At 69.8% G+C, this 56,595-nt stretch carries 55 protein-coding genes and 1 riboswitch (2 of these 56 only partly in view); of the genes, 27 read left to right on the top strand and 28 right to left on the bottom strand.

Annotated elements, in window-relative coordinates:
* On the bottom strand, positions 1–13 hold the 5' end (the start) of the coding sequence (locus J7E97_RS00625; RefSeq protein ID WP_215021271.1) for a cytochrome ubiquinol oxidase subunit I. 1,493 nt of this gene lie to the left of the window's left edge; 13 of the gene's 1,506 nt are visible here — the first part of the coding sequence; its start codon is at positions 11–13; its stop codon lies off the left edge, out of view.
* 189 nt (positions 14–202) lie between these two features.
* Here J7E97_RS00625 and J7E97_RS00620 point away from each other — a divergent pair, with 189 nt between their 5' ends.
* Positions 203–571, top strand: a complete 369-nt coding sequence (locus tag J7E97_RS00620) for a cyclophilin-like fold protein (RefSeq protein WP_215021270.1) — start codon at positions 203–205, stop codon at positions 569–571.
* Positions 572–642: 71 nt separating this feature from the next.
* Here the strand turns inward: J7E97_RS00620 and hisC are convergent, their stop codons facing one another.
* A complete protein-coding gene (hisC, locus tag J7E97_RS00615) occupies positions 643–1,725 on the bottom strand; it encodes a histidinol-phosphate transaminase (protein ID WP_215021269.1) in 1,083 nt (360 codons plus the stop codon).
* A gap of 362 nt (positions 1,726–2,087) precedes the next feature.
* On the opposite strand from hisC, the gene J7E97_RS00610 reads away from it, so the two are divergent.
* The 3 genes from J7E97_RS00610 (at position 2,088) to J7E97_RS00600 (ending at position 5,795) form a co-directional block, all read left to right on the top strand.
* Positions 2,088–3,203 (top strand): LacI family DNA-binding transcriptional regulator, encoded by a 1,116-nt coding sequence (locus tag J7E97_RS00610; protein ID WP_215021268.1) that lies wholly within the window; start codon positions 2,088–2,090, stop codon positions 3,201–3,203.
* 236 nt (positions 3,204–3,439) lie between these two features.
* Positions 3,440–4,828 carry a metallophosphoesterase gene (locus J7E97_RS00605; protein WP_374224090.1) on the top strand — a complete coding sequence of 463 codons (1,389 nt, stop codon included), beginning with the start codon at positions 3,440–3,442 and terminating at the stop codon, positions 4,826–4,828.
* 148 nt (positions 4,829–4,976) lie between these two features.
* Positions 4,977–5,795, top strand: a complete 819-nt coding sequence (locus tag J7E97_RS00600) for a hypothetical protein (RefSeq protein ID WP_215021266.1) — start codon at positions 4,977–4,979, stop codon at positions 5,793–5,795.
* Positions 5,796–5,917: 122 nt separating this feature from the next.
* Here J7E97_RS00600 and J7E97_RS00595 read toward each other — a convergent pair whose 3' ends face one another.
* Positions 5,918–6,967 carry an aldo/keto reductase gene (locus J7E97_RS00595; RefSeq protein WP_215021281.1) on the bottom strand — a complete coding sequence of 350 codons (1,050 nt, stop codon included), beginning with the start codon at positions 6,965–6,967 and terminating at the stop codon, positions 5,918–5,920.
* A gap of 202 nt (positions 6,968–7,169) precedes the next feature.
* Positions 7,170–8,957, bottom strand: coding sequence for a phosphomethylpyrimidine synthase ThiC (gene thiC, locus J7E97_RS00590; RefSeq protein WP_215021265.1), 1,788 nt, complete (start codon positions 8,955–8,957; stop codon positions 7,170–7,172).
* Positions 8,952–9,096, bottom strand: a riboswitch (TPP riboswitch). It overlaps the preceding gene by 6 nt.
* 39 nt (positions 9,097–9,135) lie before the next feature.
* Between thiC and J7E97_RS00585 the strand changes: the two genes are divergently transcribed.
* Positions 9,136–10,587, top strand: coding sequence for a YibE/F family protein (locus J7E97_RS00585; protein ID WP_215021264.1), 1,452 nt, complete (start codon positions 9,136–9,138; stop codon positions 10,585–10,587).
* Positions 10,588–10,620: 33 nt separating this feature from the next.
* On the opposite strand, the gene J7E97_RS00580 is transcribed toward J7E97_RS00585, so the two are convergent.
* The 4 genes from J7E97_RS00580 to J7E97_RS00565 form a co-directional block, all read right to left on the bottom strand.
* Positions 10,621–11,070, bottom strand: a complete 450-nt coding sequence (locus tag J7E97_RS00580) for an SsgA family sporulation/cell division regulator (protein ID WP_215021263.1) — start codon at positions 11,068–11,070, stop codon at positions 10,621–10,623.
* A 97-nt stretch (positions 11,071–11,167) separates the two neighbouring features.
* On the bottom strand, positions 11,168–11,914 hold the full coding sequence (locus J7E97_RS00575; protein WP_308346118.1) for a helix-turn-helix domain-containing protein: 747 nt from the start codon (positions 11,912–11,914) through the stop codon (positions 11,168–11,170).
* A gap of 282 nt (positions 11,915–12,196) precedes the next feature.
* Complete coding sequence (locus J7E97_RS00570; RefSeq protein ID WP_215021261.1) at positions 12,197–12,424, bottom strand: DUF5326 family protein; 228 nt, start codon at positions 12,422–12,424, stop codon at positions 12,197–12,199.
* 143 nt (positions 12,425–12,567) lie between these two features.
* Entirely contained in the window at positions 12,568–12,885 is a 318-nt protein-coding gene (locus J7E97_RS00565; protein WP_215021260.1) for a cupin domain-containing protein, read from the bottom strand.
* 102 nt (positions 12,886–12,987) lie between these two features.
* Here J7E97_RS00565 and J7E97_RS00560 point away from each other — a divergent pair, with 102 nt between their 5' ends.
* The 4 genes from J7E97_RS00560 (at position 12,988) to J7E97_RS00545 (ending at position 15,633) form a co-directional block, all read left to right on the top strand.
* Complete coding sequence (locus J7E97_RS00560) at positions 12,988–13,368, top strand: phage holin family protein (protein WP_215021259.1); 381 nt, start codon at positions 12,988–12,990, stop codon at positions 13,366–13,368.
* Between the two features lie 11 nt (positions 13,369–13,379).
* Entirely contained in the window at positions 13,380–13,871 is a 492-nt protein-coding gene (locus J7E97_RS00555; RefSeq protein ID WP_215021258.1) for a low molecular weight protein-tyrosine-phosphatase, read from the top strand.
* Positions 13,868–15,034, top strand: a complete 1,167-nt coding sequence (locus J7E97_RS00550; protein ID WP_215021257.1) for a cystathionine gamma-lyase — start codon at positions 13,868–13,870, stop codon at positions 15,032–15,034. The genes J7E97_RS00555 and J7E97_RS00550 overlap by 4 nt, the downstream gene beginning before the upstream one ends.
* 119 nt (positions 15,035–15,153) lie before the next feature.
* Entirely contained in the window at positions 15,154–15,633 is a 480-nt protein-coding gene (locus J7E97_RS00545) for an NUDIX domain-containing protein (RefSeq protein ID WP_215021256.1), read from the top strand.
* A gap of 28 nt (positions 15,634–15,661) precedes the next feature.
* Here J7E97_RS00545 and J7E97_RS00540 read toward each other — a convergent pair whose 3' ends face one another.
* Both J7E97_RS00540 and J7E97_RS00535 read right to left on the bottom strand, forming a co-directional pair.
* The gene (locus tag J7E97_RS00540) at positions 15,662–17,077 is read right to left on the bottom strand and encodes a globin domain-containing protein (RefSeq protein WP_251053494.1); all 1,416 of its coding nucleotides are present in this window, start codon (positions 17,075–17,077) and stop codon (positions 15,662–15,664) included.
* Positions 17,031–17,657, bottom strand: a complete 627-nt coding sequence (locus J7E97_RS00535; RefSeq protein ID WP_215021280.1) for an HAD family phosphatase — start codon at positions 17,655–17,657, stop codon at positions 17,031–17,033. Before J7E97_RS00535 ends, J7E97_RS00540 begins: the two co-directional genes overlap by 47 nt.
* A 234-nt stretch (positions 17,658–17,891) precedes the next feature.
* Between J7E97_RS00535 and J7E97_RS00530 the strand changes: the two genes are divergently transcribed.
* The 3 genes from J7E97_RS00530 (at position 17,892) to J7E97_RS00520 (ending at position 20,491) form a co-directional block, all read left to right on the top strand.
* Positions 17,892–18,779, top strand: coding sequence for a GNAT family N-acetyltransferase (locus J7E97_RS00530; protein WP_215021254.1), 888 nt, complete (start codon positions 17,892–17,894; stop codon positions 18,777–18,779).
* A 16-nt stretch (positions 18,780–18,795) separates the two neighbouring features.
* A complete protein-coding gene (locus J7E97_RS00525; RefSeq protein ID WP_215021253.1) occupies positions 18,796–19,260 on the top strand; it encodes a GNAT family N-acetyltransferase in 465 nt (154 codons plus the stop codon).
* A 64-nt stretch (positions 19,261–19,324) separates the two neighbouring features.
* Complete coding sequence (locus J7E97_RS00520) at positions 19,325–20,491, top strand: winged helix DNA-binding domain-containing protein (protein ID WP_215021279.1); 1,167 nt, start codon at positions 19,325–19,327, stop codon at positions 20,489–20,491.
* A gap of 237 nt (positions 20,492–20,728) precedes the next feature.
* On the opposite strand, the gene J7E97_RS00515 is transcribed toward J7E97_RS00520, so the two are convergent.
* Both J7E97_RS00515 and dnaB read right to left on the bottom strand, forming a co-directional pair.
* A complete protein-coding gene (locus J7E97_RS00515) occupies positions 20,729–22,114 on the bottom strand; it encodes a serine hydrolase (protein ID WP_215021252.1) in 1,386 nt (461 codons plus the stop codon).
* Between the two features lie 10 nt (positions 22,115–22,124).
* Entirely contained in the window at positions 22,125–23,600 is a 1,476-nt protein-coding gene (dnaB, locus tag J7E97_RS00510) for a replicative DNA helicase (RefSeq protein ID WP_215021251.1), read from the bottom strand.
* A 438-nt stretch (positions 23,601–24,038) separates the two neighbouring features.
* Between dnaB and J7E97_RS00505 the strand changes: the two genes are divergently transcribed.
* Entirely contained in the window at positions 24,039–25,376 is a 1,338-nt protein-coding gene (locus J7E97_RS00505) for an MATE family efflux transporter (RefSeq protein WP_215021250.1), read from the top strand.
* Positions 25,377–25,453: 77 nt separating this feature from the next.
* Here the strand turns inward: J7E97_RS00505 and rplI are convergent, their stop codons facing one another.
* From rplI to rpsF, 4 genes are all read right to left on the bottom strand, one after another.
* Positions 25,454–25,900: a 50S ribosomal protein L9 gene (gene rplI / locus J7E97_RS00500; protein ID WP_215021249.1), complete on the bottom strand. Its 447-nt coding sequence runs from the start codon at positions 25,898–25,900 to the stop codon at positions 25,454–25,456.
* Between the two features lie 18 nt (positions 25,901–25,918).
* On the bottom strand, positions 25,919–26,155 hold the full coding sequence (gene rpsR, locus J7E97_RS00495) for a 30S ribosomal protein S18 (RefSeq protein WP_003956534.1): 237 nt from the start codon (positions 26,153–26,155) through the stop codon (positions 25,919–25,921).
* A gap of 43 nt (positions 26,156–26,198) precedes the next feature.
* A complete protein-coding gene (locus tag J7E97_RS00490; RefSeq protein WP_215021248.1) occupies positions 26,199–26,804 on the bottom strand; it encodes a single-stranded DNA-binding protein in 606 nt (201 codons plus the stop codon).
* A gap of 72 nt (positions 26,805–26,876) precedes the next feature.
* Complete coding sequence (gene rpsF, locus J7E97_RS00485) at positions 26,877–27,167, bottom strand: 30S ribosomal protein S6 (protein WP_004950685.1); 291 nt, start codon at positions 27,165–27,167, stop codon at positions 26,877–26,879.
* A gap of 251 nt (positions 27,168–27,418) precedes the next feature.
* On the opposite strand from rpsF, the gene J7E97_RS00480 reads away from it, so the two are divergent.
* From J7E97_RS00480 to J7E97_RS00470, 3 genes are all read left to right on the top strand, one after another.
* The gene (locus J7E97_RS00480; protein ID WP_215021247.1) at positions 27,419–27,739 is read left to right on the top strand and encodes a hypothetical protein; all 321 of its coding nucleotides are present in this window, start codon (positions 27,419–27,421) and stop codon (positions 27,737–27,739) included.
* A gap of 128 nt (positions 27,740–27,867) precedes the next feature.
* Positions 27,868–28,986, top strand: a complete 1,119-nt coding sequence (locus tag J7E97_RS00475; protein WP_215021246.1) for a peptidoglycan bridge formation glycyltransferase FemA/FemB family protein — start codon at positions 27,868–27,870, stop codon at positions 28,984–28,986.
* 70 nt (positions 28,987–29,056) lie between these two features.
* The gene (locus J7E97_RS00470; protein ID WP_215021245.1) at positions 29,057–30,088 is read left to right on the top strand and encodes an alanine racemase; all 1,032 of its coding nucleotides are present in this window, start codon (positions 29,057–29,059) and stop codon (positions 30,086–30,088) included.
* A gap of 1 nt (position 30,089) precedes the next feature.
* Here J7E97_RS00470 and J7E97_RS00465 read toward each other — a convergent pair whose 3' ends face one another.
* Positions 30,090–31,550: a glycosyltransferase family 87 protein gene (locus tag J7E97_RS00465; RefSeq protein ID WP_215021244.1), complete on the bottom strand. Its 1,461-nt coding sequence runs from the start codon at positions 31,548–31,550 to the stop codon at positions 30,090–30,092.
* 146 nt (positions 31,551–31,696) lie between these two features.
* A complete protein-coding gene (locus J7E97_RS00460; RefSeq protein ID WP_215021243.1) occupies positions 31,697–34,249 on the bottom strand; it encodes a transglycosylase domain-containing protein in 2,553 nt (850 codons plus the stop codon).
* A gap of 274 nt (positions 34,250–34,523) precedes the next feature.
* On the opposite strand from J7E97_RS00460, the gene J7E97_RS00455 reads away from it, so the two are divergent.
* From J7E97_RS00455 to J7E97_RS00445, 3 genes are all read left to right on the top strand, one after another.
* On the top strand, positions 34,524–35,126 hold the full coding sequence (locus J7E97_RS00455) for a PadR family transcriptional regulator (protein WP_215021242.1): 603 nt from the start codon (positions 34,524–34,526) through the stop codon (positions 35,124–35,126).
* 49 nt (positions 35,127–35,175) lie between these two features.
* Positions 35,176–36,258 carry an inositol-3-phosphate synthase gene (locus J7E97_RS00450; protein ID WP_215021241.1) on the top strand — a complete coding sequence of 361 codons (1,083 nt, stop codon included), beginning with the start codon at positions 35,176–35,178 and terminating at the stop codon, positions 36,256–36,258.
* Between the two features lie 105 nt (positions 36,259–36,363).
* Positions 36,364–37,644 carry an MFS transporter gene (locus tag J7E97_RS00445; protein ID WP_215021240.1) on the top strand — a complete coding sequence of 427 codons (1,281 nt, stop codon included), beginning with the start codon at positions 36,364–36,366 and terminating at the stop codon, positions 37,642–37,644.
* Positions 37,645–37,725: 81 nt separating this feature from the next.
* Here the strand turns inward: J7E97_RS00445 and J7E97_RS00440 are convergent, their stop codons facing one another.
* Positions 37,726–39,168 (bottom strand): CCA tRNA nucleotidyltransferase, encoded by a 1,443-nt coding sequence (locus J7E97_RS00440; protein WP_215021239.1) that lies wholly within the window; start codon positions 39,166–39,168, stop codon positions 37,726–37,728.
* A 185-nt stretch (positions 39,169–39,353) separates the two neighbouring features.
* Between J7E97_RS00440 and J7E97_RS00435 the strand changes: the two genes are divergently transcribed.
* From J7E97_RS00435 to trxA, 7 genes are all read left to right on the top strand, one after another.
* On the top strand, positions 39,354–41,615 hold the full coding sequence (locus J7E97_RS00435) for a DUF6049 family protein (protein ID WP_215021238.1): 2,262 nt from the start codon (positions 39,354–39,356) through the stop codon (positions 41,613–41,615).
* A 46-nt stretch (positions 41,616–41,661) separates the two neighbouring features.
* A complete protein-coding gene (gene murJ, locus J7E97_RS00430; protein ID WP_215021237.1) occupies positions 41,662–43,839 on the top strand; it encodes a murein biosynthesis integral membrane protein MurJ in 2,178 nt (725 codons plus the stop codon).
* Between the two features lie 129 nt (positions 43,840–43,968).
* Entirely contained in the window at positions 43,969–45,696 is a 1,728-nt protein-coding gene (locus J7E97_RS00425) for a protein kinase family protein (RefSeq protein ID WP_215021236.1), read from the top strand.
* Between the two features lie 25 nt (positions 45,697–45,721).
* A complete protein-coding gene (sigM, locus tag J7E97_RS00420) occupies positions 45,722–46,423 on the top strand; it encodes an RNA polymerase sigma factor SigM (protein ID WP_215021235.1) in 702 nt (233 codons plus the stop codon).
* Complete coding sequence (locus J7E97_RS00415; protein ID WP_215021234.1) at positions 46,420–47,364, top strand: hypothetical protein; 945 nt, start codon at positions 46,420–46,422, stop codon at positions 47,362–47,364. Before sigM ends, J7E97_RS00415 begins: the two co-directional genes overlap by 4 nt.
* A 124-nt stretch (positions 47,365–47,488) precedes the next feature.
* Positions 47,489–48,448 (top strand): thioredoxin-disulfide reductase, encoded by a 960-nt coding sequence (gene trxB / locus J7E97_RS00410; RefSeq protein ID WP_215021233.1) that lies wholly within the window; start codon positions 47,489–47,491, stop codon positions 48,446–48,448.
* A 53-nt stretch (positions 48,449–48,501) separates the two neighbouring features.
* A complete protein-coding gene (trxA, locus tag J7E97_RS00405; protein WP_215021232.1) occupies positions 48,502–48,846 on the top strand; it encodes a thioredoxin in 345 nt (114 codons plus the stop codon).
* Positions 48,847–48,918: 72 nt separating this feature from the next.
* Here trxA and J7E97_RS00400 read toward each other — a convergent pair whose 3' ends face one another.
* The 9 genes from J7E97_RS00400 to rpmH form a co-directional block, all read right to left on the bottom strand.
* Entirely contained in the window at positions 48,919–49,536 is a 618-nt protein-coding gene (locus J7E97_RS00400) for a GNAT family N-acetyltransferase (RefSeq protein ID WP_215021231.1), read from the bottom strand.
* Between the two features lie 106 nt (positions 49,537–49,642).
* A complete protein-coding gene (locus J7E97_RS00395; RefSeq protein WP_215021230.1) occupies positions 49,643–50,737 on the bottom strand; it encodes a ParB/RepB/Spo0J family partition protein in 1,095 nt (364 codons plus the stop codon).
* The gene (locus J7E97_RS00390; RefSeq protein ID WP_215021229.1) at positions 50,734–51,825 is read right to left on the bottom strand and encodes a ParA family protein; all 1,092 of its coding nucleotides are present in this window, start codon (positions 51,823–51,825) and stop codon (positions 50,734–50,736) included. The genes J7E97_RS00395 and J7E97_RS00390 overlap by 4 nt, the downstream gene beginning before the upstream one ends.
* A gap of 217 nt (positions 51,826–52,042) precedes the next feature.
* On the bottom strand, positions 52,043–52,804 hold the full coding sequence (rsmG, locus tag J7E97_RS00385; RefSeq protein ID WP_215021228.1) for a 16S rRNA (guanine(527)-N(7))-methyltransferase RsmG: 762 nt from the start codon (positions 52,802–52,804) through the stop codon (positions 52,043–52,045).
* An 87-nt stretch (positions 52,805–52,891) separates the two neighbouring features.
* Positions 52,892–53,401, bottom strand: a complete 510-nt coding sequence (locus J7E97_RS00380; RefSeq protein WP_215021227.1) for a R3H domain-containing nucleic acid-binding protein — start codon at positions 53,399–53,401, stop codon at positions 52,892–52,894.
* Positions 53,402–53,416: 15 nt separating this feature from the next.
* Positions 53,417–54,523, bottom strand: a complete 1,107-nt coding sequence (yidC, locus tag J7E97_RS00375) for a membrane protein insertase YidC (RefSeq protein ID WP_215021226.1) — start codon at positions 54,521–54,523, stop codon at positions 53,417–53,419.
* Positions 54,524–54,526: 3 nt separating this feature from the next.
* Positions 54,527–54,808, bottom strand: coding sequence for a membrane protein insertion efficiency factor YidD (gene yidD, locus J7E97_RS00370; protein WP_215021225.1), 282 nt, complete (start codon positions 54,806–54,808; stop codon positions 54,527–54,529).
* On the bottom strand, positions 54,805–55,179 hold the full coding sequence (gene rnpA, locus J7E97_RS00365) for a ribonuclease P protein component (protein WP_215021224.1): 375 nt from the start codon (positions 55,177–55,179) through the stop codon (positions 54,805–54,807). Before rnpA ends, yidD begins: the two co-directional genes overlap by 4 nt.
* 22 nt (positions 55,180–55,201) lie before the next feature.
* Complete coding sequence (rpmH, locus tag J7E97_RS00360; protein ID WP_008741645.1) at positions 55,202–55,339, bottom strand: 50S ribosomal protein L34; 138 nt, start codon at positions 55,337–55,339, stop codon at positions 55,202–55,204.
* A gap of 360 nt (positions 55,340–55,699) precedes the next feature.
* On the opposite strand from rpmH, the gene dnaA reads away from it, so the two are divergent.
* A protein-coding gene (dnaA, locus tag J7E97_RS00355) for a chromosomal replication initiator protein DnaA (protein WP_215021223.1) crosses the window boundary here: on the top strand, positions 55,700–56,595 show its beginning. 925 nt of this gene lie beyond the right edge of the window; 896 of the gene's 1,821 nt are visible here — the first part of the coding sequence; its start codon is at positions 55,700–55,702; its stop codon lies off the right edge, out of view.

Raw genomic sequence — 56,595 nt, 5'->3', positions numbered from 1 at the left:
GAGCTAGCTCCACGTCGTCGTCTCCTTCGTGTCGCCGTGTCCACAGCCGCACTTTGCCTGTTGCGTCCCGTCCAATACGGGAGAAAGCGGACGCGCTTGTGAACGCGTTCACATTCACAAGCATTATGTCGTACCGATGTCCGGATCTTTCAGGGGGGGTACCCCTAGCGGGAAGGGTTCAACAGATTGTTGAATTAACGGCATGAAGATTCGAATCCTCTGGCCCGCCGGCCACCTCACCGCGACCCTCGACGAGACGCCGACCGCCGAGGCCCTCGCCGCGGCGCTCCCCGTTTCCGCCTCCGCGAACACCTGGGGCGAGGAGGTCTACTTCGACACCGGCGTCCGCGTGGCGCTCGAGCACGACGCCCGGCAGGTCGTCGAGCCCGGCACGGTCGCCTTCTGGACCGAGGGCGACGCGCTCGCGCTGCCCTACGGCCCCACTCCGATCTCCCGCGGGGGCGAGAGCCGCCTGGCGAGCCCGTGCAACGTGCTCGGCTCGTTCGACGGCGACCCCCGTCTGCTCGCCACCGTCCGCGACGGCGACCCCATCCGCGTGGAACTGGCCTAGCCGCAGCCCCCTCAGGAGGGGGCTGCGGCAGCCTCCGGGGAAGCCCCGCCTGGAACTCCTTGAAGCCCCGTCTAGAACTCCTTGAAGAACGCCTCGGCCGTGTGCAGGAAGAGGTCGTTCGCCTCCGGCTCGCCGATCGTGACCCGCAGGCCCTCACCCGCGAAGGGCCGGACCACCACGCCGGCCTTCTCGCAGGCCGCCGCGAAGTCGGCGGTCCGCTCCCCGAGCCGCATCCACACGAAGTTGGCCTGCGTCTCGGGCACCACCGTCCAGCCCTGGGCCAGCAGCGTGCCGTAGACCCGCGCCCGCTCCCCGACCAGCGCGCCGACGCGGCCCATCAGCTCGTCCTCGGCCCGCAGCGAGGCGACCGCCGCGTCCTGGGCGAGCTGGCTGACGCCGAAGGGCACCGCCGTCTTGCGCAGCGCCGCCGCCACCGGCTCGTGTGCCACCGCGAAGCCCACGCGCAGGCCCGCGAGCCCGTACGCCTTGGAGAACGTACGCAGCACGGCGACGTTCGGGCGGCTGCGGTAGAGCTCGAGGCCGTCCGGCACCTCGACGTCGCGGACGAACTCCTTGTACGCCTCGTCGAGGACGATCAGGATGTCGGAGGGCACCCGGTCCAGGAACCGCTCCAGCTCGGCGCGCCGTACGGCCGTGCCGGTGGGGTTGTTGGGGTTGCAGACGAAGATCAGCCGGGTCCGTTCGGTGATCGCCTCGAACATCGCGTCCAGGTCGTGCACGTCCCCGTCGGTCAGCGGCACCTTGACGGAGGTCGCACCCGAAATTTGGGTGATGATCGGGTAAGCCTCAAAGGAGCGCCAGGCGTAGATGACCTCGTCGCCGGGACCCGCCGTCGACTGGATCAGCGACTGCGCGACCCCGACCGATCCGGTGCCCGTGGCGATGTGCTCCACCGGCACCCCGAAGCGGTCGGCGAGCTCGTTCACCAGACCCGTGCACGCCATGTCGGGGTAGCGGTTGAAGTGGCCGGCCGCGGCGACCGCACTCTCCAGCACCCCAGGCAGGGGCGGGTACGGGTTCTCGTTCGAGGACAGCTTGAACGCCACGGGTCCGCCCGCCGCGGCGGGCTTCCCGGGCTTGTAGGTGGGAATGCCGTCCAGCTCGGCGCGCAGCTTCGGGCTCTTCTCGCTCACCGCAGGTCCTCCTCGACCGTCCCGTACGACGTCGCCGTCGACTCAATGCTCCTCACCTTATGAGGATTCCGCCCATCCGAGAACGGCGGGCGCCAGGAATGCGGGAGAGCGCACGCATATATGCGCACGCCGGTGGCCCGCGCCGTGGCGCGCGTCCCTCGTACAGGTGAGTTGAGACCGGCCCGAGACCTCACCGTTTTGGCATGCACGGACCCGACGACAAGCGGCTGTCACGCCTCAGCCCGCCAATTACCTTCGTTTCCAAGGTCATTGGGGGTGGCGAACTGTGCAGAAACGTGCCTGTCAATGCCTGCATATGCATCCGGACCACCCGGACCACCGCGCCCTACTATCGGCTCGCCATGACAGCAGCAGGGAAGCACCAGGTGAGCCGGACCGAGACCACCCGGCGGGCCGCCGGCCGACAAAGCCGGGCCGGCATCAGGGACGTGGCCGCCGCGGCGGGCGTCTCGATCACGACCGTCTCCGACGCGCTCAATGGCAAGGGGCGGCTGCCGGACGCCACCCGCCGCCACGTTCGCGAAGTCGCCGACCGGCTGGGCTATCGCCCGTCCGCGGCGGCCCGCACCCTCCGTACCGGCAAGTCGGGCCTCATCGGCCTGACCGTGACCACGTACGGGGATGAACCTTTCACCTTCACCGAATTCGCCTACTTCGCCGAGATGGCCAGGGCCGCGACCTCCGCCGCGCTCGCCCGCGGCTACGCCCTCGTCATCCTTCCCGCCACCTCCCGACACGACGTCTGGTCCAACGTGGCCCTCGACGGCACCGTCGTCATCGATCCCTCCGACCACGATCCCGTGGTCACCGAGCTGGTCCGCCAGGGCCTGCCCGTGGTGTCCGACGGCCGCCCGGCCGGGTCGCTCCCGGTCACCGCCTGGGTCGACAACGACCACGAGGCCGCCGTACTGGGCCTCCTCGACCACCTCGCAGCCGCCGGCGCCCGTCGCATCGGGCTCCTGACCGGCACCACCACCGACACCTACACCCGGCTCTCCACCACCGCGTACCTCCGCTGGTGCGAGCGCGTGGGCCAGGACCCCGTCTACGAGTCCTATCCGGCCCACGACCCGTGCGCCGGCGCCGTCGCGGCCGACCGACTGCTCGCCCGCCCCGACCGGCCCGATGCCGTGTACGGGCTCTTCGACCCCAACGGCACCGATCTGCTCGCCGCCGCCCGTCGGTACGGCTTGCGCGTCCCGGAAGACCTGCTGCTCGTGTGCTGCAGCGAGTCCACCGTGTACGCCAACACCGAACCGCCCATCACCACCCTGTCCCTCAAACCGCGCCGCATCGGCACCGCCGTCGTACAGCTGCTCATCGACGCCATCGAGGGCGTCGACACGGGACGTCCCGTCGAACAGGTCATCCCGACCGAGCTGATCATCCGTACTTCCTCCCAGCGCAGGCAGCCCCGTACGACCGTCAGTCCGCCCCGATCACCGGCACAGGACTGACCGCCCCACCAGCCCACTACCGACCACCTCGCAGGCCGAGCGGCGGGGCCACCGGCCCCGCCGAGGATTCCAGCAGCACCGATATGGGGAGAAAGCGGTAGGAACAAGCAGCTCCGACCAGGATTCACCACCCTGGTGCGTCACAGAGCGCGAGCTGCATTCCTATGATGGGCGCACGACATCACGGACCCTCCGCCCCGGAGGCGGGAGGTCCGCAGATGTACGGCAGCGCGACGGTGGTGGAGGGGTCGATGACTCAGGGGGCCGGTCAAGGACCCGCGGTGCGGACGGACACACAGCGGGACTTCCGGTTGCCTGTCGTCGAACCCGCTCCGCACGCCGTGCACGGCGCACGCGCCGGGACGACGGCGTCCGTGGTCGCCGGCCTGCCCGGCGACACTCCCGTCTACGGCGAGTACCCCGCCTATTACGACGAGAGCCCGCCCACCGTTCCCGCGCAGCACGGCTACGGGATCGGGCACGGGAACGGCAACGGGTACCTGTACGAAGCCTCGTACGGCACGAACACGGGCTCGGGCGCGGCTCCGGGCAGGGACGCGGGCACGGCCTCGGGCATCGGCCTGAGCCCAGCCATGGCCGCCGCCATGGGCCCAGCCATGGGCACCGGCGAATCCGTACCCGCAGGCGAACCCGCCCCGGCTCATGCCCCCGGCGGCGACGGCGACTTCGAGGACTACACGCCGACGCAGCGGGACCTGCCCGTCATCGTCCGCGCACCCGTCGGCGGACCCGGCGACACCCTCCAGGTCCAGTACGTCCCCCAGGACTCCGTGGCCGACGGCCCGGGCCCGCTCTACGTCGTCGGCGACGTCCACGGCTACCTCGGCGAACTCGTCGCCGAACTCCGGGCCCAGGGCCTCATCGACGCCGACCTCAACTGGTCCGCCGGCAACGCCCGGCTCTGGTTCCTCGGCGACTTCACCGACCGCGGCCCCGACGGCATCGGCGTCATCGACCTCGTCATGCGGCTCTCCGCCGAGGCCGCCGCCGCGGGTGGCTACTGCAAGGCGCTCATGGGCAACCACGAGCTGCTCCTCATCGGCGCCAAGCGGTTCGGCGACACCCCCATCGTCTCCGGCGCCGGCACCGCCACCTTCCAGGCGGCCTGGCTCCTCAACGGCGGCCAGCGCACCGACATGGAGCGCCTCCAGGACGTCCACCTGCAGTGGATGTCCCGACTGGACGCGGCCGTCCTGGTCGACGACCACCTGCTCCTCCACTCCGACACCACCGCCTACCTCGACTACGGCGACTCCGTCGAGGACGTCAACGACACCATCCACGAGCTCCTCAACCGCAACGACGCCGACATCACTTGGGACCTGTTCCGCAAGTTCACCAAGCGCTTCGCCTTCCGCAGCGAGGAGACCGGCCCCCAGGCCGTCCGCGAACTCCTCGGCACCTACGGCGGCACGCGCGTCGTGCACGGCCACAGCCCCATCCCGTACCTGCTCGGTGAAGTGGGCACCGAGGACGGCGACGACTCGCGCGGCCCGGCCGTCGTCGGTCCGCACGTGTACGCGGAAGGCCTGGCCATCGCCATGGACGGCGGCGTGACGATGGCGGGCAAACTACTTGTCGTACAACTCCCGCTGAACGACTGAGGCTTGCCGGAGCCGGGTATTTCCGGAAAGCCCCTGTCGACGTACGGCATGGGCGCTCTACCATCGCTCTATCCGTAGCAGGCTCTCCTCCGTTTGTGCCGGCGCCCGGGTCTACGCGGGCATACCGGCCTCCACGGAGCATCGGGGGATGCACATGACCAGCGCTCCGCACCTGCTCACCGAAGACCGACCGGAGTTCGATCGGCTCCTCGACGAGGCGCTGCGCACCGCGAACGACCGGCCCGAGCTCACCACCCTGGGCGAACGTCTGAACGCCGAACAGTTGCGCACCATGGCCATGGGGGCCAGCGCGCTGCTGGTGGCCGCGGCCGCCGCCGAGTACGAGCACTACGTGAAGATCCGCAAGCAGCGGCAGGACGAGATCCTGTCCACGCCCGGGACGACAGCACAGGAGGACGGCGGACAGGGCGCGGGCGGTGGCGCCGGCGTCAGTGCCGTGGTCGCGGTCCTCGCGCCGGTCCTGGCCGGCACGGCCATGCTGATCTTCCTGCTGGTGGGCTACATCCTGAAGATGATCGAGCCCGAACCGGCGTTCGCGGGCACCATGCTGACGGCGGGCTGGCTGTTCGGCGGACTCACGGTCGCCGCGCTGCTCTTCGCCGTGATCGGACTGCTGGTGACGGCCGTCCGCAACAGCTCGACCGAAGTGGTGGCGGACGAGACCGAGGCCGTACCCGACGAGGTGTCACGGGCCCGGGAGGCCTGGCGCAACGCCTTGCTGGAGCGCGGCATCATGCCGTTCCTCCGGGACGCGCTGGCCGATCCGAGCGCGGTGTCCTCGTATCCGATCCCTCGTACGCCGGGAGCCGGGCGCATCCCCAACCTGGGCTACTCCCGGCCCGACTTCACCAGCCCGGGAGCCCCCGCTCAGGGTCCCCGTCCCGGTTACGCGTCTCCGGACTTCACGAGTCCGGACTTCGGCGGCCCGGAGACCGAGCCGGAGTGACGGCCGCTTCGGGCGGAGGCTGTTGGGGGGACACCCGGCGCCTCCCGCGAGCCGTGTTTCACGTGAAACATCGTCCCTGTTTCACGTGAAACATCGAAGCGGTCCGCGACCGAGGACCACGCCTAGCCGGCGGACCGGTCTCCCAGCACCCGCCTACGCTGTGCGACGTCCGTCAGCGACGGCGGGCGCCAGGCCCCGTCCGGCTGGTACAGATTCCGGCCGGGCTCCACGATCTCGTCGATCCGGTCGAGGGTCGCGTCGTCGAGGACCAGCCCGGCGCCCTTCACCAGCGACTCCAACTGCTCCATGGTCCGGGGCCCGATGATCACCGACGTGACCGCCGGGTGGGCCAGCGGGAAGGCCACGGCCAGCTCCGGAAGCGTGCAGCCGATCGATTCGGCGAGCTCGACCAGCTGCTCGACCGCCTCCAGCTTCGCGACGTTGCCCGCGATCGCGGGGTCGAAGCGGGCCGGGGTCAGCGCGGCCCGCCCGGAGGTGAGGTCGATGGCACCGCCGAGGCGGTACTTCCCGCTCAGGAACCCGGACGCGAGCGGGCTCCAGGTCAGAACGCCCATCCCGTACCGCCGGGCGACCGGCAGTACGTCGGTCTCGATCCCGCGCGCGAGGATCGAGTACGGCGGCTGCTCGGTCCGGAACCTCGGCAGGGCCCGCCGCTCGGCGACGTGATGCGCCTCGACGATCTCCTGTGCCGGGAAGGTGGAGCAGCCGAAGGCCCGTATCTTGCCCGCCCGCACCAGATCCCCGAGGACCGACAGGGTCTCCTCGATGTCCGTCCCGTGGTCCGGCCGGTGCACTTGATAGAGGTCGATCCAATCGGTGTCCAGCCTCCGCAGGCTGTCCTCGACCTCGCGCACGATCCAGCGCCGCGAGTTCCCGCTGCGATTGCGGCCCTCGCCCATCTGGAAGTGCACCTTGGTGGCGAGCACGACATCGTCGCGCCGGCCCTTGAGGGCCTTGCCCACGATCACCTCGGACTCCCCGGCGGAGTACATGTCCGCGGTATCCACGAAGTTGATCCCGTGGTCGAGCGCGGCATGGATGATCCGCGCGCACTCCTCGTGGTCCGGATTCCCCACCGCCCCGAACATCATCGTGCCGAGGCAGTGCGCGCTGACCTCGATGCCGGTCCCACCCAGAATTCGGTATCGCATGCTCATGGATCCGCACTGTAGGAGTTGGAGCACACTCCAGCACAAGCCCCTGATCCACGGGGTGCCTGACGGCGTCGGCCCTCCTATGCGGCCTGCCGATCACCCCTCCACCGCACGGCGGTGAGCACCGGCGCGGCGGCGGCCCGTGACCTCCCCCCGGGGGCCACGGACCACTGCTCGCCGTGCCGCGCGCGAAGACCGGTCAGTCAGCGAGCGGCAGGTAGACCCGGTTGCCCGAGGCCGCGAACTCCGCGGACTTCTCCGCCATGCCCGCCTGGATCTCCTCGGCCCGCAGATCGCCGCCGTGCTCACGGCGGATGTCCTGGGAGATCTTCATCGAGCAGAACTTCGGACCGCACATGGAGCAGAAGTGCGCGGTCTTGGCCGGTTCGGCGGGGAGGGTCTCGTCGTGGAACGAACGGGCCGTGTCCGGGTCGAGGGCCAGGTTGAACTGGTCCTCCCAGCGGAACTCGAACCGCGCGTCCGACAGGGCGTCGTCCCACTCCTGGGCGCCCGGGTGGCCCTTGGCCAGGTCCGCCGCGTGCGCGGAGATCTTGTACGTGATGACGCCGGTCTTCACGTCGTCGCGGTTCGGCAGGCCCAGGTGCTCCTTGGGCGTGACGTAGCAGAGCATCGCGGTGCCCCACCAGGCGATCATCGCCGCGCCGATGCCCGAGGTGATGTGGTCGTACGCGGGCGCGACGTCGGTGGTCAGCGGGCCGAGCGTGTAGAACGGCGCCTCTTCGCAGATCTCCTGCTGGAGGTCGATGTTCTCCTTGATCTTGTGCATCGGGACGTGCCCGGGGCCCTCGATCATGGTCTGCACGTTGTGGCGCTTGGCGATCGTGTTCAGCTCGCCCAGCGTCTTCAGCTCCGCGAACTGCGCCGCGTCGTTGGCGTCCGCGATGGAACCGGGGCGCAGGCCGTCACCCAGCGAGTACGTGACGTCGTACGTCGCGAGGATCTCGCAGAGCTCCTCGAAGTTCGTGTAGAGGAAGTTCTCCTTGTGGTGCGCCAGGCACCACGCGGCCATGATCGAACCGCCGCGCGAGACGATGCCGGTCTTGCGGCGCGCGGTCAGCGGGACGTACGAAAGCAGCACGCCGGCGTGGACCGTCATGTAGTCGACGCCCTGTTCGGCCTGCTCGATGACCGTGTCCTTGTAGATCTCCCAGGTCAGGTCCTCGGCGCGGCCGTCGACCTTCTCCAGCGCCTGGTACAGCGGCACGGTGCCGATCGGCACGGGGGAGTTGCGCAGCACCCACTCGCGGGTGGTGTGGATGTTGCGGCCCGTCGAGAGGTCCATGACCGTATCGGCGCCCCACTTGGTCGCCCAGGTCATCTTGTCGACCTCCTCCTCGATGGAGGAAGTGACCGCGGAGTTGCCGATGTTGGCGTTGACCTTCACCAGGAACCGCTTGCCGATGATCATCGGCTCGATCTCGGGGTGGTTCACGTTCACGGGCATGACCGCGCGACCTGCGGCGATCTCCTCGCGGACGACCTCCGGGGAGACGTTCTCGCGGATCGCGACGTACTCCATCTCCGGGGTGATCTCGCCCCGGCGGGCGTACGCGAGCTGCGTGACGGCGGCGCCGCCGCGGCCCCGGCGGGGCTGGCGCGGGCGGCCCGGGAACACCGCGTCGAGGTTCTTGAGACCGCCGCGCGGCGAGGTGTGCTTGATGCCGTCGTCCTCCGGGCGCACGGGGCGGCCCGCGTACTCCTCGGTGTCGCCGCGGCCGATGATCCAGTTCTCGCGCAGCGGCGCCAGGCCCCGGCGCACGTCGGTCTCGATCTGCGGGTCGGTGTACGGACCGGACGTGTCGTAGAGCGTCACGTCCTTGCCGTTGGTGAGGTGGACCTGGCGAACCGGCACCCGAATGTCGGGGCGGGAGCCCGCCACGTATCCCTTGTGCCAGCCGGGCTGGCGCTCGGTCTGGCCGTCGTCGTCCTGGCTGACGGCAGGCGTGCGTGCGTCCTGAACGGTCATGTGACCTAATCTCCCTACGCCGGCATTACCCGGTAACAGGTTCGGCGGTCGACGCAGCCTCCTCCCGTACGCATCTTCCTGTGCGAACGGTGATCAGCGCCCTCTCAGCCCGGTGCTCCGAGCTCCCGCGTTGTGCAAAGTAGCCCCCACGCTAGCGTCATGTGTGGCGTGCTGAACAGTGGGCCCCCTCATCTCTTGCGATGATCAGCCGGTGACGTCCTCGCCGCAGCCCCCCATCGAGCCCACAGATCCCGATGGCCACACAGGCCACGCCGGACACGCGCACGCGGAGCCCGGACACCCGTCGGGACACGCGCCAGGCCACTCATCCGGGCACTCCCACGGCCATTCCCACAGCCACGGCCCGGCCGCCCCCGTCTCCAAGCACCTGCGCAAGGTGATCGCGGCCGTACTGATCCCCTTCGCCGCGGCCGTCGTGATCGGCATGGCCGTGCTCTGGCCGGGCGGCGCACCGGGCCACGAGCGCTCGGGGGTCGGCTTCGACCGCCAGACCCAGCAGGGCAAGGTCGTCTCGCTGCAACAGGTCGACTGCAAATCAGTGAACGTCGCGCAGGTGCCGCCCACCGGGGACACCTCCACCCCCGAGGGCCGCGAGGCCCTGGCCGCGCAGACCGGTGAGTGCAAGAAGGCCACGGTCGAGGTCGGCACCGGTCCGGACAAGGGCCGCGAGTTCGTCGAGATCGTCCAGCCCGGCGCACCGCGGCAGTTGGCGGACGGACAGGAAGTCGTGGTCGCCTATGCCCCGGACGCGCCCCGGGACCTCCAGTACTCCGTGATCGACGTGAACCGCAAGTTCCCGATGGCCGTGCTGGCCGGCATCTTCGCGCTCGCGGTCGTGCTCGTGGGGCGGATGCGCGGGGTGTTCGCGCTCGTCGCCCTCGCCGTCAGCTTCGCCGTCCTGACCCTCTTCATCCTGCCGGCGATCCTGCAGGGCTCGAACCCGCTGGTCGTCGCGGTGGTCGGGGCCAGTGCGATCATGCTGATCGCCCTTTACATGTGCCACGGCCTGACCGCCCGTACCTCTGTCGCCGTCCTCGGCACCATCGTCTCGCTGGTGCTGATCGGCGTACTGGGTTCGGTGTTCATCGACTGGGCGTTCCTGAGCGGCAACACCGACGACAACACCGGGCTGATCCACGGGCTCTACCCGAACATCGACATGAGCGGTTTGCTGCTTGCGGGTGTCATCATCGGATCGCTCGGCGTACTCGACGACGTGACGGTCACTCAGACGTCGGCCGTCTGGGAACTGCGCCAGGCAGACCCGTCGATGGGTCCGCGCGAGCTGTACCGGGCGGGCATCCGGATCGGTCGGGACCACATCGCCTCGGTGGTCAACACCCTGGTACTGGCGTACGCGGGCGCCGCGTTGCCACTGCTCCTGCTGTTCTCGATCGCGAACAGCAGCATGGGATCGGTGGCCAACAGCGAGCTGGTCGCCGAGGAGATCGTGCGGACCCTCGTGGGCTCGATCGGTCTGGTGGCCTCGGTTCCCGTGACGACGGCGCTGGCCGCACTGGTGGTCTCCGCCGACCGAGCGGAAACCCCGGCCGCCGCGGCGGCCGCGGGGCCGCAGCGCGGCGGCCGGGGCCGCCGTCGTAAGCGCTGAAAGGCGGACCGGCGGGCGGCGTGCTGCCCTCGGTCAGCCCGCGTTCTGCTCGTTCTGGTGCGATTCGGCGAGGATCTTGTCGAGCGCCTCGTCGAGGTTCTCCTCGAAGTCCCCGAGGTTGCGCTCCTGGCCGAGCGGAACGATTCGGTCGGTGCGGTCGAGGAAGGCGACGAGCGGCGCCGCGCTCGCACGGAAGAGCGCGCGGTCCGCGCCGACCTGCAACCGGATGTGAACGTCGGACAGTTCCTCCGGATCGGTGGGGGCGATGTGGACATCGCCGTCACCGCACGGCTTGTTGATGCCGTCGAGAAGCAGCTCCCGGCCGAACGCCCAGGTCACGGGCGCATCTCCCGGAAGGTGGAAGGTCAAGCGGATTGCGTAGGGATCGTGGGCGTCGTACCGGAGTTCCACCGGGATCCGGAACGAGAGCTCCTCGGAAACGAGGAAGCTCATCATGACCTCTGCCTGTACCGACTCGCGCATTGCCTACCCCGCTGTAGTGGAAGTGGCCAGGAATGATCCCCCAGGGCCCTCTTGACAAGAGTGGTGTAAGCGCTTGCAGATCACAAGGAGTGAGTTTTCAGATACTGATAGAGAACGAGAGGGTGCTCAACAGCGCGCCTACTTCACTCCGTAGTCGATCGACCGCATACAGCAACCGACTTCCTTGGTGCAGAGGGAGAGAAATCGCCATAGTTGCGTCAGTGTCGCCGGCGGTGATGGGGATGGCGGCGCACACCGTGCCGAGGGAGTATTCCTGCCTCTCGGTTACCGGCTGCATCCGCTCCATGGAGCCGATCCGCTCCTCCAGAGCACGCTGATCCGCCACGGTGTACGGGGTGAGGGCCTCGACCGGATGCCGGTCGTAGTAGTCCTTGCGGGCCTTCTCGTCGAGCTGGCCGAGCAGGCACTGCCCGACGGCGTGCGCGTGGCCGGTCGCGCGGAAGTCGGCCCACTCCTCGCAGGCCGGACTGGCCGGGGTGTCCGATACGCCCACGACTTCGATTTCACCCTCGCGGTAGACCGCGAAGTAGACGGGGGCCCCGACGGCGTCGCGGAAGTGCGCGAGGGAGTCGAGGATCATGATGCGACGTTTCTGCTGAAGTCCACCACCGGCCAGTCGGCCCGCGGCGTCCCCCAGGACGAAGACCCCGCTCTCCCGCCGCAGATAGCCCTCGTGCGTCAGGGTGCGCAGCAAGTGGTACGCGGTGGGAAGCGGGAGCCCGGCCTCGCGCGCCAATTGTTTCGCCGGAGCTCCCTCGCTATGGGAACCCACCGCTTCGAGCAGCCTCAACGCCCGCTGCACCGAACCGATCAGAGTCGGCACACCGGCATTGTGAACCGAAGACAAAAGCTCACCCCCAGGCGTGGCGACGGGCCTTGGGAGGACCGCCCTGCGGGGGCTGCCCCCGCGTGCGCCATGAATCCTGGGGGTCGTGCTCGGCGGCTGTGTGAAAGAACCGCGGGTCAGAGCGGCAGTACCGGCTTTCGGTGCCCAGGGAACGGCACAGATTGCCACACTATCCGCCGATTCCCGCACTGTGAGCGGTTTAGTCCGAACCGTTCCCTCACCTGGGTGAATCCCGACCGGGCCCGGCCAGCGCGATTTCTACCACTCCCCGGCGGAGGACTTCGACCCGCGGCGGGTGACCTTCTTGACGACGAACACCAGGCCGCCTACGAGGGCCACGAGGAGGAGCGCCTTGAAGACGAAGGTGATCAGCGCGCCCAGGATGGAGGTGATCACACCGCCGAAGACGAAGAGAACCAGCAGCGGCACGGCGACCCACTTGACCCACCAGGGCATGCCCTCGAATATCCCTCGGATACCTTCCATGTCCTCAACCTCTTCCTTGTCCGTGACTTCCTGCTCTCGATGCTAGGAGGCCACGGCCCGCTCCGGGGGCCCGCGAGCCCCCGGAGTCCCCTGATCCGCCCCCTAGGGGGACAGGTCCGCCAACCCTCAGGCGCCGGGCCCGTTCACCTCTCCGGCGGGGAGAAGACCACCATCACTTTGAGGTTCTCGGTGATGTGGTGGAACTTGTGCGGCACCCCGGCCGGCACGTAGACCACGCTCCCGTTCGCCACCGTCGTCGTCTCCTCCCCGACGGTGATCGAAGCCCGGCCGCTCACGACGAAGTACACCTCGTCCTGCCCGTGTGGCTGCTGTGGATCGCTCTGCCCGGCGTCCAGCGCGTAGAGCCCCACCGACATGTTCCGCTCGCGCAGGAACTGCAAGTAGGCACCCTCGTTCGCGGCCCGCTCGGCCTCGAGCTCGTTCAGCCGGAAGGCCTTCATCTTCTTCGTACCCCTTGTGTTCTCTTCGTGTGTTCTCTTCGTCCGCGACCAACGCAGATCAGCTGATGTTCCACGGGGACCATCTCTGCAACGATCAGACACATGACGAATTTCGTAGTCAAGACACTGGCCAACGCGGCCGCCCTCGCCGTCGCCATCTGGCTTCTCGCAGGCATCACTCTCGACGAGAGCACGAGCCTGGGCCGCCGCACGGTCACCCTGGTCCTCGTGGCGCTGATCTTCGGCCTGGTCAACTTCATCGTCAAGCCCGTGGTGAAGCTGCTCTCACTGCCGCTCTTCGTGCTCACCCTCGGCCTGTTCACGCTCGTGGTGAACGCGCTGATGCTGCTGCTGACCTCGTGGCTGGCCGAGCAGTTCGACCTCAGCTTCCACGTCGACGGCTTCTGGACCGCGGTCCTGGGCGCCCTCATCATCTCGATCGTCTCCTGGGCCGTGAACATGGCCCTGCCCGACAAGAACTGAAGCGGGCACCCGTGTACCGCGTGTGCTTCGTCTGCACCGGCAACATCTGCCGCTCGCCCATGGCCGAGTCCGTCTTCCGCTCCCACGTGGCCGACGCCGGGCTCGTCGGCCTGATCGAGGTCGACAGCGCGGGCACCGGCGGCTGGTACGAGGGGGACGGCGCCGACCCGCGCACCGTCGCCGTGCTGGCGGCCGCCGGATACGAACAGGACCACCGGGCCCGGCAGTTCCGGGCCTCCTGGTTCGCCGGTCTGGATCTCGTCATCGCGCTCGACGCCGGGCACCTGCGCGACCTGCGGGCACTCGCCCCCACCCCCGAGGACGCCGCCAAGGTCCGGCTGCTGCGGGCCTACGACCCGGCGGCCACGGCCGCCGAGGGCGACGTACCGGATCCCTACTACGGGCCCTCCGAAGGATTCGAGGAGTGCCTGGAACTGGTCGAGGCGGCGAGTCCCGGCCTGCTGAACGCCGTACGCGAAGCCATGAAGGAGCACACGCCATGACCCCACCCGACAGCGGTCGAAACCGCTCGGCCCCGCTCGGCGACGGCACCGTCGCCGTCCGCGCCGGCCTGCCCGAGCCCGTCAAGAACGAACCGCCCCTGCCCGGTCCGGTCTTCGCCGCCCACTTCCACCTTCCCGGCGACGTCTCGGGCCCGTACGCCTACGCCCGCGACACCAACCCCACCTGGACCCTGCTGGAGCGAGCCATCGGGGAGCTGGAAGCCCCCGGCCAGGACGGAGTGGACACCGTCGTCTTCGCCTCCGGCATGGCCGCGGTCTCCGCCGTCCTGCTCTCCCAGGCACGCGCCGGTGACACCGTCGTCCTGCCCGACGACGGCTACCAGGTCCTGCCGCTGGTACGGGAACAGCTGGAGGCGTACGGGATCCACGTGCGCACCGCCCCCACCGGCGACGACGGCCAGCTCGCGGTCCTCGACGGGGCCCGACTGCTCTGGCTGGAAACGCCGTCCAACCCCGGGCTCGACGTCTGCGACGTACGCCGCCTCGTGGACGCGGCCCACGCCGGCGGCACCCTGGTCGCCGTCGACAACACCCTCGCGACTCCGCTCGGGCAGCGCCCCCTGGAGCTGGGCGCCGACTTCTCGGTGGCCAGCGGCACCAAGGGCCTCACCGGCCACGGCGATCTGCTGCTCGGCTACGTCGTGTGCCGGGACGCGGAACTCGCCGCGGGCATCCGGCGCTGGCGCAAGGTGGTCGGCGCGATTCCCGGCCCCATGGAGGCCTGGCTCGCCCACCGTTCCCTGTCCACCATCCAGCTGCGCGCCCAGCGCCAGTGGGCCAACGCGCTCGCCGTCGCCGAGGCGCTCTCCGACCGCTCCGACGTCACCGGCCTGCGTTACCCGGGCCTGCCGTCGGATCCGTCCCACAAGACTGCGGCGCGCCAGATGCGGGGCTTCGGCTCGGTGGTCTCCTTCACCCTGGCCGACCGCGCGCACGCGGAACGCTTCATGGCCTCCCTGCGCCTCGTGGAGGACGCCACCAGTTTCGGCGGCGTACGCTCCACCGCGGAGCGGCGCCGGCGCTGGGGCGGCGACGACGTCCCGGAGGGGTTCATCCGTTTCTCCGCCGGAGCCGAGGACACCGAGGACCTGGTGGCGGACGTACTGCGGGCCCTCGACGTGGCGGCCTCCTCGAAAGACTGAACATCCGCTCGAAAGGCGGTCCGAGTCCCCTGCCCGGTGCCCCGGACCGCCCGGCTCGCGCCCCGGCGCATTTCCCCGGCCCGCGTTTCAGAAGCGGAAGTCTGGGCCACTCTTCTCCCATGACCGAACGCCCCGTGGTCAAACGCACCGCCCGCGCGATCCTGCTCGACGGTGACGACCTGATCCTCATCAAGCGCACCAAGCCCGGCGTCGACCCCTACTGGGTCACCCCCGGCGGCGGGGTCGAGCCCTCGGACCTGACCGTCGTCGACGCCCTCCACCGAGAGATCGACGAAGAACTCGGCGCGAAGATCACCGATGTGGTGCCCTGCTTCGTCGACACCGTCGAGCACATCGCCGACGGAGGAGTGACCGGCGTCAAGGTGCAGCACTTCTTCGTCTGCCATCTCGAATCCATGGACCCCAGCCGGCGGCACGGCCCGGAGATCGACGAGCCGGCGGGCGAATACGAGATCGTCCGGGTGCCCTTCAGCCGCGTCGGCATCGCCGCCGTCCATCTCGTCCCGCTGTCCCTGCGCCACTACCTCGACGGCAACATCGAGGGCGTGCGCGCCATGCACGCACCCGATCTGGGCTGACCCACCGGTCCGCAGGCGCCTGCCGGAATCAGCCGGCGACGCCCGCCAGCTCCCCCACCTCGTCGTAGCGGATGCGCTCCCCGGGGATCCCGATCCTCTTCAGGGCGTCCACCCCACTGCGGATCATCGCCGCCGGCCCCGAGACGAACGCGTCGTACGAACTCCAGGGCCCGTGCGCTCCGATGGCCTGCGGCAGCTGCCCGGCCAGTCCGTCCGCGCAGACCACCGGGCGCACCGACAGCCACGGATGCGAACGCTGCAGACCCAGCAGCGTGTCCTTGTCGTACAGGTCGTGGTCACTGCGCGCGCCGAAGAACACCTCCACGGGCCGGCGCTCGCCGTGCTCGGCCACGTCCTCGATCAGCGCCTTGATCGGCGCGATGCCGGTGCCGCCGCCCAGGCAGAGCATGCCGTTGTCGGTGCTGTGGTCGACGACCATCGATCCGGCGGGCGGCCCGAGCCGGAGCACGTCACCGGGCCGGGCGTGGCGCACCAGAGCGTTCGAGACCCATCCCGCCGGGACCGCCTTGACGTGGAAGGACAGCAGCCCGTCGGCGCGCGGGGCCGAAGCGAAGGAGTAGTGCCGCCAGACCCGCGGCCACCAGGGGGTCTCCAGGCTCGTGTACTGGCCCGCGAGAAAGCGGTACGGCTGATCGGGGCGGACGGTGAGCACCGCGATGTCGGAGGTGCGCAGCTCGTGGGAGACCACTTCCGCGTGCCACCACGGAGGCGCCTGGCTCTCGGCTTCGGCCGCCGCGTCGATCATGATCTGGGAGATCGCGGTGTACGCGCGCACCCAGGCGGCCTCGGTCTCCGGCCCCCAGGTGTCGTGTGCGTACCGGGCCAGCGCGCCCATCAGGGCCTCGCCGACGGGGGGATAGTGCCCGGCCTGGGTGCCGTACTTGCGGTGTCCCGTGCCGAGCCGGCGAAGGTACGCGGTGAGCGTCTCCGGGTCGTCGATGTGCTCGGCGGCCGTGAGCAGCGCCTTCAGCAGCCGGTCGCGCTGCGCGTCCATCGCGGCGGGGAACATGCCGCGCAGTTCCGGGTGCGCCGTGAACACGAGGGCGTAGAAGTAGGAAGTCACCTTGTCGGCGACGGGTGCGATCTCCGCGAGGGTCCGGCGGATGAGCACGGCATCGGGGGAGGGGGCGGGGGAGGCCTCGGGCGTACCGCCCCCGGACGGTATCCGTGCGGGCCTCCGTCTTGCCGAATGGGTGGGCGGAGCGTCCATGCGGTGCCTCGCTTCGAGCATGTCGGTAGGTCTGCACGCGCCACGGCCTTCGAATCCGTGGTTCCGGGTTTCACAGCGTGCCAGTCCGCCCCGGAGGTTACGGGGAAATGCGGGAATTCCGCGTTTCGAACCCACTGCCCCCTTAGGATGCCTCAACTCCCGTGCGCTACGCCCCTGCGAGCTGGTACGCCTCCCGAAGGTCCCGGCCCTCATAGACGTGTGTCGCCCGCTCCACCAGGTACGGCCGGGCGTTCACCGCGACCGACCGCGGCACGGCTTCGAAGAGCGCCACATCGGTACTGGAGTCCCCGTACGCGACGCAGTCGCCCCGGCCCAGCCCGAACTGTGCGCACAGCCGGTCGGCGATCTTCACCTTGCCCGTCGGCGTCAGGATCCCGGCCATGTCCACCGGCCGCGTGAAGGGCACCTCCGGGAAGACCGAGCCGTGCGCGGCATGCGCGCCCCACTCCAGCAGGAGCTCGACGAAGAAGGACGGGGACAGCGAGATCACCGCGCAGTAGTCGCCGCGCTCCCGGATCTCCTGCCACACCTCCCGGATGCCCCTCAGCCAGGGCGACCCGTCGAACGCCGCCCGGACATGCGCCGGAGTCAGCCCCGTCCAGAGTTCCTGGGCCGCCAGCGAGAACGCGTGCGGCCCGATCTCCTGCGCGGCGAAGGCCCGCTCCAGCACGGCGATCTCCTCCGCCAGTCCGAGTTGCCGCGAGATCTCGACCGGCGCCGCGGAGCCGTACATCAGTGTCCCGTCGAGGTCGAACAGGTGCAGGAGAGTCATATCCATGGAGATTAGTGGCTGCGTGCCGCTCGATACAGGGAAGCCCACGATGGCGTCCCCAGCGGTGGCCGAGGGCGTGTTTCACGTGAAACATTCACCGGCTCCACGGACCCGGCGCACTTGTTTCACGTGAAACACGGGTCCGGTCCCGTGTGGGACACGTCGATGTTTCACGTGAAACATCGGCCCCAAATCCCCTGGACCGGGCCCCGGTCGATGAACCAGTCTGGGGCCGTGACACCACCACACCTCATCGCCCTGCCGATCCGCGCACTGACCGTGGACGATCTCCCCGCCTGCGCCGATCTCTCCGAAGACCGCGGCTGGCCCCGCGAGGATCACAAATGGGGGCTCCTGCTCGCAGCCGGACACGGCTACGGAATCGACGCTCCCGACGGCCGGGGGCTTGCCGCCGTCAGTGTGGTCACCCGTTACGGCCCGCCGCTGGCCGAACCCGAACTGGCCGCCATCGGCATGGTCCTGGTCGCGGCCAGGTACGCCCGCCAGGGCCTGGGGCGGCGCCTGATGACGTACCTCTGCGACGACCTCCTCAAGGGCGTACCGCTCACCCTGCACGCCACCCCGTTCGGCAGGCCCCTCTACGAGGAGCTCGGCTTCGACACCACGGGCCGTTCCGAGATGCTCCGGGGCACCTTCCGCCCCGACGGCACGACGACCGTGCCGGAGGCCGTCCCGGTCCGGCCGGCCACGGCCGAGGACCTCCAGGGGATCCTGCGCCTGGACGCCGAGGTCTTCGGTGCCGACCGGACCCACCTGATCACCCGGCTGCCCGCCTTCACGGACCGGCTGCTGGTCGCCGAGGACTCCGCCGGCGACTTGATCGGCTACGGCGCCATCTGGCCCAACATGGAGACCCACGTCATCGGCCCGCTGGTCGCCCGGGACACCGGCACGGCGCAGGCTCTCGTGACGGCCCTCGCGGCGGCCACCGAACGGCCCCTGCGCACCGACGTCGACGTACGCCACGAAGAGCTGCTCGACTGGCTCAAAGACCAGGGGCTCGAATCCGTGACCTTCAACGCCGTCATGACCCGAGACACTCCCGGCCTGCCGGGTGACTGGACCCGCCGCTGGGCTCCGCTCACCGTGGCAGCGGGCTGAGCAGGAAGCACAGGACATGACCGACACCACCGATGGCCTGCTCATCCGTCCGGCCACCGAGGAGGACCTGCCCGAGATCGTCGCGCTCCTCGCCGACGACCCACTCGGCGCCACCCGGGAGTCGACCGACGACCTCACCCCGTACGTCACGGCGCTCAAGCAACTGACGGACGACCCCCACCAGCACGTGGTCGTCGCCGTCCGTGCGGGCCGGGTCGTCGGCACCCTCCAGCTGACGATCGTCCCCGGGCTCTCCCGCAAGGGGAGTACCCGCTCGATCATCGAGGGCGTACGCGTCCACGCCGACGAGCGGGGCAGCGGACTCGGGACCCGGTTCGTCGAGTGGGCGATCGAGCGGTCCCGCGCCGAGAACTGCCGGCTCGTCCAGCTCACCTCGGACGTGACCCGGACCGACGCGCACCGCTTCTACGAGCGGCTCGGCTTCACGGCCTCCCACGTGGGGTTCAAACTCCAGCTCTGAGCCCGCCCCCGCGCAGGCCGGGCCCTTGTCCGTGGCCCGGCCTACGATCGGGAAGGTGAGCACCCTGCCCCTCATCACCACCGCGGAGCGTCAGCACCGTCTCGGCCGCCGACACCGCCTCGCGCCCTCGGCTCGCGCCGCGGACGTGGCCCAGGCAGCCGACTCCGTGGTCGGCCTGCACGCCACCGACGCCGCGACCGTCTTCCTTTCCCTCCGCGCCCGGCTGGGCGGGGGCGAGCCCGGCGCGATCGAGCGGGCACTCTACGAGGACGTGCGCCTCGTGCGGCTGCTGAGCATGCGCAACACGCTCTTCGCCGTCTCCACCGAACTCGCCCCGTACGTCGACGCCTCCACCGCCAGGGCCATCGCCGCGAAGGAGCGCCGCACCTTCCTCAAGCACCTGGACGAGGACGGCCAGGGCCTCGACGCCGCCTGGCTGGCCCTCGCGGAGAGCGACGCGCTCGACGCGCTCGACTCCCACGGCCCCTCCACCGGCAGCCAGCTCTCGGCCGCCGTGCCCGCGTTGCGCCAGAAGATCACCATCAACCGGGGCAAGAAGTACGAGACGGAGACCGGGGTCGCCACGCGCGTCATCCGGCTGCTGGCCGCCGACGGCCGGATCCGCCGCGACCGGCCCCGCGGGTCATGGACGTCCAGCCAGTACCGCTGGGTCCACACCGAGCCGTGGCCCGCCATGCCCCCGCCCGAGGCCCGCGCGGAGCTGGCCCGCCGCTGGCTCCACGCGTACGGCCCGGCCACCGAGGCCGACCTCAAGTGGTGGACCGGCTGGACCCTCACCGACGTGCGCAAGGCCCTCGCGGCCGTGGGCCCCGACGAGGTCCGGCTCGACGACGGCACCACCGCCCTCGTCGCCCCGGGTGACACCGGGCCCGAACCCGCACCGGAACCCTGGGCCGCCCTGCTGCCCGCCCTGGACCCGAGCGCCATGGGCTGGGCGGACCGCGGCTTCCACCTCGATCCCGCGCACCGCCCGGCCCTCTTCGACTACGCCGGCAACGTCGGCCCCACCGTGTGGTGGAACGGCGAGATCGTCGGCGGCTGGGCGCAGCACGCCGACGGCCGGATCGTCCACCGGCTGCTGGGCGATCCCGGCCGGGACGCCGAGGAGGCCATCGCCGCCGAGGCCGCCCGACTCGCCGCCTGGGTGGCAGGGGCCCGTATCACCCCCCGCTTCCGCACCCCGCTGGAGCGCGAACTCGTGGCGCAGTGAAAGCGGTTCCCCACAGATGTGCGCGGCTGGGGCGGGCTTCGCACACTAGTGCGGCGTCAGGCAACGTTTGCCCGTCAAGGAGCGGCGTCCGGTGCGTGCTCTCGGCGTGCCGGCCGGAAGCCCTCGTACTGGACGTACTTGGGCTTTCGGCCGGTGCGGCGAGAGTGCGTGCCGGACGCCGCGACGGGGCGAACGTTGCCTGACGCGGCACTAGACAGGCTACGCGGACTACGCCGGCTATCCGATGCCCCGCCAGCCCTGCGGGTCGACACCGCCGGGCACCGGGGCCTGCGGGTCGTAGGGCTCGCGGGTGAACACGAAGGAGCCGAGGTCGAGGTGGCTCACCGAGCCGTCCGGCCGGTGCACGGCCCGCAGCGACTCTCCCGCGTGGTAGCCGTTCAGGCCGGTCCAGCTGCCGTCGGGCTCCGGGCGGAAACGGGCGGTCCGGCCGCCGCCACCCACCGGGCCCAGCTCCAGGGATCCGTCATAGGTCAGCCGTACGGCATGCGTCGACGTCCCCCAGTACCAGGGCCCGCAGAGCTCGAGCGCCACCGGGTCGGCCTCCCGCAGCGGCCGCCAGGGCTCGGGCACGCGCGGCTCGGCGTCGGCGACGATGCCCACCAGGTCGGCGGCCAGCGTCGAAGCGGGCAGCCCCGAAGTGCAGTTGGCCAGCACCACCGCGGCCACGTCGTCCGCCTCGCTCATCCACAGACCGGCGACGAACCCGGGCAGTGAGCCGCTGTGCCCCGCGAGCAGGCGCCCGCCGCTCCGCGTCAGCTGCATTCCGATCCCGTACCCGGGGTCGGCGGAGCCCTCCTCCGGGGGAGCGGCCGGGGTCCGCATCTCCCGTACGGACTCGGCGCTCAGCACGCGCGCGTCGCCCCGTACGAGGAACGCGGCGAACTTCGCCAGGTCCCCGGTGGTGGACCACAGCTGGCCGGCCGGGGCCATCAGCCCGAGGTCCTCCAGCGGCTCCGGCATCATCACGTCCGCCCACGGGTGCACCGCCCAACCGCCCGCGTGCGGGGCCACCGGCTGCGCCGTCGTCCTCTCGAGCCCCAGCGGCTCCAGCACTTCGGTCCGGAGCACTTCTTCCCACGGCCTCGCGCGTACGGACTCCACGAGCGAACCCAGCAGCGTGTAGCCCGGGTTGGAATAGTGGTGGCGCCGCCCGGGCGCGAAGCGGAAGGGCCGGTCGCCCAGGACGTCGCGGAGCGCGGGGCGCAGCGTGCCGGCCGTCCGCTCCCACCACTCACCGGGCGTCTCGGCGGCCAGCCCACCCGTGTGGGACAGCAACTGGCCGACCGTCACCTCGTCGAGCCCCGTGCCGGGCAGGAACTTCTCCACCCGCTCGCCGAGTTCCAGCAGGCCCTCGTCCCGCAGCCGCATCACCAGAACAGCGGTGAAGGTCTTGGTGATCGACCCGATCCGGTACTGCACGTCCCCATCGGGCCCGTGTCCCTCGACCATGGTCCGGGATCCCTCCCAGACCACTTCCCCGCCCCGCACCACGGCCGCCACCAGGGACGGCGCCCGGCCCTCGCGCTGTGCCACCGCGATCCGATGCCTGAGCGAGCGCCGGGTCGCCGGCAGGAGAACAAGATCTTCAGATACGGCATCCATGGGGCGGATGTTACGTGTTGGCCATGTCCACGAACCGTGAATAGTGGCCCTGGAAGGCCACCGTGATGGTCGCCGTCGGGCCGTTTCGGTGCTTGGCGACGATCAGGTCGGCCTCGCCCGCGCGCGGGGACTCCTTCTCGTACGCGTCCTCGCGGTGCAGCAGGATCACCATGTCGGCGTCCTGCTCGATCGAGCCGGACTCACGCAGGTCGGAGACCATCGGCTTCTTGTCGGTGCGCTGCTCGGGGCCACGGTTCAGCTGCGACAGCGCGATCACCGGGACCTCCAGCTCCTTCGCCAGCAGCTTGAGGTTTCGCGACATGTCCGAAACCTCCTGCTGGCGGCTCTCGGGCCGGCGCGAGCCGCCCGACTGCATCAGCTGGAGGTAGTCGATGACGACGAGCGAAAGGTCGTTGCGCTGCTTGAGCCGACGGCACTTCGCGCGGATTTCCATCATCGACAGGTTCGGGGAGTCGTCGATGTAGAGGGGGGCCGCGGAGACGTCCGGCATGCGGCGGGCGAGCCGGGTCCAGTCGTCGTCCGTCATGGTGCCCGAACGCATGTGGTGCAGCGCCACGCGGGCCTCCGCCGAGAGCAGGCGCATCGCGATCTCGTTGCGCCCCATTTCGAGGGAGAAGATGACGCTGGGCAGGTTGGCCTTGATGGAGCAGGCGCGGGCGAAGTCCAGCGCGAGGGTGGACTTTCCCATGGCGGGGCGGGCCGCGATGACGATCATCTGACCGGGGTGCAGACCGTTGGTCAGCGAGTCCAGGTCGGTGAAGCCCGTCGGGACGCCCGACATCTGGCCGCTGCGCGAACCGATCGCCTCGATCTCGTCGAGGGCGCCTTCCATGATGTCGCCCAGCGGCAGGTAGTCCTCGGAGGTCCGCTGCTCGGTGACCGCGTAGATCTCGGCCTGGGCGCTGTTGACGATCTCGTCGACGTCTCCGTCGGCCGCGTAGCCCATCTGCGTGATCTTCGTGCCGGCGGCGACCAGCCTGCGCAGGACGGCCCGCTCGTGGACGATCTCTGCGTAGTACTCGGCGTTCGCCGCCGTCGGGACCGACTGGACCAGCGTGTGCAGGTACGGAGCCCCGCCCACCTTGCTGATCTCGCCGCGCCGGGTCAGCTCCGCGCTGACGGTGATCGGGTCGGCCGGCTCGCCCTTGGCGTACAGGTCGAGGATGGCCTGGTAGATCGTCTCGTGCGACGGCCGGTAGAAGTCGTGGCCCTTGAGGACCTCGACCACGTCGGCGATGGCGTCCTTGGACAGCAGCATGCCGCCCAGCACCGACTGCTCGGCGTCGAGGTCCTGGGGCGGGACCCGCTCGAAGCCGCCCCCGCCGCCGTCCCAGGAGCCGCCCTCCCGGCCTCGGTCGTGCTGCTCGTCCCCGCGGCCGCGGCCTTCGTTGTTGCGGCGCGGACGGGCGGGCAGACGGTCACCTGGACCGCTGTCGGCCCAAGGGTCGTCCGTGGGCTCGGGCATGCTCACCGGGCCACCTCCTCCGTCCGCGAAGCGGACCTCGCCGTGCCATCTTTCTACGACACGGCTCTGACATTTGGGGCACCCGGATCGGCTGTCGGCGAGTCGGGCAACGAACCACGGTAGAGCCGGGAGCGACGTCAGCCAATCTTGTTATCCACAGGCTGTGTGGATGAGGTGTGGATGACGGTGCCAATGCTGTGGGTAAGTGCCCGGAAGCTGTGCACGGACCGGGGGACGACGCTGTGGACAAAATCACCTGAGGCACCCTTCCACCCCATCTGACCTGCGATTTCCTCCCTCAGGGACGGTGGAAGAGAAAAAAATTCGCCACTGTCTCGAGATCGCCTCCAACGAGGTGGGGAGAACGCGCGAATCAGCGCACGAGTAAGGACTCCTGGCCCCTTGCATCCATTACCTGTGGAAGATTAGATTGAGCGCATGAGACAGGCCCCCACAGCACCGAAGGCTGCCCCGAGACGGCACGACCGCGAGATCCTCGCGCTCGCCGTCCCGGCCTTCGGCGCACTCGTCGCCGAACCCCTCTTCGTCATGGCCGACAGCGCCATCGTCGGGCACCTCGGCACCCCCCAGCTGGCCGGTCTCGGCATCGCCGCCGCTCTGCTCACCACCGCCGTGAGCGTATTCGTCTTCCTCGCCTACGCCACCACCGCGGCCGTGGCCCGCCGCGTCGGCGCGGGCGACCTCCCGGCCGCCATCCGGCAGGGCATGGACGGCATCTGGCTGGCCCTGCTGCTCGGCGTGGCCGTCATCGCCGTCGTACTTCCTGCCGCACCCTCACTGATCGCACTCTTCGGAGCGTCCGACACCGTGGCCCCCTACGCGGTCACCTACCTGCGGATCTCCGCCCTCGGCATTCCCGCGATGCTCGTGGTGCTCGCCGCCACCGGAGTCATCCGCGGACTCCAGGACACCCGGACACCGCTCTACGTCGCGATCGGCGGCTTCACCCTCAACGCGGCCCTGAACGTCGCGCTCGTCTACGGCGCCGGCCTCGGCATCGCCGGTTCCGCCTGGGGCACGGTGATCGCCCAGTGCGCGATGGCCGCCGCCTACCTGGTCGTCGTCGTCCGCGGAGCCCGTCGGCACGGCGCCTCCCTGCGCCCCGACGCCGCGGGGATCCGCGCGTGCGCCCAGGCCGGAGCGCCCCTGCTCGTGCGCACCCTGTCCCTGCGCGCCGTCCTGCTGATCGCCACCGCCGTGGCCGCACGCCTCGGGGACGCCGACATCGCCGCCCACCAGATCCTGCTCTCGCTGTGGAGCCTGCTCGCCTTCGCCCTCGACGCCATCGCGATCGCCGGCCAGGCCATCATCGGCCGCTACCTCGGTGCGGGCGACACCGAGGGCGCCAAGGCCGCCTGCCGGCGCATGGTGCAGTGGGGGATCGTCTCCGGCATCGTCCTGGGCATCGCGGTGATCGCGGCCCGCCCCGTCTTCATCCCGCTCTTCACCAGCGACCCGGCGGTGGAGAGCGCGCTGCTGCCCGCCCTGCTCGTGGTGGCCGTCTCCCAGCCCGTCTCCGGCATCGTCTTCATCCTCGACGGCGTACTCATGGGCGCCGGCGACGGCCGCTACCTGGCCTGGGCCATGCTGCTGACCCTCGCCGTGTTCACCCCGGCGGCCCTGCTCGTTCCGGCCGCGGGCGGCGGTCTGACGGCCCTCTGGTGCGCCATGACCCTGATGATGCTGGTCCGGATGGTCACCCTCCAGCTGCGCGCCCGCTCGGGGCGCTGGCTGATCGCGGGGGCGACGCGCTGACCGATGTTTCACGTGAAACATCGGCGAACGACGAAGGGCCGCACTCCCGAAGGAGTGCGGCCCTTCATGCACAGCCCTTAGGCGGCGACGACCTCGATGCCCACGTTCGCGGCCACGTCGGCGTGCAGACGCACGGAGACCTGGTACGAACCGAGGGTCTTGATCGGCGAGCCCAGCTCAACGCGGCGCTTGTCGACCTTCGGGCCACCGGACGCCTCGATCGCCGTGGCGATGTCGGAGGGCGTGACGGAACCGAAGAGACGACCGGCGTCACCCGCGCGGGTGGCCAGACGGACCTTGACGGCCTCGAGCTTGGCCTTGAACTCGTTGGCCTGCTCGATGGTCGCGATCTCGTGGATCTTGCGGGCGCGGCGGATCTGCGCCACGTCCTTCTCGCCACCCTTGGTCCAGCGGATCGCGAAACCACGCGGGACCAGGTAGTTGCGAGCGTAACCGTCCTTGACGTCGACGACATCGCCGGCGGTGCCGAGGCCAGTGACCTCGTGGGTCAGGATGATCTTCATTATTCGGTCACCCTTTCCTTATCGCGCGGTGGACGTGTAGGGCAGCAGTGCCATCTCACGGCTGTTCTTGACTGCCGTGGCGACGTCACGCTGGTGCTGCGTGCAGTTGCCGGTGACGCGGCGGGCACGGATCTTGCCGCGGTCGGAAATGAACTTCCGCAGCATGTTCGTGTCCTTGTAGTCCACGTACACGGTCTTGTCCTTGCAGAACGCGCAGACCTTCTTCTTAGGCTTGCGCACAGGCGGCTTCGCCATTGTGTCTCTCCTGTGAAATCAAGAAGTGGGGGTTCGAGCTGCCCTAGAAGGGAGGCTCGTCCGAGTAGCCGCCGCCGGATCCGCCGGTGCCGCCGGAGCTTCCGCCCCAGCCACCGCCGCCACCCTGCTGCTGCTGGCCGCCGGCCGGCGCGTTGGACGCCCACGGGTCGTCGGAGGGAGCTCCGCCGCCCTGGGGACCGCCGCCGCTGGGGGCTCCGCCCCAGTTGCCACCGCCGCCACCCTGCTGCTGACCGCCGCCGCCGTATCCACCCTGGCCACCTCGACCGGTGGTCTTGGTGACCTTGGCCGTGGCGCTCTTCAGACTGGGGCCGACTTCCTCGACGTCCAGCTCGTAGACCGTGCGCTTGACACCCTCACGGTCCTCGTAGGACCGCTGCTTCAGCCGGCCCTGCACGATGACGCGCATGCCTCGCTGAAGCGACTCGGCGACGTTCTCCGCCGCCTGTCGCCAGACCGAGCAGGTGAGGAACAGGCTTTCGCCGTCCTTCCACTCATTGGTCTGCTTGTCGAAGGTGCGGGGAGTGGACGCGACACGGAACTTCGCGACCGCCGCACCCGAGGGGGTGAAGCGCAGCTCGGGGTCGTCGACGAGATTGCCGACGACCGTGATGACGGTCTCGCCTGCCATGGATGAACCTCTCGGCGGGGATTGCTGCTGGGCTGCTGTGCTACTCGGTCCCGATTACCGCTGAACCGAAGTTCAGTGGGTCTCGGGGCGAAGGACCTTGGTCCGGAGAACCGACTCGTTCAAGTTCATCTGTCGGTCAAGCTCCTTGACGACCGCAGGCTCGGCCTGGAGGTCGATGACCGAGTAGATGCCCTCAGGCTTCTTCTTGATCTCGTAAGCGAGACGACGACGGCCCCAGGTGTCGACCTTCTCGACCTTTCCGTTGCCCTCACGGACGACAGAAAGGAAGTTCTCGATCAGCGGGGAGACAGCGCGCTCCTCGAGATCGGGGTCGAGGATGACCATCACTTCGTAGTGACGCATGTGGAACCCACCTCCTTTGGACTCAGCGGCCACGGTCGTTCCGTGGCAGGAGGGTCGTGATGCGTAAGCACGGCATCCGCAAGCAGACACCGCGCAGACCGTACAGACTACCTGGTCGACTCCTTCCGGTTGAAATCCGGCACCAGGGGGCCACAATCTGTATGCATCGGGTGTGCTCGGTGCTATGCCCCCGGCCCCTGCCGGAGGAGGCCCCGAAGCACCGCTCTGCTGCAGCCAGGAGGTGCCTACCGATGGCACAGGCAATGCGACGACAGTCCGCCCCCGCGATCTCGCTCTTCGCGACCGACGGCAAGCCCCATCCGCTCCAGGACACCCTGGTCGCGGCCACCCTGATCCTCGGCGCCGTGGCGTTCGTCACGGCGTTCTTCCACAATCTGCACCTGATCAGCTCGTGGGCCGGGCTGTTCGGGATCCTCACCGGCGCCTACGGACAGTTCGTATCGGTTACGACACGCGAGCGCTTCGCGCTGATCGTCGGCCTCGGCGCCGCGGGCCTGGGCTTCTTCCTCGGCATGGCGCACGGCGGTCTCTTCGGTGGCTGGCTGGGCTGACCGGGTATCTCCGCGACGGGCGCCGGCCTCTACCGGCCCAGGCCCGGCCTGTCCCCCAGATGGGTGGCGCCCTTGTCGCAGTAGGCTTCGCGCCATAGCCAGCGAAGCCGCCGGAGGAGACGCCCCGCATGAGCCTGTCCCTGAGGACCATCAGCCGAGAGCAGCATCTGGGGTACCTCCAGAGCCTGCCCTCGGCTAGCCACTGCCAGGTCCCGGCGTGGGCCGACGTGAAGAACGAGTGGCGTTCCGAGAACCTCGGATGGTTCGACGACTCCGATGAACTCGTCGGCGCGGCCCTCGTGTTGTACCGCCAGCTGCCCAAGGTGAAGCGCTACCTCGCCTACCTCCCCGAGGGGCCGGTCATCAACTGGCACGCCCCCAATCTCGAGGAGTGGCTCCAGCCTATGCTGGCGCACCTCAAGCAGCAGGGCGCCTTCACCGTGAAGATGGGCCCGCCCGTCGTCATCCGCCGCTGGAACTCCACCGCCATCAAGGCCGGAATCCAGGACCCCGACGTCAAGCGCCTTCGTGACGTGGAGGCCTCGCACATCGAGCCCCGCGCCTTCGAGGTGTCCGACAAGCTGCGGCGCATGGGCTGGCAGCAGGCCGAGGACGGCGGCGCCGGCTTCGGTGACGTCCAGCCCCGGTACGTCTTCCAGGTGCCGCTGGCCAACCGCTCGCTGGACGACGTCCTCAAGGGCTTCAACCAGCTGTGGCGCCGCAACATCAAGAAGGCCGAGAAGGCCGGCGTCGAGGTCGTCCAGGGCGGCTACGAGGACCTGGCGACCTGGCAGCACCTGTACGAGATCACGGCCGAGCGCGACAAGTTCCGCCCGCGCCCGCTCAGCTACTTCCAGCGCCAGTGGACGGCCCTCAACTCCGAGGACCCCAACCGGATGCGGCTGTACATCGCCAAGCACGAGGGGGAGCCGCTGGCCGCCGCCACGATGCTCACCGTCGGCCAGCACGTCTGGTACTCGTACGGCGCCTCCGCCAACCACAAGCGCGAGGTCCGCCCCTCGAACGCGATGCAGTGGCGCATGCTGCGCGACTCGTACGCGCTCGGCGCGAGCGTCTACGACCTGCGCGGCATCAGTGACACCCTGGACGAGAACGACCACCTGTTCGGTCTGATCCAGTTCAAGGTCGGCACGGGCGGCGAGGCCGTCGAGTACGTCGGCGAGTGGGACTTCCCGCTCAACAAGCTGCTGCACAAGGCGCTCGACATCTACATGTCCCGCCGCTGATCCACCCCGCCCCACCACACAGACGGCACCGCTGCACCACGCAGCTTTTCGAGAGAGGCTCCGGACGGGCATGGCGCTCACGCTCTACGTCGACACCGCGCGCTGGCGTGCGCACCAGAAGCAGGTCCAGGACCAGTTCCCGGGGATGGTCCCGGTCTGCAAGGGCAACGGCTACGGCTTCGGCCACGAACGGCTCTGCGAGGAGGCGACCCGGCTGGGCGCTGACGTCCTGGCCGTCGGCACGACGTACGAGGCCGCCAGCATCAAGGACTGGTTCGGCGGGGACCTGCTCGTCCTCACCCCCTTCCGGCGCGGTGAGGAGCCGGTTCCGCTGCCGGACCGCGTCATCCGCTCGGTGTCCTCGCTGGACGGCGTGCGCGGACTGGTCGGTGCCCGCGTGGTCATCGAGTGCATGAGCTCGATGCGCCGCCACGGCATCTCCGAGCAGGACCTCGGCCAGCTGCACTCGGCGATCGAGGACGTCCGGCTGGAGGGCTTCGCCCTGCACCTGCCCCTGGACCGCCCGGACGGATCGGACGCCGTCGAGGAGGTCATCGGCTGGATGGACCGGCTGCGCGCGGCCCGGCTGCCGCTGCACACCATGTTCGTCAGCCACCTGAGGGCCGCCGAGCTGGCCCGGCTGCAGCAGCAGTTCCCGCAGACCCGCTTCCGGGCCCGCATCGGCACCCGGCTGTGGCTGGGCGACCACGACGCGACCGAGTACCGCGGCGCGGTCCTCGACGTCACCCGCGTCGCCAAGGGCGACCGGTTCGGCTACCGCCAGCAGAAGGCCGCCTCCGACGGCTGGCTGGTCGTGGTCGCCGGCGGCACCTCGCACGGGGTGGGCCTCGAGGCCCCCAAGGCCCTGCACGGGGTGATGCCCCGCGCCAAGGGCGTCGCCCGGGCCGGACTGGCCACCGTCAACCGGAACCTGTCGCCGTTCGTATGGGCCGGCAAGCAGCGCTGGTTCGCGGAGCCGCCGCACATGCAGGTGTCCATCCTGTTCGTGCCCGCGGACTCGCCCGAGCCGAAGGTCGGCGACGAGCTGGTCGCGCACCTGCGCCACACCACGACGCAGTTCGACCGGGCGCTCGACGCCTGAGTCAGTCCCTGGGGCCCGCGCCCCAGTCGACCCGCTGTCCCTCCGGAGGCGCCGCGTACTGCGGCGCCTTCGCCGTCTGGGCCAGCGTGAACACGTCCTCGGCTCCGTCCAGGACGCCACCGGAGGGGTCGTCCGAACCGTCGCGCCGCACCACGTCGCGCTCGGGCATCAGGATGTCGCGCACGACGACGGCGCACAGGTAGAGCGTGCACAGCAGGTGGGCGGCGATGGCCAGCTGGTAGCCCTCCAGGGGCAGACCCTGGTGCTTTTCCCCGCTGGTCGTATAGGCCAGGTAGAACCAGATCCCCAGGAAGTAGACGACCTCGCCGGCCTGCCAGATCAGGAAGTCCCGCCAGCGCGGGCGGGCCAGAGCGGCGAGCGGGATCAGCCACAGCACGTACTGGGGCGAGTAGACCTTGTTGACCAGGATGAAGGCGGCCACGAGCAGGAAGGCCAGCTGTGCGAAGCGGGGGCGCCGGGGCGCCGTCAGCGTGAGCAGGCCGATGCCCGCGCAGAGCAGCAGCGTCAGGCCCGTCGCATAGGTGTTGGCGCCTTCGAGCGGGTTCCCGGAGCGCTGGGAGATCAGCAGCCATACGGACCCGAAGTCGATGGGCCGCTCCTGGCTGAAGGTGTAGAACTTCTGCCAGCCGTCCCACGCGAAGAGCATCACGGGCAGGTTCACCACAAGCCAGGAGACGACGGCCCCGCCGACCGCGGCACCGAACGCACGCCACTTCCCGGCCCGCCAGCAGAGCACGAACGCGGCTCCGAGCAGGAGCACCGGGTAGAGCTTGGCGGCGGTGGCCAGGCCGATCAGGACGCCGAACCACAGGGCCCGGCCCCGCGACCACATGAGCATCGCGGCCGCGGTCAGGGCGATGGCCAGCAGGTCCCAGTTGATGGTCGCGGTCAGGGCGAAGGCCGGCGCGAGGGCGAAGAGCAGGGCGTCCCACGGCCGCAGGCGGTGGGTGCGGGCGACACACACGGCGATCACGGCGGCGCAGGCCATCAGCATGCCCGAGTTGACCATCCAGTACATCTGCTCCCGGTGCTGCATGGAGCCGCTGCCCGGGGTCAGCCAGGAGGCGATCTCCATGAAGAGCCCGGTGAGCACCGGGTACTCCAGGAACTGCATGTCGCCGGGGAGCCGGTCGAAGTACGGGGTGAGGCCGTCGGCGAATCCGCGTACGACGTAGAGGTGCGGGATGTCCGAGTAGCAGGCGTGGGTGTACTGGGAACCGGCTCCGCGGAACCACGCCCAGTCGTAGCAGGGCAGCTTCTGCACCATGCCGAGCGCGAACATCCCCAGGGCGACGAGCACCACGACGCGCACGGGAGTCAGCCAGTGGCCGCCCAGCCTGGCGTAGCGGCCCAGCGGACCGCCGATGAGTTCGCTCCCGGCGGCAGCGACCTCGTCCTGCTGGGTGGGCAGTACGGGGCTGTCCTCGTGCACCTTCGTCATGCGCACATCCTGCCGTACCGCGCCGGACATGGGGGAGGGCCGCCGCACCAGGTGCGACGGCCCTCGCCTGCCTTGCCGGGGGGCGGCCCCGTGGGGCGGCCGGTCCGTGGGAGCCGCTCCGTGGGAGCCGCTCCGTGGAAGGCCGGTCAGCCTCCCGTGGATCCGCCTATCGGGAAGCCACCGCCGCCGCCCGTCGTGCCGCCCGGTCTGCCGGTCGATTTGCTGGGCGAGGGCGAGGGCGATCCGGACCCACTGGGGCTCGGGTCCGGGTCGCAGATCTCCCACGGCCGGCAGGACGGCTTGCCCTCCTTGGACGGGGACGGCGACGGGGACGGCTCGGCCGACGGGGCCATCGACGACGGGGAGGGCGAAGGGGAGGGCGACGGGGACGGGGTGGGGGAGGGGGCCCCCGAGGAGTCCGCGGTGACACTGATCTTCTCGGGCTCCGGGAAGTCCTTCTCCGGAACGCCGTTGAGCGCCGCCTTCATGTACTCGGTCCAGATCTGGGCCGGGATGTCACCACCGTGGATGGAGTCGACGCCACCCACGTGGTTCATGGAGATCAGTTCCTTCTTCTCCGCGTTGGGGTCCGAGCGGAACAACGCCACCGAGGTGGACAGTTCGGGCGTGTACCCGACGAACCAGGCCGACTTGTTCTTGTCGGTGGTTCCGGTCTTGCCGGCGGCCGGGCGGCCCAGCTTCTTCGCCTTGGTGCCGGTGCCCTTCTCGACGACGTTGCGCAGCACCTTGGTGACGTTGTCGGCGATCGAGTTGTCCATGGCCTGCTCGGCCTTGGGCGGCTCGAAACCGGGGAGGTCCTTGCCGTCCTTCTCGACGCTGCGCACGGAGAAGGGCTCGCGATGGGTGCCGGAGGCGGCGAAGGTGGCGTACGAGTCGGCCATCCGGATGGCGCTGGGGGTCGAGGTGCCCAGGGCGAAGGAGGCGTTGTCACCCGGGTCCATCGACTCGTCGAGGATGCCGGTGGACCTGGCCACCTCGCGGACCTTGTCGTGGCCGACGTCGAAGATGAGCTGGGCGAACGGTACGTTGATGGACTTCTCCATCGCCTCGTTCAGGGTCACGTAGCCGTAGGGCGTCGCGCTCTCGTTCTTCTGCCGGAACGGCTTGCCGGGGCTCTCGTACAGCGGCTTTCCCTGACGGTTGTTGATCACCGTGAGGTCGTTGGCCATGTACTTACTGTCGGCCGAGATCCCCTGGCCCTTCGAGTTCTGGGTGCCGTACTGCATGGCCGCCGCCAGCACGTAGGGCTTCCAGGTCGAGCCGACCGGTACACCCGTGGTGTTGGCGTTGTTGTTGAAGTACTTCTTGTCCATGCCAGGACCGCCGTACAGGGCCACCAGCGCGCCGGTCTTCACGTCGACCGAGGCCGCGCCGAACTGGACGAAGGTGTCGTACTCGGGCCGCTTCTTCTCGTCGATGAACCCGTCCCGCGTGTCCTCGACCGCCTTGGCCAGCGCGTCCACCTTCGGCTTCTCGAAGGTGGTGTGGATCTGGTAGCCGCCCTTGGCCAGATCGTCGGCCGTGATGCCCTTGGACTTCGTCACGTACAGCTTGGCGGTGTCGACCAGGTAGCCGATCTGCCCGGACATGCCGCGGGCCTGGGCGGACTCGATGAGCTTGGGGAACTCCTTGTACTGCTCCCGCTCGGACTGCTGCATCCGGCCCACGGCGACCTCGCGGTCCAGCACCCACGCCCAGCGCTGCTTGGCGCGCTCCGTGTTCAGCTGGGGGGTGGCCGAGGCGCCGATGCCGCCGTCCGGGTTGTAGAGGTTGGGGCCCTTGAGCACGGCGGCCAGGAAGGCGCCCTCGGAGGGGGTCAGGTCCGTGCAGTCCTTGCCGAAGTAGGCCCGTGACGCCGCCTGGATCCCGTAGGCGTCGCGCCCGTAGTAGGCGGTGTTCAGGTAGCCGGCCAGGATGGTGTTCTTCTCCGTGGTCACACCGAGTTTTATCGAGATGAACAGCTCGGTGACCTTGCGCTTGAGCGTCTGGTCGGAGTCCAGGTACGTGTTCTTCACGTACTGCTGGGTGATCGTCGAGCCGCCCTGGGTGGATCCGCCCTTGGCCATGTTCCACACGGCCCGGCCGATGCCCATCGGGTCGACGCCCTTGTCCGACTCGAAGGACTCGTTCTCCGCGGCGATGACCGCGTTCTGCATCGACCGGGGGATCTTCCCGATGGGCACGATCTGACGGTTCACGGAACCGCCGGTCGCGACCATCTGGGTGTCGTCGGCCCAGTAGAAGACGTTGTTCTGCGCCTCGGCGGCCTTGTTCGCGTCGGGGGTGTTCACCGAGGCGATGCCGATGCCGGCGCCGGCCGTGATGATCGCGAAGAAGCCCAGGGCGGTACCGCCGACGAGCTTCCAGGACGGGACGAAGCGCTTCCAGCCGTCCTTGTCCGAGCGCGGGTAGTTGATCACGCGCTTGTCCGGGCCGCCCGCGGCGCGGCCGGCGCTGCCCGCGTCCTTGCCGCGGCCCGAGGTACCGCGGCCGGCGGCTCTGCGGGCGTCGGCACGGCTGCCGTGGCTCGGCTGGTCGGAATACGGCCCGCTGGGTGACGAGGTGGGGACGTCACGCCCGGAGCCGGCGCCCCGTCCAGGGCGCTGCTGGGCGGCCTTGCGGGCCGCGGCGCGGCCGCCGCCCTGCGGCTGCTGCGGTTTGCGGCGGTGCTCGCTCATCGAACGACTACTCCTCGGGCAGGCGAGTGGCCTGGAAGCGGCAGTTGAATTCCGGTCCCCCCGGTGTCATGGCGCACAGACTACGCAGGACCAAAAGCTAACCAGTGCCGAAGTTCACCCCAAAACAGGCAACTTGCCCCCTATGAATTGATGATGTGACGCCGGTCACCGCGTTGCGACTTGTAGCGGGGGGCCGCCCGTTCTATCGTCTGGATGTATCGAGCCGATACATCAGCTCGGCATACACACTCCGAGGCGGAGGAGGGGCAGGCGAATGAGCAGGCGCTCAGGCATCCTCGAGTTCGCCGTCCTGGGCCTGCTTCGCGAATCCCCCATGCACGGCTACGAGCTGCGCAAGCGGCTCAACACTTCGCTGGGGGTGTTCAGGGCGTTCAGCTACGGGACGCTCTACCCCTGCCTCAAGACGCTCGTCACCAACGGCTGGTTGATCGAAGAACCGGGCAACGCCCCGGAAGACGCTCTCGCCGCTTCACTCGCAGGGCGCCGCGCCAAGATCGTCTACCGGTTGACGGCCGCAGGCAAGGAGCACTTCGAAGAGCTCCTCTCCCACACGGGCCCCGATGCCTGGGAGGACGAGTCTTTCGCCGCCCGCTTCGCTTTCTTCGGCCAGACCGAACGAGAAGTACGCATGCGGGTACTGGAAGGACGTCGCAGCCGGCTTGAGGAGCGCCTGGAAAAGATGAGCGCTTCGCTCGCCCGCACACGCGAGCGGCTCGACGACTACACGCTCGAGCTGCAACGCCACGGCATGGAATCCGTGGAGCGCGAAGTGCGCTGGCTGAACGAGCTCATCGAGAGTGAGCGGGCGGGACGGGATCAGAGACGATCCGGTCCGCCCGACGAAACAGCAAAGTGAGGCCTGCATCTCGCAGGCCTCGTCCGAGAACAAACAGGGAGCAACCGGAATGGGTTCGGTTCGCGTAGCCATCGTCGGCGTAGGCAACTGCGCCGCCTCGCTGGTGCAGGGCGTCGAGTACTACAAGGACGCCGACCCGGCGGCCAAGGTCCCCGGTCTGATGCACGTCCAGTTCGGCGAGTACCACGTGAGTGACATCGAGTTCGTCGCCGCGTTCGACGTCGACGCGAAGAAGGTCGGCCTCGACCTTTCGGACGCCATCGGCGCCAGCGAGAACAACACCATCAAGATCTGCGACGTCCCGAACACGGGCGTGACCGTTCAGCGCGGCCACACCCTGGACGGCCTGGGCAAGTACTACCGCATGACGATCGAGGAGTCGGACGAGACCCCGGCCGACGTCGTGCAGACCCTCAAGGACCGTCAGGTCGACGTCCTGATCTGCTACCTGCCCGTCGGTTCCGAGAACGCGGCGAAGTTCTACGCCCAGTGCGCCATCGACGCCAAGGTCGCCTTCGTCAACGCCCTCCCGGTCTTCATCGCCGGCACCAAGGAGTGGGCCGACAAGTTCACCGAGGCCGGCGTCCCGATCATCGGCGACGACATCAAGTCCCAGGTCGGCGCCACCATCACGCACCGCGTGATGGCGCGTCTGTTCGAGGACCGCGGTGTCCGTCTTGAGCGCACCATGCAGCTCAACGTCGGCGGCAACATGGACTTCAAGAACATGCTCGAGCGTGACCGCCTCGAGTCGAAGAAGATCTCCAAGACGCAGGCCGTCACCTCGCAGATCCCCGACCGCGAGCTCGGCGAGAAGAACGTCCACATCGGCCCGTCGGACTACGTCCAGTGGCTCGACGACCGCAAGTGGGCCTACGTCCGCCTCGAGGGCCGCGCGTTCGGCGACGTCCCCCTGAACCTCGAGTACAAGCTCGAAGTGTGGGACTCCCCGAACTCCGCCGGTGTCATCATCGACGCGCTGCGCGCTGCGAAGATCGCCAAGGACCGCGGTATCGGCGGCCCGATCCTGTCGGCGTCGAGCTACTTCATGAAGTCCCCGCCGGTGCAGTACTTCGATGACGAGGCCCTGGCCAACGTCGAGAAGTTCATCAACGGCGAGACCGAGCGCTAGTCGCGCTCCAGGTGTCCTCGACGGCATCTGGACTTCGGCTGGTCTTCACGGAGGGTCCCCGGGCACTGTGCCCGGGGACCCTCCGCGTATGTGACCCTTGCCCACATGGCTGTCGTACGTGATCTGCGCGTACTCCTGCGTCTGCGGGACTTCCGCAACTTGCTCGCCGTGCGGCTGCTCTCCCAGGCGGCTGACGGCGTGTACCAGGTCGCACTGGCCACCTACGTCGTCTTCTCCCCGGAGAAACAGACCTCGCCCGCGGCCATCGCCTCCGCCATGGCCGTGCTCCTGCTGCCCTATTCGGTGATCGGGCCCTTCGCCGGAGTCCTGCTGGACCGCTGGCCCCGCCGTCAGGTCTTCCTCTACGGCAACCTGCTGAGGGCCTTCCTCGCCTGCGTCACCGGCATGCTGATCGTCGCTCAGGTCCCCGACTGGCTCTTCTACGCCTCGGCCCTGTCCGTGACCGCGGTCAACCGCTTCGTCCTGGCCGGACTCGCCGCCTCCCTGCCGCGCGTCGTCGACTCCGGCCGCCTGGTCACGGCGAACGCGCTCTCCCCGACCGCCGGAACCCTCGCGGCCGTCGCCGGCGGGGGACTCGCCTTCGTCGTCCGCGCCCTGGCCGCCGACTCCGACGCCCTGGTCGTCCTGCTCGGCGCCGGCCTCTACTTGTGCGCGGCCCTGGCCTCCCTGTCCCTCGCCGTGCGGCTCCTGGGGCCCGACCACCCTCCCGGCCGGACCGACCCGACGATCCGCGAGGGGGTGGTCCTCGCCGTGCGCGGCATGGCCGACGGGCTGCGGCACCTGTCCTCCCGGCGCGAGGCGGCCCAGGCGCTCACCGCCATGACCCTGATGCGGTTCTGCTACGGGGCCCTGTTCGTCACGCTGCTCATGCTCTGCCGCTACGCCTGGTCGGACACCGAGTCCGACGGGCTGGCCTTGCTCGGCGTCACCGTCGGCGTCTCCGGGGCGGGGTTCTTCGCGGCCGCCGTCCTGACTCCCTGGCTCGTCGACAGGCTGGGCACCCGGGGCTGGATGACCGTCTGCGCCGCCGGCTGCGCACTCCTGGTCCCGGCGCTCGGACTGTTCTTCGCCCCCGGCCCGATGCTGGCCGCCGCCTTCGTCCTGGGCCTGGCCACCCAGGGGGCCAAGATCTCCACCGATACCGTCGTGCAGTCCCGGGTGGACGACGCCTTCCGCGGGCGCGTCTTCTCCGTCTACGACGTGCTCTTCAACGCCGCCTTCGTCAGCGCCGCGGCAGTGGCGTCGCTCGTGCTCCCGCTCGACGGACGGTCCGTCCCGCTGATCCTCGGCGTCGCCGTGCTCTATGCCGCGATCGCCGGATTCCTCATGCGTCAGGGCGATGTTTCACGTGAAACATCGCCCTGAGCAGTTCCGGTACCGGGCTCCGGCGTCGGTCAACGCGGATGTTTCACGTGAAACATCGGCGCTCCCTGCCGAAGGTCCGCCTCAGTTCTGCGCGGCCCACCACTCCTTCAGGGCGGCGGCCGCTGCCTCGGGCCCCAGGGGGCCGTTCTCCAGGCGCAGCTCCAGCAGGAACGCGTACGCCTTGCCGATCACCGGACCGGGACCGACGTCCAGGACCCGCATGATCGCGTTGCCGTCCAGGTCGGGCCTGATCGCGTCCAGCTCCTCCTGCTCCTGCAGCTGGGCGATGCGCTCTTCCAGCCCGTCGTAGGTGCGGGAGAGGGCATTCGCCTTGCGCTTGTTGCGCGTGGTGCAGTCGGAACGGGTCAGCTTGTGCAGGCGCTCCAGCAGCGGGCCGGCGTCACGGACGTAGCGCCGCACCGCCGAGTCGGTCCACTCCCCGTCCCCGTAGCCGTGGAAGCGCAGGTGCAGCTCCACCAGCCGGGACACGTCCTTGATCATGTCGTTGGAGTACTTCAGCGCGGTCATGCGCTTCTTGGTCATCTTCGCGCCCACCACCTCGTGGTGGTGGAAGGAGACCCGCCCGTCGCTCTCGAACCGCCGGGTGCGGGGCTTGCCGATGTCGTGCAGCAGGGCCGCGAGCCGCAGCACCAGGTCCGGTCCGTCCTCCTCCAGGGCGATCGCCTGCTCCAGAACGATCAACGAGTGGTCGTAGACGTCCTTGTGCCGGTGGTGCTCGTCGCTCTCCAGCCGCAGCGCCGGCAGCTCGGGCACCACGTGCTCGGCCAGTCCGGTGTCCACGAGGAGGCCGAGGCCCTTGCGCGGGTGCGCGGACAGCAGCAGCTTGTTCAGCTCGCCCTGTACCCGCTCCGCCGAGACGATCTCGATGCGGCCGGACATCGCCGTCATCGCCGCCACCACGTCGGGGGCGACCTCGAAATCGAGCTGAGCGGCGAAACGGGCCGCCCGCAGCATCCGCAGCGGGTCGTCGGAGAAGGAGTCCTCCGGAGTACCGGGAGTGCGCAGCACGCCCGCCCGGAGGTCCTCCAGGCCGCCGTGGGGGTCCACGAACTCCTTCTCCGGGAGCGCGACGGCCATCGCGTTCACCGTGAAGTCGCGGCGAACGAGATCTTCCTCGATCGAGTCTCCGTAGGAGACCTCCGGCTTGCGCGAGGTCCGGTCGTAGGACTCGGAGCGGTAGGTGGTCACCTCGATCTGGAAGCCGAGCTTCTGAGCACCGACCGTGCCGAAGGCGATGCCGACGTCCCACACGGAGTCGGCCCACGGCCTGACGATCTTGAGGACGTCCTCGGGGCGGGCGTCGGTGGTGAAGTCGAGGTCGTTGCCGAGCCGCCCGAGCAGCGCGTCGCGGACGGACCCGCCGACCAGGGCGAGGCGGAATCCCGCCTGCTGGAAACGGCGGCCGAGTTCGTCGGCGACAGGGGCTACCCGCAGCAGTTCGCTCACTGCGCGGGACTGTCCCTGACTCAGGACACTGGGGTTGTCTTCCTTGGCGTTCGGCACAACAGAAAAGGGTACGTGCCCGGCCCGCCGCGAGCTTCCCCGTTTGTGGCCACCCCGGCCCACGGACGCTCCGGGGCGGGCCCGATCATGTGGAGCAAGGCGCGGCACTCGCGCACAGCGGGCCTCGTTACCATGCGTGGACGCACAAACGACGACCACTGACACTTCGAGGGACGGGCGGGCGCGTGGCCGAGGCGGCAGACATCCAGGGGGCGCCCGCTCCTGCCCGGCGACGCTGGCTGCGGCGCGCGGTCGTCCTGCTCGCCGGGACGCCGGTGCTGGCCGCGCTGGTCTACTCGCCCGCCCCCGAGGCACAGGCCGCGGACGCGGCGGCCTCCACCGTCGACGTCCAGATCGACGGCCTGACGCCGACCGCCCCGGTGAAGGGCGACACCCTCACCATCTCCGGCACCGTGGTCAACAACGGCCGCGAGAAGATCAACGACGCGCACGTGGGCCTGCGGGTCGGGCCGGCGCTGGGGGACCGCAGCTCCATCGACGAGGCAGCGGAGCGCGGCGGCTTCCGGGCGGGCACCGATCCCGCGGAGATCGGTGCCGAATTCGCCGTGAAGATCGATGCGCTGCCGTCGAAGGTGGCCCAGCCCTTCACCCTCAAGATTCCGGTGAACAAGTTGGAGCTGGACAAGGACGGCGTCTACCAGCTCGGGGTCTCCCTGTCCGGGGAGACCGAGAGCCGCCCCTCCGAGCAGGTCCTGGGCATCAAGCGGACCTTCCTGCCCTGGCAGCCGGAAGCCGCGGCCAAGCGCTCGCAGCTCACGTACGTGTGGCCGCTGATCTCCGGCACGCACCTGACGGCGGAGACCGGCTCGGACGAGCTGCAGACTCCCGTCTTCCTCGACGACAGCCTGGCCGACGAGCTGCGGCCCGGCGGCCGCCTGGAACAGATGGTCTCGCTCGGCAGGGAGCTGCCCATCACCTGGGTCGTCGACCCCGACCTGCTCTACACCGTCGACGCCATGACCAAGGGCTACCGGGTCCGCACCGCCGACGGCCGGATCGTCCCGGGCAAGAACAAGGCCCTCGCCGAGCAGTGGCTGAGCTCGCTGGAGAGCGCCGTCCAGGGCAAGAAGGTCGTCGCCCTGCCCTTCGCGGACCCCGACATCGCCTCGCTCGCCCACCGCGGCAAGGACGTCTCCGGCACCCTGGGGCAGCTGCGGCCCGCCACCGACAAGGCGAAGCAGGCCGTCGAGACGGTCCTGCACGTCCCCGCGACCACCGACTTCTCCTGGCCCGTGGACGGGGCGATCGACCCGTCGATCGTCAACGTCGCGACCTCGGCCGGCGCCCACAACGTCCTCACCCGCAGCGACAGCCTCCTGGAGACCGGCGCCCTCGGCTACACCCCGTCGGCCGCCCGGCCCATCGGCGCGGGCACGACGGCCGTGGTCGCCGACGCCGACCTCTCCACCGCCTTCCAGGGCGACATGCTCCGCGCGGGGGACTCCACCCTCGCGGTGCAGCAGTTCCTCGCCCAGACCCTCGCCCTGAACCTGCAGAAGACCGACGACCAGCGCAGCTTCGTCGTGGCCCCGCAGCGGACGCCGTCCGCCAGCCAGGCCCAGACGATGGCCGCCGCGGTGCGGGGCTTGCAGTCCGGCCGCTGGATCCAGCCCGTCGACCTGGAGGCCGCGGCCGCCGCCACGCCCGACCCGCGCGCCGCGACCCAGGTCCCCGGAGCCGGCCAGTACCCCGAGGCCCTGGCCAAGCAGGAACTGCCGGTCTCCGCCTTCGAGAAGATCCGTACCACCGAGTCCACGCTCGACCACTTCAAGGTGGTCCTGACCGCGCCCGACCGCGTGGAGATCCCCTTCGGCAACGCCACCAACCGGGAGATGTCCACCTCCTGGCGCGGCCGTCCCGACGCGGCGCGGGACTACCGGGACCAGGTGCAGCAGTACCTGATCAGCCTCAGCGAGAAGGTCAAGGTCATCCCCAAGTCCGACGCCACCCTCTCCGGACACAGCGCGACCATCCCCGTCAGCGTCCAGAACAGCCTCGTCCAGGACACCCACAACCTGGTCCTGCGCGTGAAGTCCGCCAACCCCACCCGGTTGATGTTCGGCGAGGACCAGCAGGTGGTCTCGGTCCAGGGCGGGCACAGCCAGACCGTAAAGTTCACCGCCAACGCCACTGCGAGCGGCCCGGTCGAGGTGACCGCGCAGCTCTACACGACCGACGGCGTCCCCTACGGCAAGGCACGCAAGTTCACCGTGGAGGCCACCGAGGTCACTCCCACCGTCATGCTCGTCATCGCGGGCGGCGTCCTCCTCCTCGTTCTGGCCGGCATCAAGATGTACGCCAGCCGCAAGCGCGTCGCGGCACGCGCCGCCGCGGAGGAGGGGAGCACGCAGCAGAGTGACGAGTCCCCGGACACCGGACCGCAAAGCGCGGACCCGTCCGGCACGGGTGAGACAGTGGACCGTTGAGCGATGCCGTGGCCGGTCGGCCTGGGGACGATGAGGTGGGGTTTCGATGAACGCGCCGTACGAAGGTGACCGCGCGCAGGGCACTGGTGGGCCCGCGCCCTCCCAGGGCACTGCTCCCGGCGCCCCGGTGCCGGGGCAGGTTCCCGCACCCGCGCCCGCGCCGGACCACGACCCGTATGTCCAGGACGCCTACGCCTACGACCCGTACCGGGCGCAGGACCTGTCCGCCCAGGACCCGGTGGCCGAAGTCCTCTACGACCGGGCCTCACACCCCCCGCCACCGCCCGGCACCTACCAGGAGCCCGGCCCGCTGTACGCGGCCCCGCAGGCCCCCTCCTACGCCCCGGACCCGCGGGTCTGGGCGCAGACCCCGCCGCCCGAGCCGGACGGCCCCTCCCGGCACCTGCCCTACGGCGACCGCGCCACCACCACCCAGTTCGTCGGCGTGGACTCGCTCGTCACCAAGGCCGCCGACCAGGAGCCCCAGCCCGACGCCTTCGCGCACCTCTACCGGGACCAGGAGGCGGCGCCCCGCACCCCCGCGGAGGACGCCCCCGTGGCGGCCCCCGCCCCCAGCAAGCCCGCCGGCCGCGCTTCCAGCCTGCTCAAGTCCAGCGCCCTGATGGCCGCCGGCACGATCGTCTCCCGCATCACCGGGTTCCTGCGGACCCTGGTGATCGCGGGCGCCATCGGCGTCGCCACCCTCAACGACAGCTACCAGGTCGCCAACACCCTGCCGACGATGATCTACGTCCTGGTCGGCGGCGGCGCCCTCAACGCGGTCTTCATCCCGCAGCTGGTGCGCGCGATGAAGAACGACAAGGACGGCGGAGAGGCTTACGCCAACCGTCTGCTGACCCTCGTCATGGTCCTGCTGGGCGCCGTCACCGTCATCTGCGTGCTCGCCGCGCCGCTGTTCATCGGCATGATGTCGCAGAAGATCGCCGACGACCCGCAGCGCCTGGACGTGGCCGTCGCCTTCGCCCACTACTGCCTGCCCACCATGTTCTTCATGGGCGTGCACGTGGTCCTCGGTCAGATCCTCAACGCCCGCGGCCGGTTCGGCGCGATGATGTGGACCCCCGTCCTCAACAACATCGTCGTCATCGCCACCTTCGGTGCCTTCATCTGGGCATTCGGCGGCTTCACCACCACCGGCGTCACCGAGGCCGGCATCACCCCCGACGGCGTCCGCCTGCTCGGCCTGGGCACGCTGCTGGGCCTCGTCGTCCAGTCCCTGGCGATGGTTCCCTACCTGCGCGACGCCGGCTTCAAGCCGCGCCTGCGGTTCGACTGGAAGGGACACGGCCTCGGCAAGGCCGCCGGCCTGGCCAAGTGGACGTTCTTCTTCGTCCTCGCCAACCAGCTCGGCCTCATCGTCGTCACGCAGCTCGCCACCTGGGCCGGCGAAGTCGCCGACAAGCAGGGCCACGGCGGTACCGGCATCACCGGCTACAACTACGCCCTGCTGCTCTGGCAGATGCCGCAGGCCATCATCACCGTCTCCGTCATGACCGCCGTCCTGCCGCGCATCTCCCGCTCCGCCCACGACGGCGACGCCGCCGCCGTCCGCGACGACATCTCCTACGGGCTGCGCACCTCGGCCGTCGCGATCGTGCCCTGCGCCTTCGCGTTCCTCGCCCTGGGCGTCCCGATCTCCGGCCTCCTCTACGCCGGCTCCGGCGCGCAGAGCGCGCAGAACATCGGTTTCATCCTGATGGCCTTCGGCCTCGGACTGATCCCGTACTCCGTCCAGTACGTCGTCCTGCGCGGCTTCTACGCCTACGAGGACACCCGGACGCCCTTCTACAACACGGTCATCGTCGCCGCCGTCAACGCGGGCGTCTCCACCCTGGCCTTCCTCGTCCTCCCGGCCCGCTGGGCCGTCGTGGGCATGGCCGCCGCCTACGGTCTCGGCTACGTCGTCGGCGTCGGCGTCGCCTGGCGCCGGCTGCGCACCCGGCTCGGCGGCGACCTGGACGGGGCGCACGTGATGCGCACGTACACCCGGCTCATCGGGGCCTGCGTCCCCGCCGCCGTGGTGGCCGGAGCGGTCGCCTTCGCGGTCCTGCGCTTCCTCGGCAACGGGGCGCTCGGCTCCCTCGCCGCCCTGGTGGCGGGCGGCATCGCCCTGGCCGCGGTGTTCCTCGTCGCCGCCAAGCGGATGCGCATCGAAGAGCTCAACGCCATGGTCGGGATGGTCCGCGGACGCCTGGGCCGCTGATGCGCGCACCCGCGGACGGACCGCCCCGTCTTTTTGGCGTGTCGTGCAGAGCGCCGGACTGTGGGCACAATTGGCATGGCTTCGCAGACTGGCAGACAGCGCGCAACGGATGGGGAGGCGGGGACGACGGTGGCGGAACGTAGCACGGCCGCCGTCGACGTGGCCGACAACGGCGGCGACGAGCCGTCGGCTGCTGAGGCGGCCAAGGCCACGGCCGACGGACTGGAGAAGACCCAGGACGGACAAGCCGCGGACGGAGCCGTGCCCGAAAAGGACGGCGACCGCAGAACCGCGGCGCCCGCGGCCGCGCCCGAACTCCACAGCGGCCACAAGCTCGCCAGGCGCTACCGACTCGAAGAGTGCGTCACCCGTCTGGACGGATTCAGCAGCTGGCGCGCGATGGACGAGAAGCTGCGCCGGGCCGTGGGGGTCCACCTGCTGCCCGCCGACCACGCACGGGCCCGCGCCGTACTGGCCGCCGCCCGCTCCTCCGCCCTGCTCGGCGACCCCCGGTTCGTCCAGGTCCTCGACGCCGTGGAGGAGAACGACCTCGTCTACGTCGTCCACGAATGGCTACCCGACGCCACCGAGCTCACCGCGATCCTCGCGGCCGGCCCCATGGAGCCGCACGAGGCCTACCAGCTCGTCAGCCAGGTCTCCCAGGCCATGACCGCCGCGCACCGCGAGGGCCTGGCGCACCTGCGGCTGACCCCGAGCGCCATACTGCGCACCTCCACGGGCCAGTACCGGATCCGCGGCCTCGCCGTGAACGCCGCGCTGCGCGGCATCACCAGCGACACCCCGCAGCGCGCGGACACCGAGGCGATCGGCGCCCTGCTCTACGCCGCCCTCACCCAGCGCTGGCCGTACGAGAACGACGCCTACGGCCTCACCGGCCTGCCCAAGGGCGTCGGCCTGGTCGCCCCCGACCAGGTCCGCGCGGGCGTGCACCGCGGACTGGGCGAGCTGGCCATGCGCGCCCTCGCCAACGACGGGGCCACCGCCTCCCGTCAGGAACCCGCCTGCACCACCCCGGAAGAGCTGTCGAAGGCCGTCGCGGCGATGCCCCGCATCCGGCCGCCGGAGCCCACCTTCACCGCGCCTCCGGAATACCAGCACACGACCTACCAGCAGGGCAGCTACGGACGGCCCACGCCTCCCGGCATGCCCACGGCGCAGACGATGGCCGTCGTCCCCCCGCCGCCGCTGCAGAGCCGTACGGGCCGGGCTCTCAAGTGGGGTGTCGCGGCCCTGCTGATCGCCGCCCTCGGCCTGGGCAGCTGGCAGCTGGCCGACACCCTGCTGGAGCGCGGCAGCCAGGGGAGCAACGGCAGCAACCAGACCCCGCACGGCAAGGGCGACGAAGCACCGGTGGAGACGGAGCCGGTCCTCCACCCCGTCGCGGGCGCCCGCGAGTTCTCGCTGGACGACAAGGAGCAGGACCCCGAAGGCGTCAAGAACACCTTCGACGGGGACGCCAGCACGTACTGGCGCACCAAGTCCTTCCGCGACGGACCCGAGATGAAGGCGGACTACAAGGCCGGTGTCGGCATCGTCTACGACCTCGGCTCCGAACAGGAGGTCAAGGCCGCCTCGATAGCGCTGAGGTACGCCGGCGACCACTCCACCGTCACGCTGTACGCGACCGATTCCCTGTCCCCGGCGGGCAAGATCGGCTCCATGCCGAAGATCGCCACGGCCAAGACCTCGGACAGCACCCTCAATCTGACCGCCGACAAGCCGGTCAAGACCCGGTACGTCCTCGTCTGGATCACCGCGATGCCGTACGTGGGCGTCGATGCGTTCAGCGGGCCCGGGTACAAGCAGGCCATCACGGACGTGAAGTTCACGGGCTGACGGACAGCAGGGGAGGGGCCCACCGTTGAACGAAGCCACGCCCGGCGGCCGCAGCGACCAGGAACTCCTGTCGCTGCACGCCGCCGGAGATCCGGATGCCTTCGGTGAGCTCGTCCGACGGCACCGCGACCGGCTGTGGGCGGTGGCCCTGCGCACCCTCGGCGACCGCGAGGAGGCCGCCGACGCCGTGCAGGACGCACTCGTCTCCGCCTACCGCGCCGCACACACCTTCCGCGGCGAATCAGCCGTCACCACCTGGCTCCACCGCATCACCGTGAACGCCTGCCTGGACCGGGCCCGCAAGGCCGCCTCCCGCAGGACGGCGCCCCTGGACGATACGGACCGCCTGGAGCGCCTCCTGGAGCCCCACGAGTCCGCCGAGGCCCCGGCGGAGCGCCGGGACCTCCACCGCCAGCTCCTGGCCGCCCTGAGCACCCTCCCGGCCGAGCAGCGGGCGGCGCTGGTCCTCGTCGACATGCAGGGCTACCCCGTGGCCGAGGCCGCCCTCGTGCTCGGCGTCCCCGTCGGCACGGTGAAGAGCCGCTGCGCCCGTGGCCGGGCGAAGCTCGCCCCGCTCCTCACTCATCTGCGCACGCAGAGCGGGGATAACACCGACATCGAGCGGGGAAGGAACCGGACACCGGGGACAACCGTCCCACCGACGGCAGACCGCGGGGGCACGTCCCCGGATCCGAACGCAGTGAAGGGCGGAGGTGGACGAGCGTGAGCCCCACGACCGGCACGATCCGGCACCCCGACGTCTCGGAGATCTCCGAGCTGACGGAAGGCCTCCTCTCCCCGGCCCGCACCGCGGAGGTCCGCGGCCATCTCGGCGCCTGCGCCCTCTGCGCCGACGTACGCGACTCCCTGGACGAGATCCGGGCCCTGCTCGGGACGCTCCCCGGGCCCGCCCGGATGCCGGCCGACATCTCCGGCCGGATCGACGCGGCCCTGGCCGCCGAAGCACTCCTGGACGCCACCACCCCGGCCGACGCGGCCGGGCCCGCCCGTCGGTCCGGTCCGTCCGAGGGGGAAGCGGGCACCGGTGTTTCACGTGAAACACCGTCCGCCCCGCCCACCGAAACCAGCGCCCCGCGACCCTCCGGTCACCCGGCCGGCCCAACCGGCCCCGGCCGGCGTCGCGCCCGCCGCCGCATCGCCCTCGCGGGCGGCCTGCTCGCCGCCTGCGCCGTCGGCGTCCTGCTGGTCAACGTGCTGTCCGGCCCGCAGCACGGGCAGGACATGTCCGCCCGCGGCGACGTGGCCAGCGCCCGGGCCCGTTCCGGGGAGCACGCGTACACGGCTCAGGGGCTCCCGGGCAATGTCCGGGAACTCCTCGCCTCCGCCGGCCAGCAGAAGAAGGACCCGGGGGAGCAGAACAACACGTTCGGGCTGGAGAGCGGCTCTCCGGCCGCGCCGGACCTCGCCCCGGGCGAGCGCGACGCACCGGGGGTACCGGCCTGCGTCCAGGAGGCCGCCGGCCGCACCGAGAGCCCCCTGGCCTTCGAACGGGGGACGTACGAGGGCTCCGATGTCTTCCTCCTCGTCCTGCCGCACCCCGGTGACCCGGCCTCCGTGGACGCCTATCTCATCGGCTCCGCCTGCGTCGCCCTCCCGGGGACCCCTGCCGGAAAGCCCCTGCTGACCAGCACCTACCCCCGGGGCTGAGCCGCTCGGGAACCGGAGGGACGGCTCGGGAATGCGGGCGCCGTAGGATCCGTTGGGTGGGGTGAGAGTCCACACCGGCCCCCCGGTAGGCAGCAGGCAGTCCGTAGAGACGAGGAAGTAACCCGTGAGCGACGTACGAAACGTGATCATCATCGGCTCCGGGCCGGCCGGTTACACCGCCGCCCTGTACACCGCACGCGCTTCGCTCAAGCCCCTGGTCTTCGAAGGCGCCGTCACCGCTGGTGGTGCGCTGATGAACACCACGGAGGTCGAGAACTTCCCCGGTTTCCAGGACGGGATCATGGGGCCGGACCTCATGGACAACATGCGCGGCCAGGCCGAGCGCTTCGGCGCCGAGCTGGTTCCGGACGACATCGTGGCCGTGGACCTCACCGGTGAGATCAAGACCGTGACCGACACCGCCGGCACGGTCCACCGCGCCAAGGCCGTGATCGTCACCACGGGCTCCCAGCACCGCAAGCTCGGCCTGCCCAACGAGGACGCCCTGTCCGGCCGCGGCGTCTCCTGGTGCGCCACCTGCGACGGCTTCTTCTTCAAGGACCACGACATCGTCGTGGTCGGCGGCGGCGACACCGCGATCGAGGAGGCCACCTTCCTCTCGCGCTTCGCCAAGTCCGTCACGATCGTCCACCGCCGCGACACCCTGCGCGCCTCCAAGGCCATGCAGGACCGCGCCTTCGCCGACCCGAAGATCAAGTTCGCCTGGGACAGCGAGGTCGCCGCGATCCACGGTGACCAGAAGCTCTCCGGTCTCACCCTGCGCAACACCAAGACCGGTGAGACCTCCGAGCTGCCCGTGACCGGCCTCTTCATCGCCGTCGGCCACGACCCGCGCACCGAGCTCTTCAAGGACCAGCTGGACCTCGACGCAGAGGGCTACCTCAAGGTCGACGCCCCCTCCACCCGCACCAGCCTCACCGGTGTGTTCGGCGCGGGCGACGTCGTCGACCACACCTACCGCCAGGCCATCACCGCCGCGGGCACCGGTTGTTCCGCGGCCCTCGACGCCGAGCGCTTCCTCGCCGCCCTCGCGGACGCCGAGAAGGCGCACGCGACGGTCTGACACCCGCAAGCAGCACCACACCCCACTCGACGCAGGAAGAGAAGGAGCCCGTTGTGGCCGGCACCCTCAAGAACGTGACCGACGCAGACTTCGACACCCAGGTCCTCGGGAGCGACAAGCCCGTCCTCGTGGACTTCTGGGCCGCCTGGTGCGGTCCGTGCCGCCAGATCGCTCCCTCCCTCGAGGCCATCGCGGCCGAGTACGGGGACCAGATCGAGATCGTCAAGCTCAACATCGACGAGAACCCGGCCACGGCTGCCAAGTACGGCGTCATGTCCATCCCGACGCTGAACGTCTACCAGGGCGGCGAGGTCGCCAAGACCATCGTCGGCGCCAAGCCGAAGGCCGCGATCCTGCGTGACCTCGAGGGCTTCATCCAGGCTCCCAAGGCCGTCTGACGGACCGATGTTTCACGTGAAACGGGGTCGCTCCTGAGGGAGCGGCCCCGTTTGGCGCTTCCGTGACCTCCCTCAGAGCGGACGCAGGGCCGGCTCCTTGCGCGCGGCGCCCAGCAGCCGGTCCAGGGCGAGTTCCACGTCTTCCTTCCACGACAGTGTGGAGCGCAGCTCCAACCTCAGCCGCGGGTGCACGGGATGCGGCCGTACGGTCTTGAAGCCCACGGCCAGCAGATGGTCCGCGGGCAGCAGACAGGCCGGGCCGTCCCAGCGGGCGTCCCCGAAGGCCTCGATCGCCCGGAACCCCCTGCGCAGCAGGTCCTTCGCCACCGTCTGGACCATCACCCGTCCAAGCCCCTGCCCCTGGTACCCCGGCATGATCCACGCGGTGATCAGCTGTACGGCGTCCGGGGAGACCGGGCTGGTGGGAAACGCGGTCGCCCGGGCCACGTACGCCGGCGGAGCGTACAGAACGAATCCCACGGGGACCTCGTCCACATAGACCAGGCGTCCGCACGAGCCCCACTCCAGCAGGACGGCGGAGATCCACGCCTCCTTCTCCTGGGCGGCGTTGCCCGCCTTCACCGCGGCCCCGCCGCTGACGGGGTCCAGCTCCCAGAAGACGCAGGACCGGCAACGCCGGGGCAGGTCCTGAAGGTTGTCCAGCGTGAGCGGTACCAGCCGACGACCCATGACCGCATCGTATCCACAGCTCGAATCACCCGAAACCGCAGCAAGGCAAAGGGGCGGGCCGCACCGGTTCTCACCGGCACGACCCGCCCCTCGACTCGACCGTGGGCTACTCCCCGGAGAGTCCCTGGTCCAGCACCCGGCCCTCGCCCGGCGCCAGCGTGCCCAGAATCCGCTCCAGGTCCTCCATCGAGGCGAACTCGACGGTGATCTTGCCGCGCTTCTGACCCAGGTCCACCTTCACCCGCGTTTCGAACCGGTCCGACAGCCGCGTCGCGAGCTCGCTGAGCGCCGGGGAGACCCGGGCGCCCGCCCTCGGGCCCTTGGGCTTCACCGCGCCGGCCGTTTCCGCCCCCATCAGGGAGACGATCTCCTCGACCGCGCGCACGGAGAGCCCCTCGGCCACGATCCGATGCGCCAGCCGGTCCTGCACCTCGGAGTCGTCCACCGAGAGCAGGGCCCGCGCATGGCCGGCCGACAGCACGCCCGCCGCCACCCGCCGCTGCACGGACGGAGACAGCTTCAGCAGGCGCAGCGTGTTCGAGACCTGCGGACGCGAACGCCCGATCCGGTCCGCCAGCTGATCGTGCGTGCACTTGAAGTCCTGGAGGAGCTGGTCGTACGCGGCCGCCTCTTCCAGCGGGTTCAGCTGAGCCCGGTGCAGGTTCTCCAACAGCGCGTCCAGCAGCAGCTTCTCGTCGTCCGTAGCGCGGATGATCGCCGGGATGCGCGGCAGGCCGGCCTCCCGGCACGCCCGCCAACGCCGCTCGCCCATGATCAGCTCGTAGCGACCCGGGGCCGCCTGGCGAACCACCACCGGTTGGAGCAGGCCCACCTCCTGGATGGAGGTCACCAGCTCGGCCAGTGCGTCCTCGTCGAACACCTCTCGCGGCTGGCGCGGGTTCGGCGTGATCGAGTCCATCGGAAGCTCCGCGAACGTCGCTCCCGCCACTTCCCCGATCTCCGGGGCCGCGGCCCGCTCCGGCTCGCCCGCCGCCGGGAACGCCGCCGATGTTTCACGTGAAACATCGGCCTGCGCCAGCGCGGCCAGCTTCGCCGCGGCGATTCCCCGCTCGGAGTTCAGCACCGGCACGGCCGACGGGGACGTCGAACCGGAACCGATCACCGGGGGCGTCTTCTCCTGCGGAGCCGCGGGAATCAGCGCGCCGAGCCCCCGCCCCAGACCCCTACGTCGCTCACTCACTGGATCCCCTCCGCCATGCTCTGCGTGTGGTTCGTTCCCGCACCCAGATGGGGGTGCTGGGGGTCGTACTGGATTCCGGCCCCGCGCAGCGCGATCTCCCGCGCCGCCTCCAGATAGGAGAGGGAACCGCTGGAGCCCGGATCATAGGTCAGTACCGTCTGGCCGTAACTCGGGGCCTCGGAGATGCGGACCGACCGCGGGATGCTCGTGCGCAGCACCTCCTTGCCGAAGTGAGTGCGCACCTCCTCCGCCACCTGCGAAGCCAGCCGGGTCCTGCCGTCGTACATCGTCAGCAGGATGGTGGACACGTGCAGGGTGGGGTTCAGGTGGGCCCGCACCAGATCGACGTTGCGGAGCAGCTGACCCAGCCCTTCCAGCGCGTAGTACTCGCACTGGATCGGGATGAGCACCTCGGCGCCCGCGACCAGGGCGTTCACCGTCAGCAGGCCCAAGGAGGGAGGGCAGTCGATCAGGATGTAGTCGAGCGGCTGCTCGTACGCCTGGATGGCCCGCTGGAGGCGGCTCTCGCGTGCCACGAGGGAGACCAGCTCGATCTCGGCACCCGCCAGGTCGATCGTGGCGGGGGCACAGAACAGCCCTTCCACATCGGCCACCGGCTGGACGACCTCCATCAGCGGTCGGCTGTCCACAAGCACGTCGTAGATGGACGGCACGTCCGCGTGGTGGTCGATGCCCAGCGCCGTGGAGGCGTTGCCCTGGGGGTCGAGATCCACGACCAGGACGCGCGCACCGTGCAGGGCCAGGGAAGCGGCCAGATTCACGGTCGACGTGGTCTTTCCCACGCCGCCCTTCTGGTTGGCCACCACCATGATCCGGGTCTGCGCGGGGCGGGGCAGGCCCTCGCTCGCACGTCCCAGGGCCTCCACCGCGATCTGGGCGGCACGGCCGATGGGCGTGTCTTCGTTGTCTACAAGCGGCGGGGCCGATGTTTCACGTGAAACATCCTCACCCGGCGATTCAGAGCGGGGACCGGGGACCGGATCGGCCATCGGCCCCGCGAGGTTGGCGTCTGACCGCACGGTGTCACTCTCCTCGGCATCAGGCTCGCGATGAACAGAGCCTGCCATGTCGCCGCGGGCGCGAACCAGCGGGGCCCGTACTCCTGTGGATGAATCCACCGTTGTGGACAACTCCGTCCCCCCTTCGTCCTTGCGGTGACGGGGGGACGCAGCCGCACGACCGCGGCTGATGATTCCGTGCAGCAGAGAGCGACGTTTCACGTGAAACACGATGCCCGGACGGAGTCATCCGGCCCCTACGACACTCCGAATGGAGCGTCAGGGGTCAGCGGCGCCGACGCGTACGGCTCACCCGGGCCGCCTTGGCCCGCTTCGCCGCGAACCTCACGCCTCCCGGGCTCTCGCCGACCTCGACCCGCACCACGGTCGAGAGCGGATCCACGATCCCCTCACCGACGTGCAGCACCGAGGTCTTCACCACACCGAGCTTGGTGAGCGCGGACTTCGCCGCGATCAGCTCCTCCTCGGCGGTATCGCCCTTCAGTGCCAGCATTTCGCCGTACGGGCGCAGCAGGGGCACGCCCCAACCAGCGAGCCGGTCCAGCGGAGCGACGGCCCGAGCCGTCACCACGTGCACCGGCTGGAGCTTTCCGAGGACCTCCTCGGCCCGCCCCCGCACGACCGTCACATGGTCGAGCCCCAGCATCTCCACGACTTCCTGAAGGAAGTTCGTGCGGCGCAGCAGCGGCTCCAGCAGCGTGATCTTCAGGTCCCGGCGGACCAGCGCCAGCGGAATGCCGGGCAGACCGGCGCCCGAACCCACGTCGCAGACGGTCACGCCCTCGGGCACGACCTCCGAGAGCACGGCGCAGTTCAGCAGGTGCCGCTCCCACAGCCGCGGTACCTCACGCGGCCCGATGAGGCCCCGCTTGACTCCCGCGTCCGCCAGCAGCTCCGCGTACCGCACGGCTTCCGGGAAATGTTCGCCGAATACCGCACGCGCCTCTTCGGGCGCCGGGGGCGCTTCTTCAGGCGTCAGGGGAAGCTCAGCTGCCTCCGTCACGGGGACCGTCCTTCCGTACCGCATGGTGTGAAAAACCACGTCGTCACTGCCAGGCTGACAAACATCGGCCCCGCCTGCGATACAGACGGGGCCGAACACTCACGCTTCCGGTCAGGCCGGGAGCACGACGACGAAGCGCTGCGGCTCCTCGCCCTCGGACTCGCTCCGCAGACCGGCGGCCGCCACGGCGTCGTGGACGACCTTCCGCTCGAAGGGGGTCATCGGAGCCAGCTTCAGGGGCTCGCCCGACGCCTTCACGTCGTCCGCGGCCTTGGCACCGAGCACCGCCAGCTCCGCGCGCTTCTTCGCCCGGAACCCGCCGATGTCCAGCATCAGCCGGCTGCGGTCCCCGGTCTCCCGGTGCACGGCGAGGCGGGTGAGCTCCTGGAGGGCCTCCAGCACTTCACCCTCGCGGCCCACGAGCTTCTGCAGGTCGCGCGCGGAGTCGCTGACGATGGAGACCGAGGCGCGGTCCGCCTCGACGTCCATGTCGATGTCGCCGTCCAGGTCGGCGATGTCCAGCAGACCCTCGAGGTAGTCGGCCGCGATCTCGCCCTCCTGCTCGAGGCGGGTCAGGGTGTCGCCACCCTCAGCGGCGGCGGTGGTGGTGCCTTCCGTCACGGGAGGGGCTCCTTCTTACTTCTTGGAAGAGGGCTTGCTGGGGGGCGTCTGACGCTGCGACTTGCTCTGCCGCTTGGGCTGCTGCCGCTTCTGCAGACCGCCACCGGCCGCATCCGCGTCGACGGTCGCCTCGACGCTCTTCGTCACCGAGCCGTCCGCCTGGGCGGCCATGCCCTGCTTGGTCAGTGCGGTGATGAACTTGCGCTCGTTGTCGTTGCGGTCCGGGCCCTTGGCCACGATCGCCGCGACGATCTTCTTCTTGCTCCGGCCCTTGATCGCGCCGTGGGTGGCGACGTGCTTCAGCAGGCGGGTCAGGTACTGGTCCTGGGCCTTGCTTCCGGGGGTCGGGTTCTGGTTGATCACGTACATCTGCTGACCCATGGTCCACAGGTTCGTGGTCATCCAGTAGACGAGGACGCCGACGGGGAAGTTGATGCCCATGACGGCGAAGATCAGGGGGAAGACGTACATCAGCATCTTCTGCTGCTGCATGAAGGGCGTCTTGACCGAGAGGTCGACGTTCTTCTGCATCAGCTGGCGCTGCGTGTAGAACTGCGACAGCGACATCAGAACGATCATGATGGCGGTGACCACGCGCACGTCGGTGATCGAGGCGCCCAGAGCGGCGACCTTGTCCGCGCTGTCCGTGAACTTGGAAGCCAGCGGAGCACCGAAGATGTGCGCGTTACGGGCGCTCTCCAGCAGCGCGCCGTCGATCTCGCCGATCGGCTTGCCGTTCGCGATGCCGGCGAGCACGTGGTAGAGCGCGAAGAAGAACGGGGACTGCGCCAGGATGGGAAGGCACGAGGAGAGCGGGTTGGTACCCGTCTCCTTGTACAGCTTCATCATCTCTTCGGACTGGCGCTGCTTGTCGTTCTTGTAGCGCTCCTGGATCGCCTTCATCTTCGGCTGGATCGCCTGCATGCCGCGCGTCGCCTTGATCTGCTTCACGAAGAGCGGGATCAGACAGATGCGGATCAAGATCACCAGGGAGACGATGGAGAGGCCCCAGGCCCAACCACTGTCCGCGCCGAACATCGACCCGTACACCTTGTGGAACTGAACGATGATCCACGAGACGGGCGTGGTAATAAAGCTGAACAGACTGGCAATCGTGTCCACTAATCAGGCTCCTTGAGCATTGCGAGATCGACGCAACGCACTGCGCAGCTGCTCGTGCCAACGCGGGCGTTTACGGGGTGGGACGTGATCCACACCGCCCGGCGACCACGGATTGCACCGCAGGATCCGCCAGCCGGTCAGGACCGTCCCCTTCACCGCACCATGCCGGTCGATGGCCGTGTACCCGTAGTGCGAGCACGAGGGGTAGTAGCGGCACACCGGCCCGAGCAGCGGACTGATCGTCCACTGGTACAGCTTGATCAATGCGAGCAGCGGGTACTTCATCGAGCCACGCCTCCCAAGAGCCGCAGCAAGGCGGCATCCAGGTCCCGGGCCAGCTCGTCGAGACCGGCATCACCCGCTCCGGGCAGAGCCCGTACCACCACCAGGCTACCTGCGGGCAGCTGGGACAGCCGCTCGCGGACGAGATGGCGCAAACGGCGCTTGACCCGGTTGCGTACGACGGCGCCGCCGACGGCTTTGCTGACGACGAAACCCGCACGCGTCGAGGGATCGATCTCCCCCGACTCGTGCGGGTCCGTTGCACCGCTTGTACGTAGGTGTACGACGAGGAGCGGGCGACCAGCCCGACGGCCCCGACGTACCGCGCTCGCGAAGTCCTCGCGCCGCCTCAGCCGATTCTCGGGAGACAGCACGACGTCACGATCCGCCCGTCAGTTACGCGGAAAGGGCGGCGCGGCCCTTGCCACGACGGTTCGCGAGGATGGCGCGCCCGGCACGGGTACGCATCCGGAGACGGAAGCCGTGGGTCTTGGCACGACGGCGGTTGTTCGGCTGGAAGGTGCGCTTGCTCACTCGGGGGCTCCAGAGAATAAATCGTTGTGGCGGGACATCGCCTGGCTGTCACCGTGCGCCCACGAGGAGTAGAACTCGCGTGTTCGCCCGAGTGGCACCGCTAAACGATCACGATCAGTGACCTTCGCCCATCGGTAGGCAGGCGGCAGCAGCCATCGACAACTCGACCTCGTTACGGTACGCGCGGCTACGCCATCCGGTCAAACCGGGTCCGCGGGGCCGCACACTGTGCACAGGCTGTGGACAACGACTTGAACCGTACCCGTCGGCCTGACTACCGTTGCCTGACCCCGGATTTTTTGTCCCGACCGTCCCAAAGAACCACACATTCGTGGGACCCCCTGTGAGAGAGCGTGCTCTGTGGCTGACGTACCTGCCGATCTTGCCGCAGTGTGGCCAAGGGTGCTCGAGAAGCTCCTCGGTGAGGGACAGAACAGCATCGAGCCCAAGGACAAGCAGTGGGTCGAACGGTGCCAGCCCCTGGCTCTCGTGGCCGACACCGCACTGCTCGCCGTCCCCAACGAGTACGGCAAGCGCGTGCTCGAAGGCCGGCTCGCCCCGCTCATCAGCGACGCCCTCAGCCGTGAGTGCGGCCGCCCGATCCGGATCGCCATCACCGTCGACGACTCCGCGGGCGAGCCCGCACCCCAGGCACCGGGCGCGCCCTCCGGCCGCGATTCCTACGAGCCCTACGGCGGCCAGCGCCCCGGCGGTCACACCGGATCCGGAGGTCACACCGGTCCCACCTCCGGATCCGGCTCCTCCGACGACGAACGGCTCCCCACGGCCCGCCCCGCCTATCCGGACTACCAGCAGCAGCGCTCCGAGCCCGGCGCCTGGCCGCGCGGCGGCCAGCAGGACGACTACGGCTGGCAGCAGCCCCGCCTCGGCGGCTTCCCCGAGCGCGATCCGTACGCCTCCCCGCAGCCGGGCTACCTCCAGCAGTCCGAGCCCTCCTCCTACGACCAGGGCTCCTACGAACAGCAGAAGTACGAGCAGCAGTCGCGCCAGCAGTACGAGGGCCAGCAGCAGCGCCAGTCCCACGGGTACGAGCAGCAGCAGTACGAGCAGCCGGCCCCGCGCCCCGCGCCCAGCCGGCCCGCGCCCTCCGCCCCGTCGGGCGGCTCCACTTCGGGCCCGCTGGAGCCGACCGCCCGGCTGAACCCCAAGTACCTCTTCGACACCTTCGTCATCGGCGCCTCCAACCGCTTCGCGCACGCCGCCGCGGTGGCGGTCGCCGAGGCGCCGGCGAAGGC

Origin of the sequence: Streptomyces sp. ISL-66 (assembly GCF_018614135.1) — a bacterium.
Taxonomy (GTDB): domain Bacteria; phylum Actinomycetota; class Actinomycetes; order Streptomycetales; family Streptomycetaceae; genus Streptomyces.
The sequence above is the reverse complement of the archived record's forward strand: the minus strand, read 5'-3'. Positions and strand labels throughout refer to the sequence as shown.

Bases quoted from the DNA above. Each gene is read 5' to 3' on its own strand.
- J7E97_RS00390 (WP_215021229.1), bottom strand. From the start codon at position 51,825: ATGGCAGGCTCTGTTCATCGCGAGCCTGATGCCGAGGAGAGTGACACC.
- J7E97_RS00565 (WP_215021260.1), bottom strand. From the start codon at position 12,885: ATGAAGGCCTTCCGGCTGAACGAGCTCGAGGCCGAGCGGGCCGCGAAC.
- J7E97_RS00595 (WP_215021281.1), bottom strand. From the start codon at position 6,967: ATGCGATACCGAATTCTGGGTGGGACCGGCATCGAGGTCAGCGCGCAC.
- J7E97_RS00610 (WP_215021268.1), top strand. From the start codon at position 2,088: ATGACAGCAGCAGGGAAGCACCAGGTGAGCCGGACCGAGACCACCCGG.
- rsmG (WP_215021228.1), bottom strand. From the start codon at position 52,804: ATGCGGTACGGAAGGACGGTCCCCGTGACGGAGGCAGCTGAGCTTCCC.
- J7E97_RS00480 (WP_215021247.1), top strand. From the start codon at position 27,419: ATGGCACAGGCAATGCGACGACAGTCCGCCCCCGCGATCTCGCTCTTC.
- murJ (WP_215021237.1), top strand. From the start codon at position 41,662: ATGAACGCGCCGTACGAAGGTGACCGCGCGCAGGGCACTGGTGGGCCC.
- J7E97_RS00515 (WP_215021252.1), bottom strand. From the start codon at position 22,114: ATGGATGCCGTATCTGAAGATCTTGTTCTCCTGCCGGCGACCCGGCGC.
- J7E97_RS00540 (WP_251053494.1), bottom strand. From the start codon at position 17,077: ATGAGGGCCGGGACCTTCGGGAGGCGTACCAGCTCGCAGGGGCGTAGC.
- dnaB (WP_215021251.1), bottom strand. From the start codon at position 23,600: ATGCCCGAGCCCACGGACGACCCTTGGGCCGACAGCGGTCCAGGTGAC.
- J7E97_RS00535 (WP_215021280.1), bottom strand. From the start codon at position 17,657: ATGACTCTCCTGCACCTGTTCGACCTCGACGGGACACTGATGTACGGC.
- J7E97_RS00450 (WP_215021241.1), top strand. From the start codon at position 35,176: ATGGGTTCGGTTCGCGTAGCCATCGTCGGCGTAGGCAACTGCGCCGCC.
- J7E97_RS00620 (WP_215021270.1), top strand. From the start codon at position 203: ATGAAGATTCGAATCCTCTGGCCCGCCGGCCACCTCACCGCGACCCTC.
- J7E97_RS00465 (WP_215021244.1), bottom strand. From the start codon at position 31,550: ATGACGAAGGTGCACGAGGACAGCCCCGTACTGCCCACCCAGCAGGAC.
- J7E97_RS00560 (WP_215021259.1), top strand. From the start codon at position 12,988: ATGACGAATTTCGTAGTCAAGACACTGGCCAACGCGGCCGCCCTCGCC.
- J7E97_RS00455 (WP_215021242.1), top strand. From the start codon at position 34,524: ATGAGCAGGCGCTCAGGCATCCTCGAGTTCGCCGTCCTGGGCCTGCTT.
- J7E97_RS00600 (WP_215021266.1), top strand. From the start codon at position 4,977: ATGCACATGACCAGCGCTCCGCACCTGCTCACCGAAGACCGACCGGAG.
- J7E97_RS00400 (WP_215021231.1), bottom strand. From the start codon at position 49,536: ATGGGTCGTCGGCTGGTACCGCTCACGCTGGACAACCTTCAGGACCTG.
- J7E97_RS00525 (WP_215021253.1), top strand. From the start codon at position 18,796: ATGACCGACACCACCGATGGCCTGCTCATCCGTCCGGCCACCGAGGAG.
- rplI (WP_215021249.1), bottom strand. From the start codon at position 25,900: ATGAAGATCATCCTGACCCACGAGGTCACTGGCCTCGGCACCGCCGGC.
- J7E97_RS00470 (WP_215021245.1), top strand. From the start codon at position 29,057: ATGGCGCTCACGCTCTACGTCGACACCGCGCGCTGGCGTGCGCACCAG.
- J7E97_RS00505 (WP_215021250.1), top strand. From the start codon at position 24,039: ATGAGACAGGCCCCCACAGCACCGAAGGCTGCCCCGAGACGGCACGAC.
- J7E97_RS00445 (WP_215021240.1), top strand. From the start codon at position 36,364: ATGGCTGTCGTACGTGATCTGCGCGTACTCCTGCGTCTGCGGGACTTC.
- J7E97_RS00475 (WP_215021246.1), top strand. From the start codon at position 27,868: ATGAGCCTGTCCCTGAGGACCATCAGCCGAGAGCAGCATCTGGGGTAC.
- J7E97_RS00545 (WP_215021256.1), top strand. From the start codon at position 15,154: ATGACCGAACGCCCCGTGGTCAAACGCACCGCCCGCGCGATCCTGCTC.
- yidD (WP_215021225.1), bottom strand. From the start codon at position 54,808: ATGAAGTACCCGCTGCTCGCATTGATCAAGCTGTACCAGTGGACGATC.
- rpsR (WP_003956534.1), bottom strand. From the start codon at position 26,155: ATGGCGAAGCCGCCTGTGCGCAAGCCTAAGAAGAAGGTCTGCGCGTTC.
- rpsF (WP_004950685.1), bottom strand. From the start codon at position 27,167: ATGCGTCACTACGAAGTGATGGTCATCCTCGACCCCGATCTCGAGGAG.
- J7E97_RS00490 (WP_215021248.1), bottom strand. From the start codon at position 26,804: ATGGCAGGCGAGACCGTCATCACGGTCGTCGGCAATCTCGTCGACGAC.
- J7E97_RS00570 (WP_215021261.1), bottom strand. From the start codon at position 12,424: ATGGAAGGTATCCGAGGGATATTCGAGGGCATGCCCTGGTGGGTCAAG.
- thiC (WP_215021265.1), bottom strand. From the start codon at position 8,957: ATGACCGTTCAGGACGCACGCACGCCTGCCGTCAGCCAGGACGACGAC.
- J7E97_RS00460 (WP_215021243.1), bottom strand. From the start codon at position 34,249: ATGAGCGAGCACCGCCGCAAACCGCAGCAGCCGCAGGGCGGCGGCCGC.
- J7E97_RS00580 (WP_215021263.1), bottom strand. From the start codon at position 11,070: ATGCGCGAGTCGGTACAGGCAGAGGTCATGATGAGCTTCCTCGTTTCC.
- J7E97_RS00550 (WP_215021257.1), top strand. From the start codon at position 13,868: ATGACCCCACCCGACAGCGGTCGAAACCGCTCGGCCCCGCTCGGCGAC.